The sequence below is a fragment of the Halorubrum lipolyticum DSM 21995 genome (assembly GCF_000337375.1).
Lineage (GTDB): Archaea > Halobacteriota > Halobacteria > Halobacteriales > Haloferacaceae > Halorubrum > Halorubrum lipolyticum.
On the sequence record NZ_AOJG01000028.1, the window covers coordinates 1 to 57,671 of the forward strand.

A 57,671-nucleotide genomic window follows, 5' to 3' on the forward strand; every position below is an offset into this window, starting at 1 on the left:
AGATGTGTATAAGAGACAGGAACTCAACATGGGTCAGGCCGAAGGGAAATCCATGTTCTATCTGGAGACGCGCTGTGTGCTAATTACGAAGGGTTGTGGTGTGCAGGGCCTCCAGAACGGCGGTATCAGCTGTATCGCGATCCCGACGTCGGTCCCCGCCGGCGTCAAAGAGGTCGCCGCCGAGAACCTCGTCACGATGATGGCTGACCTCGAGGTGGCGTCCGGCAACGACCAGACGTTCACCCATTCGGACAAGCGCCGGACCGCCCGGATGATGCCCCAGTTCCTCGCCGGAACTGACTTCATTTTCTCTGGGTACAGCGCCGTCCCGAACTACGACAACATGTTCGCGGGGTCGACCTTCGACTCCAGTGATTTCGACGAGTACAACGTAATGCAGCGCGACCTTCAGGTCGAAGGTGGCACGAACCCGGTCGACGAGGAAACGGTCCTCGAACACCGCGAGCGCGCGGTCAGAGCGCTCCAGACAGTGTTCGAGGAGCTTGGCTTCCCGCCGATCACCGAAGAGGAAGTTGAAGCCGCTATCTACGCCGACGGGAGCAAGGACATGCCCGATCGCAGTACTGCAGACGACATCCAGGCGGCCGAGGAGATGATGGATGAAGGCGTCACCGGAGCCGACGTCGTCGCAATCTTAGCGAAAAACGGCTTCGATGACGTCGCCGAGAACATGCTCGGAATGCTGAAAGGTCGCGTCGCTGGCGACTACATCCAGACATCCAGCATTTTCGAGGGTGACGGGGAGTTCGACGTCGTCAGCGCGGTCAACGATCCCAATGAGTACAGGGGTCCCGGAACGGGACACCGACTCACGGGCGAGGAATGGGAGAAGAAGAAGGAACTTCGATTCGCTGTCGATCCGGAGGATATCTGAGATGGCACAAGCACAACAGAAAGAACGGACTCTCGTGCTCACCGAGGCCGGGATCGCAAAGGAGGGAACGGACACGGACGAGGTGGTCATCGCGATCAGCGTCGGGTTCAACGAGATGAAAGACGAGACGCTGGCGGGCGTGCGCCACGCGGAGATCATCCGCGAGATGATGGCCGGAATCGAAGAGGAAGGCGTCACGGGGCGCGTCGTCCGTTTCTACGACAACCTCGACCTCGGCGTCATCGGGCTCCGCGGCGCGAAACTCAGCGGCTCCGGAATCGGAATCGGTATCCAGACTCGCGGGACGACACTGATCCACCAAGAGGACCTCGTCCCGCTCAGCAACCTGGAGCTGTTCCCCCAGGCGCCGTTGATCGATCTCGAGACCTTCCGTGCAATCGGGAAGAACGCGGCGCGATACGCCAAAGGCGAGACGCCGGAACCGGTTCCCGTCGCGAACGATCCGATGGCGCGTCCGACTTATCAGGCGCTCGCGGCGCTCTGGCACATAAAAGAGATGGGGTACAAGGACGAAAGCAAGGAACCGATGGAGATGGAGGTTTCATACGAGTAACCATGGCTGACGACATTCACTACCCACTAGCGGACAATCCGGACCAGGTCGAAACGCCCGACGGAACGAAGCTGTCAGAGATCACGCTGGAGAAGGTGGTCGAAGGAGAGATCGACGGTGAAGAACTCGTCATCGCCCCGGAGACCCTCGAAAAGCAGGCGCAAATCGCCGAAAACGAGGGGCGACGGCAGTTGGCCCAGAACTTCCGACGGGCCGCCGAGCTCACCGAGGTACCCGACGACCGCATTCTCGAGATCTACAACGCGCTCCGCCCCAGCGGGGCCGACAAAGAGAAGCTCCAAGATATTGCCGACGAACTCGAAGACGAGTACGGTGCAGAACTCAACGCTGAACACGTCCGCGAAGCCGCCGAAGTGTACGAAGAGCGCGACCTCTACTGAACCGAACCGCGTCCGTTTTTTCAGTGGTCGCTTCAGCCACCTGAGAGTCGTACGACCGGTGTGGGCGTGGCCTGATGACTACCCGGACCGTTCCGACAGCGTCGACCCCTGATGACACGTGACCCACAGTCGAGGCACCGTCGCTTCCCAGTGGCGGCGCGGGTCGGTCCCGTCCCAGTCACAGAACGCACAAACGAACCCGAAAAAGGATGTCGTACCGGTCCGATTACAGCCGCGGGTGACTGTCGACCGCGCGCATGTGACGGCAGGAATCCCCACCGAGTGGACGCGTCGCGACGAAACAGTCACAGTCGATGGCACCGGTCTTGTCTAGTTCGACGACGTAGTCGCTCTCATTTTCCTCCTCGGACTGAGACACCTGTACCTTGCCGTCCGCGATCAGTTTGAACTCGTGTCCGCCGCGGTAATCCTCCCAGCCCAGGTCCAGATTGCGGTCGATGGTTTCTCGCAAGATCTGAATGTCCCGTCGAACTTCTTCCGTATCGTCGGTCATACGCCTATTTACGAGGTATATTATCTTAGTTGTTACCCGTGCGAACTCAGAACAGGTGGTCTTCGACTGGCGTCGCCGGGCCGCCGACGCGCCAGACGTGTGATTCGAGGCCGAGCGACTCGACTTCCTCGGCGACACGGTCGGCGTGGGCGGCGGTCGTATTCAGGTATGCCGTCGCCCCGGTGTCGGAGGAAAAATACACTGGCAACTCTTCGGATCTGAGGCGAGTCGCGATGTCGCGAAGCCGAATCGTCTCCGGCCGCCAGTAAAACCAGTTTTCCGGACCAGTCATCGTGACCGCAAGGAGGCTGAGCGAGTCGCGCTCGGCGAGTAGGAAAGTCCCCTCGAAGTCGCCCTCGCGGATCGACCGCTGCATGTCCGCGAGCGCGTCATGGATATAGGCCAACCGACCGTCGAACAGATGGGAATCGGGGGCCTCTTCGTGGGCGTGGGACGTGTGTTTGAACTCCGGGACCATACCGACGACAGTCCGGATATCGGCCTCAAAGGGGGCGTCGATCCGCTCTGCGGCGCACTCCTCATCGGTCGTGCTCGTCCGGAGGTGAGAGAACCCGCCTGTGATGCTCCGCGCGGCCGAGGGCGAACCGTGGCGAGCGAGGACGGACAGCTGCCGGCGGTCCAGGTCGAGTCCGGCTGCCTCAGCCGCCGCGACCGCTAGGGCGGCGAACCCCGACGCCGACGCCCCCAGTCCCACGTTCGAGGCGAACGAGTTGCGGGACTCGACGCGAGCTCGCTGGTCGATACCCGCCCGGCGGCGCACGCGGTCGAGGACGGTCTCGACGCCCCGGTACCCCTCCCGATCGATTTCGTCGCCGTCGACGAGACAGGTGTCCTCGTCGTATCCGAACTCGACGGTCGTCTCCGTCTTCGAGGGGGCCGTACACATCGAGATGGAGTCGTGATACGGGATGTTGTGCGATTCGTCTCGCAGCCCGTGGTACTTGATGAGCCCCTGAATCGGGTGTGCGCGCGCGGTCGCTTTCACAGTTCGTTCCTGTCGACGAGTTCGTATTTGATGCTGTGCTGGCGCAGTTGCTCGACGAGCGGCGTGAGTTCGTCGGCTACCGCGAGCACCATCACGTCGAGCCCCTTCATCGCGGCCTCCGGGACTCCCGAGGGGACGCCGAACTCCAGGTCCGTCTCGATGCCAGCGACCCGGGCGGCGGTGGCGGCTTCGGTCCCGAGAGCCGCAACCCGGTCGTACCTCGCAGCCCGGTCGGCGATCAGGTCCGGGTCGATCTCGTCGTACTCGCTGTCCGTGACACTCGGGACCGTTACGATCCAGACCGTCCCCGGCTCGTAGTCGAGGATACCCTCGACGTTTGTGACGCCCACCGTCCGCCCCGGTTCCGCGCTGGTGACCGCAACCGCAGTTACCCTCCCGGCTTCTCCGGGCGTCGCGTGAAGCCGGCTCTCCCGCATCGAGAGCGTGACGGACTCGCCCTCGCGGATCCGGTCGGTCGCGACCGCGCTCTCCCTCTCGGTTTCGCCGAGGATCTCTCGGTCCACGTACTCCACCAGCTCTTGGAGTTCCTTGGTCTGTGCAATAAGCCAGTTGACCCCCTCTTTGGTGACCTCGTACCTGCCGCGACCGTGTTTCTCGACGTGGCCGAGCTCTTTGAGCCCCTGGAGGTACTCGCTGATCGACTGGGGTGTCAGCCCGACCGACTTCGCGATCTCCTTCTGGTTGATCGCCGGCTGGTGCTCGACGATCTGAACCAGGATCTGGAACCGTGTGGCACTCCGCTTGCTCTGGAGGACCCCAAATCCTCCCTGGGTATTTGATTGAGCTGCCATTGCCGTTAGTTACCAGACCTAATACAAGTATTTTTTCCCAAGTTCGACGCCGTTTTATAAGATGAATACATCGAATAAAATCTAGACTGTCCTATGACAATCTAATTTGTATTACGGCGTGTTATCTTCATATTGTCCGATGGTGCCGTAAAGTCACCTGACTCAGAGATCCGTTAGTTCACCGAAGTGAGTTGCGTTCCCCAGAGCCGCGTCGTTTTTTCCATAGTTTAAACGAGGCCGCAAAAAATAGTACTGCAAATATTGCTGATTCTAATAGGCCATCAACTACGAAGAACCACACTGTACCGATCCCGGAAACGATCAACGTGAGCGTTACTCCCCGCATAGAATTATTCTGTTACCCCGATAGTAAACTCTTTCTCTGGTTGAACCTGCTTAGATGTTCCTGAAGCCGGCGATTAGGGCTATTCGGTAGATGAAACCAGTCCGTGAGTATTGGTAACTAGAAGACTAACTTCCACCAGTAACGACGACGGTCATAACTACTGAAAACACACTACCGGATGAGCCTGGAGACGGTCACCGAGCATCGGTTGGCATTCCAACGCAACTATCAAACGGCATTACAACACTAATACTGTAACTAAAAGACAAAATTAAAAATATTATATTCATAATATTCGATAAGGCACGATGATAGTTCAGACGGGTCGACCGTTGCTCGAAAGTCGCGCACGCGGTGGTGAGACCGAACCCTGGCCGGTAATCGGGAAAACCTCCGCGACCGGGAGAGACTCTCCCAAGCCTGCGGCGCAATCCCGGCGACAGTCCCACTCGGGGACTCCCGGAGTTCGTCGGAACGGTACCGTGCTTCTGGTTCCCCTCCTTGAAAAACACGCGAATACGGACGCGAAGGCAGTCAGTACTCCGGACTTCGTTCGGAGACTCCCTCGCGCTGATTGACGAGCCGCGCGATCGTAAACAGCAGGTCGGACAACCTGTTGAGGTACGCGATGGCCTCCTTGTTGACATCGTCGTCCTCGGAGAGAAACACGACGGCCCTGCGCTCCGCACGCCGACACACCGACCGGGCCTGGTGAAGTCGCGAACCGATCTCGCTCCCGCCGGGGAGGATGAACGATTCAAGCGACTCCAGGTCGTCGTTGGCCTCGTCGATCCAGTCTTCCAGCTGCGTGACGTGTCGCTCCTCGATCACCGGGTCGTCCTCGTCAGGGTCGGGGTTGGCGAAGTCCGCCTGTACGATGTGTAAGTGGTTCTGGATGGACCGGAGCATCTCGTCAATGTCGTCGTACCCGCTGGGCTGGGCGAGTCCGATGAGCGAGTTGACCTCGTCGACATTGCCGTATGCCTCGATCCGTGGGCTCCCCTTCGAGACGCGCGTCATGTCCCGGAGGTCGGTCTGTCCCTCGTCGCCGCGTTTAGTGTAGATCTTCATTGTGTATCCCCGTGTGGAAACCCTCCACTGCGTTGGCTACTGTCTTGTTTGTCATAATGTAATCGTTCATGGTTCACTCCCCGTCACCCCTGACGAACTCGCCCATCGGTCGTTTATGTCCGCAGTGTGGACACGACCACTCGGTTCCGGTGAGATCGTCTCTCGTGATGTCGCTGAGTCCCCAGTACTCGTCGCACTGTCCACAGTTCACGTGAGCCAACGTTTCGATATATGCCGTGTGGTCCGGTGGCATGATATACAGTATTGGCTGATCTGTTATTAAACTTCGACTCTCGAATGAGGGGCGTTCAAGCGTCTCGCGGTGGCGAGACCAGGCGAACAGATCCGTGCAGGTCAGCCGATCGGTTTCAGTGGCGTCTTCTTCGCGAGGCGGGCGGAGTTCGAGCCGAGCTTTCGGGCCGTCTCCGGGGACGTCTGGTCGATGTCGAACAGCGGATCGTCGCTGGGGAGTTGCTTGTGATGGATAACGACCCGCGAGTCGTGGACGCTGACACCGATTTTCAGTGATGAGTCGTATGACGCTTCGTGAGCGACGGCGACGCCGTCACCGTCGTATCCGTGCTGGACGACCCATGATACGCCCTCTTCCTCGATCCCGTGTTCGATGTACTGGACGAGTTCCGGAATATCGTCACTGAGACACCGGATAAAGATGCGCGGGATCTCGTCGTCGGCTTCGATCTCGCCTCGGCAACCACTCATACGGGAAACGATCTGTGGACAGATACAAAACTCTACTGTCCGTCCGTCCGGATCGATGTCCGTTGGATCGATGAGGATAGTTCCGTGGGTATCTCGAAGTCGAGGTGCGTACCGCCGTCGATGTGGGACAGGACCAGTCCGGTAGCGACGGCGTTGCGCGGTCCGGTCATGCCACGGACGTTCGCGCGACCACAGACGATGCCGTACTCGGCCATCGCGTCGGAAATCATTTCGGGAATCTCGAAGTCCAGGGCCGAACGCCCGACCATGACGACGAACGGGAGGTGGCGGATGTTGTCGGTCGGCGTGATGATGTTGAGCGCTCGCTCGGCGTTTCGGACGAAGACGCGGCGTTTCGCTCGCTGTCGGACGCGGGAGATCTCCGTGGTGGACATATCGGCCGGGACTGGCCGCATCTCTCCGTCCCCTTTCAGCAGAACGGTCCGTCCGTAGAGTTCGGGCGCGACCGGTTCGTCCAAGAAGTTGACCGTCCCGTCCTCTTGCCGAATACTGAAGAGGCCCTCGACTTTCGCGGAGGGGTAGATCTTGATGTCCTCGGCGAGATCACGGTCGTCTAACCCGAGTTCCGATTCGATGAGCATGGTCACTAGATCACCAGCCCCCGAGAGGTGGATCGATTTGATGTGTTTGTCCTCGTCCATGTACGCGGCGTCGGTCGATCCACCGCCCATATCGAGGATCGCGACGGGGTGGTCGGTCCCGGGCGTGGTCAGCGAGCCGAGCACGGCCATCTTCGCTTCGACGCCCTGAATGATGACCTCCGTATCCAGTTGCGCTTCGATCCCATCGGCTATCTGTTGCATCGGGAGCTGTTGGGTCTTGACCATCGCGGCCAGCGCGACGGCGTTCTCCATCGAGTGTTCCCCCGCGACGGATCCCTCGACTTCCTGCGGGATCAGCGTGTCGACCGCCATGATGTCCCGTATCTCGATGGATTCGACGGGCTGGCCCGTCACCTCCGCCATGCTACCCCGAGCGCGGTTCAACATCCCGCCGATGTTCGAACCGCTTTCCCCCTGAACGTCCGAGACCGGCCAACTGTTCATCACTGCGTCCATGATGACGTCGGCCCCCTCATCGACGGGAACCCCGATTGAGTTGCCTCGCTCATCGATGATTTGGAGATTTCCCGCTGGGATCGTTCGCTCCTCTACGTCCCCTTCAGGGGTCTTGATCACGACAGCGGACTTGTTGCCGACCAGCGCCCGGGCGACGGGAATGATCTTCTGCGTCTCCTCTGAAGACAGATCGAACACCGTCGCGATACCGTACGGGTTCGAGAGTTCGTCGATCGTCTTGCCGCTGGCCTGCGGCGCAACCTCGATAGCAGCTGGTTGCCCGCGTGGAACGTCTTCGAGCATCGAGACCTCGTCGACGATCGGGATGTCGATGTCGATACGGTTGTTGATCAACACGGCGTCGTCGTTCTGGACGATAGCTCCTGTGATCTCGTAGCCCTCGTCGGTCCACTCGTTGATGATCTCGGCCGCGACCGCGAAATCGACCGATTCCGGAACGAGAAAAATGATCGACTCATCGGTCGAGTACGTCGACATGTCTGCCGTGATCTCGACCGTCGTTCCAGTTCCAACTCCGACCCCGCCCGGCGTCGACGGATCGTGGCCGATCATCGTCGACTCCGTGATGACCGTCTCGGTGATCGTGTCCATCGCCACGTCGCCGATGACGGGTGCGGCCTCGTTGAGGAGGATGCGATCGATCTCCGAAACGTCGATGTTCGCTTTTTTCGCCGCCTGCGTGAGCGCTTTGATCACACCGGGAACGTTCTTTTTCGTCCCCTTCAGTCCCGTCGTCCGGTAGAGTGCATCCGAGACGAATTCTGAGTCTGACTGACGTAGAAGTGCAACCTCGGTACTGGAGTTACCGATATCAACTCCTGCGATGTAGCCCATAGAACTCCATTTGCGGGAGAAATAAAGTATTTTTCCCACAGAGAGGTAGTCTTCAGAGAAACAGGTTCCATGCGAAAGCGAACGATCTCAGCCACTCGTTAGTCGGACTCAAAACCGGCTGGGGACGAGAGCAAAGTACAGTCACCGGGGTCCGGCCGATCGCAGACCCCAACATATATGATAACAGATACCACATATTACTGTAGACGATCTGAATTGCGGTAACACAGAGATGATTGTCCGCGTCAGAGAAGCAAATCATGATCGATGGAACGCTGATCGTACTCGGGAGAGAGACCGGAGAGGGAGACGGAACAATAGAGACACACGCCGACCGACTGCGGGAGTGGGGCGTCGCGGACGCGGTCCTGGCCAAGCGGTACGGCGAAACCTGGACGCCGACCGTCGACGGTGACGGCAGATTCGACGACGGGCCGGTGTTCGTCGTCCCGACGTGTTTGGTAGAGACGACCGAAACGAGAAAAGCGGTTTCCAGCGTGGCGACCGAGATAGGTGACTCGGTCTGTTGCTGTGAGCCGGTCGGTCGAAGTCCCGCGATCACGGACGCTATCGCCGACCGCGCCGTCGAGCATCTCGACCCCGACCCCGACACGTCGCTCGTCTTGGTCGGGCTCGGCAGCAGTTCGATGCCCCAGTCGCGCCTGACACTCGAGTATCACGAACGACGTCTCCGCGATCAAACCGACTACGGCGAGGTCACGTCCGCGTATCTGGTGCAAGATCCCGCCGTCGAGTGCGCCCGCTACAACGCCGTTAACGACCGGATCGTGGCAGTCCCGGTCTTCATCACTCCCACCGCTGTGACCGAAGAGGAGATCCCGGCGAAACTCGAAGTTGACCGCGGCGGCATCGAGTACGCCGACCCGATCGGAACCCACCCGCGAGTCACCGACGCGATTCACTCGGAAGTGGTGAAACAGCACGTGCTTCGGACCCATGTCGGCGACTCCGCATCGGCGGCCGTCGACCGCCTCGACGCTGATTTCGACAGTCCTGTCGCGACCGATGGCATGGAATCGTCCCGCTAACGCGTGGCCGATCCGACTGCCGAGCGACCCATCGATATCTCCCTCTCGAAGAGAGCGTGTTGGCGTCGTCAACGCCCTCGTCGAGCTCGTGTCGCGGCGGCCCGGTTTCAGGCGTGACAATAAGCGCGCCCTCGCCGTCGATGTCGACCACGTCGCCCGCGTCACGAGATGAGTGACTCACCGGATCACCGGATATTGGTCGGGTTGAGTTCGGCGTGACTTGTGGTCGACGGCGACGGCTTCGAGCCAGTTTTGAACTGGCTCTAGCGCAACATTGCAGAAACTATTCGCGAACGATGATGTTCGTCGTTTTACTTTTCAAGAGATACGTTCAACGCCATTCGATACCCACGCGTGACGTGTTGAAATCGGACCCCGTGACGACGGCGATCCACCCGCAGCCACGGAGCACCGTCGACGAGAGAGATCCCATTGGTCACCCGCTGTGGTCTCCGCATTTTCACGAGAAATATCGAGGGAATCGCCGTTTTTCTCGTCGAATAGCGCGAATGTGAAGCGGAGTTCGTGTCGGGGACGACGGAAGCGTACAGCCAGTATCACTCAGAAGTGAGCTAAATCACGGGTTTATCGACTGCAAAATAATTCGAGATGATACATCTATCGGCCGTAGATCGGCTTTTTGTACCCCCCGGTGGAGAGTGATTCGAGGGCGATGAGAACCCGAACTATCAAAAACAAATACAATATATAAATACAACATAAATGCGGAATACAGTCAAACAGAGCCGGGTACCGAGCTTCATCGCCGACTCGGGAGTCGCCGCTCGCTCCAAAAGATCTCACTCGAGACAATCGCGATCGTCGCTGAGTGGGTAGTCCGAGAGCACGAACGACTCGGCCGTCTGACCGCCTCGTCCTTCGACCCTGGCTCGACACCGCCCAGTCAACTTCGATCACAGCTTGCGCTCTCGTGAAACTACGGTAACAGCACGTCTGAAACGGTGATTTCGAAGTCAAAACCGACGGCCTCGGCGGTTCGCGTCGGCACGGTCCCCGTCTCGGAGACGACTTCGATACCGTCCTCGGTGACCAGTACCGTGTCTTCGGTTTTGACACCGACCGCGGTGGGATTCCACGCGTAGGCCATCGGCAGTGAGACGGGATCGCTCCCGCGCGGCGTACCGATCCACTCCCGGCCCAGCGTCCCGAGCGCACCGCCCTGATGGTGGTTCTGCCACTCGTCGGCGTATCCCAACGCCTCGTAGGCTCGTTTGATGCTCGCGAACACGTCCCCTGACGTCCCGCCCGAGCGGCCGACCGCTCGGGTGGCGGCGTACGCCGTCGCGGCGACCCGACACAGATCGTCGTATCGCCGTTCGAACGCGGCCGGGATATCCTCGAACCAAACGGTGCGGGTCACCGCGGCATTGAGGCCATCGCGGACACCGACGACGGTGAGGATCGCGTAGGAACCCACCGCGACGGGTTGCGGAGTGAAATGCCGGTACCGCTCGACTCGGTCCGCTCCGCCGACGAGGACGACGGTCGACTCGATACCACGCGAATGAAGCGTGCCGTGGAGCGAGCCGGCCAGAGAGCGCTCGGTGTCGCTGGGTGAGGCGCTCCGAGCGACCGACTCCACGGCGGCGGCAACGTCTCGACTCAGCTCTCGGTACCGATCGATATCGATCTCGGTCAACGGCTGTGTCAGTTCGACCCTGTCGACGGCATCGAATTCGGGTCGCGAAAAATCGGCCGCCGCCGGACGCGTCGCCCGATCGGCAACGGCGGATTCGATATCCGTGTCGTGCCAGGGACCGGACTCGAGCGTGACGTCGTCGTCGAGTTCTTCATCGAGTAACCGCTGCGCCTCGATATTGGTCGTAAGCACGGTCGTGTCGACGCCGTCGTACCCGACCGCGGCGACCCCGGTCTCGCCGGCGCGTTCGACGAGGTTGGACCCGCCCGTGAGCCACGAGAACAGGTGTGGCGTCGCCAGCCAGATCGATTCGAGATCGTGCGTGCGCAGATAGGCGTCTACTCGGTCGAGTTTGGACTGATGAGGCATGGGTTCCGTTGTCGCCGTGGTTTCTCTCGCGTGGTAATAAAACGACCCGGGACGGCTGGTTCGATCGCGCCGCCGATCGGACTCACCGAGCGGTCAGCGGCTTCGCGCGTACTCGAGGAAGCTGTGGTCCTGCATGACCGCGGTCCGGCCGCCGTCGACGAGGAGGCTCGTTCCGGTGATGAACGAGGCCTCGTCGCTCGTCAGGAACGCGACGGTCGCCGCGACGTCGTCCGGCGTTCCGATCCGTCCCAGCGGATGCATCGCCTCGACCCGCTCGCGGTCGTCGTCGCTCAGCTCCTCCCGGGTGCGCTCGACGTCGACCCACCCGGGATTGATCGTGTTCACCCGTATCCCGAGCGGCCCGAGCTCGAGCGCGAGCGCCCGGGTCATCCCGTTGATACCCGACTTCACCGCGTTGTACGGGAACAGCCCGGGCATCGTCAGAAACGCGTGGTTCGAGGACATGTTGAGGACGGCTCCGCCGTCGGGCATGTGCTCGACGACGTGTTTGACGCAGAGCCAGAACGACCGGAAGTCGGTCTCGACGACGAACTCCCAGTCGTCCATCGTCGCCTCGGTCGCCGTCGTCTCGGTCTGTACGCCGGCGTTGTTCACGAGGATATCGACGCGACCGTAGCGCTCGGCGGTCGCGTCGACGAGCGACGCTATCGCGTCCGGGTCGCGCATGTCGGCCGCGATGAAAACCGCCTCGCCGCCGTCGGCGCGGATCGCGTCGACGACTCGCCGGCCGTCGGCTTCCGACCGACCGTTGACGACGACGCGCGCGCCCTCGGCGGCGAGCCGCTCGGCGACGCCCGCACCGATTCCCTTGGTCGACCCGGTCACGATGGCGACGTCGTCGGCGTGCCGTCCCGGCCGAGGGTCACTCATCGGCCGGCTCCGGCAGCGCGCTCAGATCGCCGCGGCCGGTGTACTCGGCGAACAGTTCGACTTCCGCCCGACGGTACGGCGTCCCGTCCCCGTGAACCACGTCGTGGAACCAGGTGTCGGTGTCCTCGTCCTCGACCGCCTCGGCGATCGAGGTTTGTGCGGTGCTCCACGGCAGGTTGGTCTGGATCTTGCCGTTGACGAAGCCCCAGGTGTAACAGCCGATATTCCGTTCTTTATAAAGGGGCAGATGCGTCCGGACGTGGTTATCGCGCGTCCGGGCGAGCCACTCCGTACAGAGCAACGGCCGGTCGTAGTCCTCGAGGTCCGCGAGCCGCTCCGTCGTGAACTCCAGGTCGCTGTAGTCGTGGAACGAGATGACATCGGCGTGTTCGCTCCCGATCCGGTTCTGTTCGGTCCGGTTCGGGTCCCAGTTGACGCCGGCGGTGACCGGCTGGGTCGGGTCGGCCTCTCGGACCCAATCGAACGACTCTCGAAGCAGCGGCAGCGTCCGTTTGTCCATCTCGCTGTTGCCGGGCTCGTTGTACACGTCCCAGATGAGGACGCGCTCGTCCGCGCGAAACGCGCTGACGACGTCGCGGACGTACTCGGCCAGCTTCGGCCAGGTCGATCGGTCGACGGCCCGCTCGTGGCCCGGGCTTGGCGTCCACTGGCTGTTGTGCGTGTTGGGAATGGGATCTTTCTGCGGCCCGAGATACGGTTCGTCGCCCGAGAACGCGACGTCGTCGAAGAAGACGAACATCGTCGAGAGCCCGTGTTTATCGGCGATCGAGAGGAACTCCTCCATGCGCCGTTTGAATCCCTCGGGGTCGTCCTCCCAGACGACGTACTGCAGGAACACCCGGACGGTGTTCATCCCGACCGCGCTCGCCCACCCGAGTTCCCGATCGATCGTCTCGGGGTCGAACGAGTCGGCGAGCCACATCTCCGTGGGGTTAACCGCCGTGCTCGGCAGGTAATTGCAGCCGACGAGCCACTCCTGCTCGTCGTACCAGTTCCACGCTTCTTCCGTGCTCCAACGTTCGGTTGTCATGTATCGAGTTCTCCGTGTCGTCTGTCGCGTCTTCGTGTCAATTCGTCTGAGACGGTGCTGCGAGGGCCTCCGTCCCGGTCCTCACCACTCGGCGACGCTCCCGTCGTCGTGTCGCCAGACGGGATTGTGCCAGTCGACCTCCAGTTCGGCGCGTTCGCGGACGTAGTCGGCGTCGATCTCGACCCCGAGTCCCGGGTCGTCGGGGAGATCCACGAACCCCTCGTCGTAGTCGAAGACCGAGGGGTCGACGAGGTAGTCGAGCACGTCGTTGCCCTCGTTGTAGTGGATGTCCAGGCTCTGTTCCTGGATGAGCGCGTTCGGGGCGACGGCGTCGACCTGCAGACAGGACGCCAGCGCGATCGGCCCGAGCGGACAGTGAGGCGCCATCGCCACGTCGTACGCCTCGGCCATCGCGGCGATCTTCGTCACTTCGGTGATGCCGCCGGCGTGCGAGAGGTCCGGCTGGATGACGTCGACCGACCCGTTCTCGAAGACCTGCTTGAAGTCCCACCGCGAGTACATCCGCTCGCCCGTCGCGATCGGCGTCGACGTCTGCGCGGCGATCTGGGGCAGCGCGTCGTTGTGTTCCGGTAACACCGGCTCCTCGATGAAGAACGGCTCGTGGACCTCGAGCTCGTCGGCGAGGCGTTTGGCCATCGGCTTGGTGACGCGACCGTGGAAGTCGACGCCGATGTCGACCTCGGGGCCGACCCGGTCGCGGACTTCGCCGAGGCGGTCGACCGCGGCGGCGACACTACTCGGGGTATCGACGCGGCGGAGCTCCGGCGTCGCGTTCATCTTGAGCGCGGTGAACCCGGCGTCGACTTTCGCCGCCGCCGCCTCGCCGACGTCGGCCGGCCGATCGCCGCCGACCCACTGGTAGACGCGGACGCGATCGCGGACCGGCCCGCCGAGCAGCTCGTACACCGGGGCACCGAACCGCTTGCCCTTGATGTCCCAGAGCGCCTGGTCGATACCGGCGATCGCGGACATGAGGACCGGTCCCCCTCGATAGAAGCCGCCGCGATACATCGCCTGCCAGTGGTCCTCGATGCGGTTCGGGTCCTCGCCGAGCAGATACGTCTCGAGGAGCTCTTCGACCGCTCCGCGGACGGTACGGGATCGCCCCTCGACGACCGGCTCGCCCCAGCCCACGGTGCCGTCGCTGGTCTCGATGCGGAGGAACAGCCACCGCGGCGGGACCTCGAACAGTTCGTAGTCGGTGATGGTTGTCATGGTGTGGTCGCTTCGCGTGGTTAGTTGCGGGCCCGTTCGTCGATGAGTCGATCGAGGAGAGCCGTCCCCACTGGCTGTTCGCCGTAGGCCTGTCCGAGCGGGAAGGTCGTCACGCACACCCGCCCGTCGCCGACCGACCGCGTGAGCAGCGGACTGCCCCAGTTCGCGATCCAGCCCTCGACGTACTCCACGTGGATGTCGTCGCGGTCCGTGTCGAGCCCCGTCACCAGCGCGTTCGGATAGATCCCCTCGAAGGCCCAATCCAGCCGTTTGCTTCCGGTCAGATCCGAGATGAGGGGACTGTCGTGGGCGAACAGGGACGAACAGAGGTTCCAGTTCTCTCCCCGGGGGAGCTCTCGGTACTCGAAGAGGTCGTCCGCGGGCGTCGGCTCGCGGAGTCGGGGGAGCAACAAGACGTCGCCGCCCGCTTCCGCGAACGCCTCGACGCCTGCGTCGAGCGTCGACACGACCGCCAGGTCGACCTCGTCGGTCAGTTCGCGGGTCACGTCGTGCCGGGACCCGATGAGGCGGTCCGCGACGTAGTTGTCCTCGACGAACACCGTCCCCTCGCGGTTGGGCACCCGCGCGGGCTCGACGACCGTCACCGGCTCTTCGTTCCTCGCCGTCGCCGGGTCGCCGTCGCCCGACGCGTCGCTCGTGAACGTGACCTCGAGCGTGTAGACCCCGGACGTCTCGACCCGCGGCGTCGAGGCGGTGACCGCTCGCGACCGGGACCGCGCGTGGGCGTCGGCCGCCACCTCGAAGCTCCCCTCGTCGACCGTGTCGCCCGTCGCGTCCGCGGAGAGCGACCACTCGACGGTCCCGCGGTGAACGTCGCGACCGTCGTTGACCACGGTGACCGAGGCGGTGACCTCGTCGCCGCCCCAGACGACGTGACTGTCGGGCTCGGCGGCGACGAACAGCTCGCCGTTGATCGCGGCGAACTCCTCGTGGAACGCCTTCTCCTCGCGCCGGTAGTCGAGGATCCCGTTGAACTCCCATTCGATGTCGCTGAACTCGGTGATGACGTATCCAGAGATGCCGTCGTGAACCCGCATCTGCTCGATGAGGTCCTTGACCGAGTGGTACTCCCGCCACTGCCAGACGTCGGCGAGCTCCGAAATCCCGTCGAACGTGGTCGGGAGCGCCGTCTCCTCGAAGCGCTTGTCGAACCCGGCGGGCGACCGCAAGTTCGATTCGAGGTGGACCTGTCGCTCGTTGACCGAGCCGTCAGAGGCGGTCAGGAACGGGTGGTTGTACCAGTCGGGTTCGCCGCCGTAGAACGCCTCGAGCGCGTCGATGTCCGACAGTCCCCACGTACCGAACTCGGAGACGAGGACGGGCGCCGACTCGGGGTCGGTGTACGTCGCGGCGTAGTTGTCCTCGGGGTGAGACACCATCGAATCGAGGTCCTTCCCCCACCCGGCCGTCCGGTCGGGACTGGCGAAGTAGCGGTGGTAGTCGTTGAGGTCGGTCGCGACGTGTGCCCACCCGGAGTTGTCGCAGACGAGGCGCGTCGGGTCCCAGCGCTTCGCCGTCTCGTAGAACTCCCCGAGGTACGCCTGCTTCTCCTCGTCCTCCCAGACGAACGGCTCGTCGTCGGCGTGACCGATCCCCCACTCCTCGTTGTAGAGGCTCCAGGCGACGACGCTCGGGCGGTTGAAGTCCCGGTCGATGAGGTCTCGGAGCTGTTGGCGGACCTCCGCTTTCGACCGGTCGGTGTACCGGGTCGGGTTCGCGGGCTCCTCCCAGACGAGGATGCCCAGCTCGTCGGCGAGTTCGATAAAGTCGGGATGGGCGGGTTTGATGTGTTTGCGGAGCAGGTTGAACCCGAGTTCCTTGGCCGTCCGGATCTCCCGTTCGAAGAGGTCGTCGTCGAAGGGGCGGTACAGGGTTTCCGGGTAATACCCCTGGTCGAGTGCGCCGCGCACGTAGAGCGGCTCGCCGTTGAGGTAGAGCTCACCGTCCGCAGTGCTAACACTCCGCATTCCGAAGTAGTCGGCGTAGGTGTCGACGGTCCCGTCGTCGGTCGAGAGCGTCACCTCGACGTCGTAGAGCGCGGGCCGGTCGGGCGTCCAATAGACGGCGTCCGGAACCGGGACCGTGACCGCGGTCGCGTCGTCGGGGTCGACGTGACAGTCCCGCTCGGCGACGAGGTCGCCGTCCCGCTCCAGCCGGACGGTCGCTTCGAGCCCCTCCGGCGTGCGGCCGTCCACGGCCGTCGCGAACTCCACGCGAGCGGCGTCGTCGTCGAGATCCGGTGTCACCGTGATATCGGAGACGCGGACCGAGGGCCGGCGTTCGAGGGTCACGTCCTGCCAGATGCCGCTGACGCGGGTGTACCACGGGTCGCCCTGTTTCCCGTGGGGGATCTCGCTGATGTCCGCCGGGTCGTCGACGCGAACGGTCACGACGTTCTCGCCGGCCTCCAGTTCGTCCGTGACGTCGACCTCGAACGGGAGGTAGCCACCGCGGTGATCGCCGCACTCGATCCCGTTGACGTAGACCGTGGCGTGGTAGTCGACCGCGCCGAACCGAAGGAAGGCCCGCTGTCCGTCCGGAACCGAATCGAAGTCGACCGAGGTCCGGTACCACGCGACCCCGGTGTAATCGGTGAGTTCGTCGGTCTCTTGCCACGCCGAGGGTACCGACACCGAGAACCGGTCGCCGTCGTCGGGCCATTCGTCGTCGTCGTACCACTCGTCGTCGATCCCGGTGTCTCCGGCGTCTCGGCGAAGCTGCCAGCGTCCGTTTAACGATCGGATAGAGCGGCCTTCGACGGGTTTCAGTGAGTCGTTGAGGTTCATATGTGTGTTAGCGTACTGCGGTCGGTGGGTGCTGATTCATTGGGGTTCGGCCGTTGATATCTGTTTTTATACGTCGATACGCGGACTCAGGCGGGGGTACTCGAGACCGCGGTCGATCCGTCGGTCACGGCGGGCACGTCGAGGTCATCGGCGAGGTACTCGACGTGGTAGGAGAACGCCGCTGCCGCGAACAGCAGGACGAACCCGATTGTCAGCAACGCCGTTACCGCGAAGACGATCGCGGTGACGAGCGCGAGCGACAGCGCCGCCGCCGGATCGGTGGCCGTCCACACGTACGCCCGCTTGAGCGCGGCAACGGGCGACTCGCCGTCCGCCATGGCGACGAACGTCGGGATTAGGGCGACCGCGAGGTAGCCGGCGACGTAGAGGCCGACGACGGCGACGATCGGCGTGGGGCCGGTGAACGTCGATCCCCCGCGGAGCGAGAGCGCGGCGGGAGCGGCGAACACGACCGGGAGGACGCTCAACAACAGCGCGTGGACGCCGTTCGTGCGAACCGCGCTGACGACGTAGCCGCGGTCGAGGCGACCGGTCTGCCGAAGCGACCGGACGGCGGCGTACGCGCCGAGCGTCGCCGGGCCGATCGTGACCAGCGGAAGCGAGGCGAGGAACCACGCGACGCTCACCGCGATGAGGGCCGCGCCGTGCCGGTAGACGAACCGGAGGGTTCGCTTGTGCGTGGGGCGGTCCCCGAGCCCGGTTTCGCCCGCGGAGTCGTGAGTCGACATTATCCCGTGGTCCCCTGCATCTGGACCGCGTTCACGAGATGCTCCTGCAGAATGAGGAACACGATGAACAGCGGCGCGGCCGCGATGAGCGTCACGGCCATCTCGGCGCCCGGCTGGAACACCTGCGTCGGCTGCGTCGTCACGATACCGACCGGCAGCGTGAACGACGTCTCTCCCTGCAACACGATGAGCGGCCAGAGGAACTGGTTCCACGTGTAGACGAAGGTGTACAGCGACAGCGCGGCGATCGCCGGCTTCATCAGCGGGAGCACGATTCGCAGGTAGATCTGGAACGTGCTAAACCCGTCGAGTTTCGCCGCCTCGATCACCGAATCGGGGAGATCCTTGAAGAACTGCGTGAACAGGAACACCCCGATCGGAATGGCGCTGAACGGCAGGATGACTGCCAGCGGGCTGTTGAGCAGCCCGAAGTCCGAGATGATGGTGTACAGCGGCACCATGTTCGCGTAGATCGGCACCATGAAGCTCGCGATGATCACCGTGAACACGATGCGTTTCCCCGGCCAGTCGAGTTTGGTGAGCGAGAAGGCGATCATCGAGTCGATGATGACGACGATGATCGTCGTCGCCCCGGCGATAACCAGCGTGTTAATCAGCCACTGTAGTATCGGCGCGCCCTGCAGGACGGCCTGGTACCACTGGAAGGTGATCTCCGGTGGAATCCAGTACGGCTGCTGGGAGAACGCGAAGTCTTCGGTCTTCAGTGAGGTCGACACCATGTACAGGTACGGAACGATGAACAGGAACGCCGCTCCGTACAGCGTCACGTACAGGCCGACCGTCTTGGGCTTGGGAATTGTGAATCGCGTTTTGCTATCCGTCGACATTAGTCGTCACCTCCGACGAACTTGTAGTTGACAAGCGAGACGGCCACGAGCACGACGAACAGGAAGTAGCCGATAGCGGCCGCGTAGCCGAACTCCTGTTGTCGGAAGGCGACCCTGTACAGATACATGACGAGCGTCTGTGTCGTGTCGTTGGGTCCGCCGTTGGTCATGATGAATACCTGCCCGAAGACCTGGAACGAGGCGATGAGTTGGACCGTCGTCACGAACACGATCGCCGACCGCATCTGCGGGAGCGTGATGTCCTTGAACGCACGCCAGGTGCTCGCCCCGTCGATGCGTGCGGCCTCGTACAGCCGCTCTGAAACGCCCTGTCTGGCCGCCAGCAGGATCACGAAGTTGAACCCGACGGTCCACCAGATCGTCGCCAGTGCGACCGCTGGCATGGCGAACGTGAAGCTGTTGAGCCACGCCGGCGGGTTGCTCATGACGAGCCCGAGATAGTAGTTGATCGGCCCGTATTGGGGTGCGTACATCTCGGCCCAGATGAGCGAGACCACCGAGACGGTCAGCACGTACGGGCTGAAAAACACCGTTCGGAGGAACCGCTTGCCCTTGATGTCCTGGCTGACTCCGAGTGCGAGGACGAGGCCGAGACCGACGAGCGTCGGGACGGTCAAGATTACGAACAACGCCGTCGCGCGGACGGCCGCCCAGAACGTCGGATCCTGAACCATCCGGACGTAGTTCTCGGCCAAGACGAACTCCGACTGCGAGGGATTGAACGCGTTCCAGTCGAAGAGACTCATGTAGAGCCCCTTCAACAACGGGTAGAGCAGGAACACGCCGAAGACCAGCAGGTACGGAAGTGCGAACAGCACGCCGTCCCGCGTCTCCGAGTCCAGGGCGTCGACCCCGGGGAGTCGACTCAGGATCGAGCCTGTATCTTTGGTTGCCATTGGGTACTCCTCTCGGTCGTCATCCCTGCAGGTTGTCCGTGACGTCGCTGGCGGCCTGCTGGATTCCCTCTTCGGGGTCCAACTGGCCCGAGTAGATCTGTGAGATCGCGTTGTTCACCGGTCGCGTGTAGTTCTCGTTGTTCTCGGTGCTCGGCATGTACGAGAGTTCGTCGTTCTGCGCCATGTCCGAGAACGTCGAGAGCGTCTTCTCCCAGACGTTCGAACTCCGGAGATCGTCCGAGTCGAGCACGCTCTGGGCCGCGGGGAGGTGACCCGCTTCGGTCCCCCACTCGAGGCTGTTCTGCGTGATCCACTCGGCGGCCTCGACAGCGGCCTCCTGGTTGGAGCCGCTGTTCGGGACACCGAGGGTGTGGCTGTTGGCCCACGTCTGGGGGGCCGACTGGTCGGGTGCGACGAACGGCTTTGCCATCCCCCAGTCGAAGTCCTGCTCCGCGAGCACGCCGTAGTACCACGTCCCGTTGATCGTCATGGCGAGATCGCCCGACCGGAACGCCTTCGTCCCGCGGTCGTCGGTCGTGTCGGCCCGGTCCCAGTTCCACTCGTTGGCGATGTCGTGGTAGAACTGCGCGAGCGCCACGCCGTTGTCGTCGCCGAAGGCGGCCTCCGTGTTGTCCTCGTTGAGGAACTCGCCGCCGCTCCCGTGCTGCCACGCGATGAACTGCCGGACGAAAAACCGGAGATACGGGTCGGGGCTGAACGCCTGTTTGTCGGTTTCGGCGGTGATCGTATCGGCGGCCGACTGGAGTTCCTCGAAGTTCGTCGGCGGGCTCTCGGGGTCGAGACCCGCCTCCTCGAAGATGTCCTTGTTGTAGTACAGCCCGTTGGGGTGGGTATCCAGCGGGAGCGCCACCTGATCGCCGTCGAACTCGGTTTCCTGCCAGATGGAGTCGACGTACGCGTCGGCGGCCCCGTCACTGAGCATCCCACCGAGCGGCGTGAGCGCATCGGTGAACCGCTGAATCTGCGGTGCGTGGAACACCGCGAGGTCGGGGGCGTCGCCGCCGGTCATCGAGGTGAATAGCTTGTCGTAGTACTCGTCGAACGGCTGTCGCTGCCGTTCGATCTGAATACTGTCGTGCTCTTCGTTGAACCGGTCGACGAGCGTCTTCATCGCCTCGCCGTCCCCGCCCGCGAACAGGGTCCAGTACTGGATCGTGGTCGTTCCACCGGAGCCCCCAGTCTCGGCCCCACTGTCCCCGGCACAGCCTGCGAGGCCAGCGACCCCGGCCGCTCCTGCTACTTTGATAAACGTACGCCTACTCGACGGTGTTACCCCTTGCCTCTTGCGAGCCATCAACATAACGTCTATAGAGCGCATATATAATTGTTTTTGTTGTGGGTTATAGTGACACAGTGAACAGTCACCTCCAGATGCCGATCCGACGAGCGGCCCGTGCTCCGAGGCTGTTATCGATCGCCCCGAGTGCGTGAGACCCTCACGAAAGATGCAAACTTATATATACGACATAGTGAAACGTTCTCACGGTAGTCCATGAGTAGAGTAAGCTTCACCGATGTAAAGAAAACGTACGGCGACGTGCTCGCCGTCGAGCAAGTGAATTTGGAAATCGAGGACGGCGAGTTCGTCGCGTTGCTCGGGCCGTCCGGCTCCGGGAAATCGACCGTCCTGCGAATGATCGCCGGACTCGAGGACATCTCCAGCGGTGAGATCCGGATCGGCGATCGAGTCATCAACGACATCCATCCCCGGGACCGCGGGATCGCGATGGTGTTCCAGAACTACGCGCTGTATCCGCACATGACGGTTCGGGATAACCTGTCGTACGGGCTCAAGCTGACTTCGGATCTCTCAGCGGAGGCAATCAGGGAGCGGGTCGAAAACGCGGCCGAGATGCTCGGGATCGAAGATCACCTCGAAAAGAAACCGGCGGGCCTCTCCGGCGGCCAACAGCAGCGCGTCGCAACGGGCCGCGCCATCGTCCGGGAGCCGGAGGTGTTCCTCATGGACGAGCCGCTGTCGAATCTCGACGCGAAGCTGAAGATGCACATGCGGACCGAGCTCCAACGGATCCACGACGAACTCGAGACGACGACCGTCTACGTCACCCACGACCAGGAGGAGGCGATGACGATGTCCGACCGGATCGTCATCCTCGCCGAGGGACACATCCAGCAGGTCGGAACGCCGGACGAGATCTACAATCGACCCGCGAACCGCTTTGTCGCGGACTTCATCGGCAGTCCGGCAATGAACTTCTTCGACGTTCGACTCGACGGGGGGACCCTCGTGGGAGAGGGCTTCGAGTACCCGCTCTCGAAGGCGACTGCGGAGACGGCCCGAGGCGCGACGACGACGTCGGATCTGACGCTCGGCATCCGGCCAGAGGACCTCGAAATCGTCGAGTCGCCGACCGATCGGACCGTTCAAGCGACGGTTGACGTGGTCGAACCGGTCGGCAGTGACAATTACATCTACGCGGAGATCGCCGGACAGGAGATAACGATCCGGGTCTCGGCAGCCGTGAAACCGACTGTTGGCGATACGGTGTACGTCCGGTTCGACGAGGAGAACGTTCACTTGTTTGATACGGAAACAGAGCTGAATCTATTCGCGTTAGCGGAACAGTCGACGAACCAATCGGTCGAGTCAGTCTCGTAGATCCGTTCTCACTATCGAACCGGTTACTCGACGTAGATCGAATTCAGTTCGATGACGTTCGCCGCGCCCTGCACCAGTTCCGGAATCGCCGATTCGAGCTGCTCGCCCTGCATTCTGCTTTTCGGCGCCGCGATACTGACTGCACCGTGGAGGGAGCTGTTCTCGCTGGTGACCGACGCTGCGACACATCGCATCCCCGGCTTCGCTTCCTCCATGTCCAACGCGTATCCGCGTTCTCGAATCTCTCGAAGTGATTCGAGCAGCGTGTCCACGTCGGTGATCGTGTTCTCCGTGAACGCGGACAGTCCGTGTTCGTCGACGATACTGCGGACGCGATCGTCGGGGAGCTCGGCGAGGATCGCCTTTCCGAGACCGCTACAGTGTAACGGCTCGCGAAGTCCGATCTCGTGTGTCGTCTGGATCGCTTCCTCCCCGTGCGCCTTGTAGAGCAGGACGTTCTGTCCGTGCTCGATCACGCTGAACAACGCGAGTTCGCCGCTTTCGGCCGCTAGCTTGTCAACTTCCTCGGCGACGATATCGAAGATACCCGTGTTGTATTTGACCCGTTCTCCGATGTCGAGGAACTTGAGGCCGTTCTGATACGCTCCGTTCCGCTCGACGACGTAGGCCGACTCCTCGAGTCGGTCGAGAGACGCGGTTATCGTGGATTCGTGTCGGTCCGTCGCTTCGGCGATCTCCTGCGGCGTAGCGCTGTCTGTCTCCTTGAGTACCTCGATTATCTCGAAGACGGGATCGACGCCACAGACGTCTCGTACCGACGGCCGATAGACGCCGTCGACGTTCATCACGCGGTCGGCGGAAACGAGTGTCGCGAGGTGGCGATGCACGGCACTTTTCGAGATGTCGAGCGATTTGGAAAGCTCCGTGACCCCGGCTTGACCGTGCGAGTCGAGGTATTCCATGATCTCGAAGGCGGTCTCGACGGCTTGTACCGTTCGGGGAGCGTCGCCGTTCGCCTCGTCTGATTCCATGTATGTACCTCATTATCGAACAATATATACTTTTCCCAAGAGAGAACAACCAGACAGTTTGTTCACGTTAACAGAATATCGACAGCGACTGTTCTCTCAGATCGGATCCAGAGGTACTGCTAATTGAATCCGCCATCATTACAAAAGTACACGTGTAATTCCAAAGGCTGTTGTTAGCTCGGATCGAAGGTGTCGATGACTTGGAGGGCGTCGGCGACCTGTTCTCGCGAAACGTCGACCGGTTCGTTCCGGATCGGTCCCGAAGGGTCGGTTGCGACGCGTCCGACCGCTTCGAGCTCCGCGTCCGACGGGTCCGTCACGCCGAGGCCCGACAGGTCGGTCGGTAATCCGACCGAGACCGCGAACGCCCTGATGTCCGCGAACTCCTCGTCGGTCGCACCCTCGAGAATGAGCTGCGCTAACAGTCCGATCGTCACTTTCTCTCCGTGCGTCGCCGATTCCGCCCCGGGCAGCGTTGTCAGCCCGTCGTGGATCGCGTGTGCAGCCGCGAGCCCGCCGTTCTCGAAGCCGAGCCCACTCAGCAGGACGATCGCCTCCGTAACGGCTTCGACGTTTTCGGTCACTGAATCCGACTCGACCGCTCGAACCGCCCCCTTGCCGCGATCACGGAGCAATCGGTAACACGTCTGTGCAAGCGCGCGACCGGCGTACGCGGGACGGTCTTCGAACACCGTCGTCCCGCCGCTCTCCCACGTCGCCGTCGCTTCGTAGCACGTTGCCAGCGCGTCGCCGATCCCAGACACGAACCAGCGGGTCGGCGCCTGTGCGATGACGGCCGTGTCGACGAGAACGAACTCCGGATGACGGCGGTGTTTTTCGGCCTCGACGACCGACCCGTCTTCTCCGTACACGATCGAGATACTGCTCGTCGGCGAATCGGTCGCCGCAATCGTCGGAACCGATCCGACGGGCAACTCACGCCGAGCGGCGACCGATTTCGCCGTATCGAGTGATTTGCCTCCGCCAATACCGACCGCCAGATCGGCATCCGTTTCCACGGCAGCACGGGTCAGGCGATCGATCTCCTCAACGGTGCAGTCACCGCTGAAACGAACGCGTTCGAACGTTCCGGCCGCGGATTCGAAACTCCGTTCGACGGTTTCAGCCGTTAGCTCCCAGACCGTGTCGTCGGCGATGACGAGCGCGGTTTGCCCGTGTCGTTCGGCCAGTTTCCCGAGTCGATCCAACACGCCCGCAGATTGGGTGTATCGGCCGGGACCGGCAAATGTTCGCGTCATACGTGTCTGTTGAATTCGGATTGTGATTAGTGTATGGTCTCGGCTCGGCGATGTCAACTCAGTGGCGTGCTGACGAGCGGACTCCGCGCGAGAGGAAGATCGACGCTCTCGGTAGCGGTTCCCCGATTCGATACCACAAATAGTTTGTAATCCGATAATAAGTTATTATCAGTTTATAACTGACATAAGTGCCTCCGTTCCGATCGCCGTGTCGTTCGTAGCCGAAGTTGAGATCATGTTTCGGAGAGCCCCGGTGAAGTGAACTCGTGTTATCGACGAGGAGCTCCGCGTGATTCACGTCATATTCTTCAGAGACATCCGTAGAAATAGATTTAAATATCATATTCTTCAGAGACATCCGTAGAAATAGATTTAAATATCATATTCTTCAGAGACATCCGTAGAAATAGATTTAAATATCATATTCTGTTTCTCATATGCGTATTATCTGTCTATTTGTTCGATACATGACGAAAGAGGCATACAACTATTAGTGCGTGTCGTCGAGCAGACACACGGCTTCACCGACCGCAACGCGTTTGCGATACCGACCGGTGTCCGGCTGTAGTTCGGCTTGTGATCTACTCGTACACCGCGGATCAGACCCGATCAACGCCACATATCAATAATAGAGATGGTATTTAAAATATATAATTTAGTGTCCTCGGGGGGTTTTCCCGGGTGCGAGCAGTCACCGCCACGAGACGGTCCTCGCTCCACCGAGACCGGCGGTTAGTCGGACACGCGAAAGGTCCGAACGGTGTCTCGCTCACCGCTGACGACGTCGATCTCGACGAGATCGAGCGCGGTGAAGATGCGGCTCCAGTCTCGGTAGTACAGGGGAGTGTCGTCGTCGACGTAGTTCACGTCTGGGTCGGACGACGTGTCGCGTATCGGTCCCTCGATCTCCGCCGTGACGAGGATGTCGCCGGTGATTCTGGCCACCTCCTCGAAGACCCACTCGACGTCGGGATGGAGGTGTTGGAGCGTCTCGACCGAGTAAACCGCGTCGAACCGTCCGTCGTCGAACTCCTCGATGACCTCCTCTATCGGGCCGCAGTGAAACGTGCCGTCGGCGGCGAGTTCGGGGTACGTCTCCCGCATCGTGTCGAAGGCCTCGGCGTTGATGTCGACGCCCGAGAGGTCCTCGAAGCCGTGGTCGGCGAGGTGCTTCAGGTGACGGCCCGAACCGCACCCGAGTTCGAGGACAGCCGCGTCGCGAGGGAGGTGCCCGCCGAGGATGTCGCGGATCACCGTACTCGTCTCGTTCGGACCGTAATGGGCGTAGTACGCCGGTGAGTATTCGCCCGCCCGGTCTGTCCACGTGTTTCGGACGGAGTTGAGATCCACGTGTATCGACTCTGGCAAAGACGTATAACGCCGTCGGCCGGCGTCTGATCGCAGAATCGACGGCGCTGCGTGAATCGTTGATAAGTGACGTATCCCGTTTAAATGCGATCAAAATAGAATCGACCGGACTGACGTCGAACACCGGTATCGCGTGCAGCGTGGTTACGAATCTGCATCCAACTTACGAATCTGCATCGAACTGCCGTTCGTTCTGTTTTAGCTCGGTGATATCGACGAGGACGCCGGAGAATCGGAGGGGGTCTCCATCCGCGTCGCTTACCACCTGACCGCGAGCGAGCACCCACCGCAACTCGCCGTCGGCGTTCCAGACACGGTATTCCGTCTCGTAGTCACTACACGCGGCGACCGCGGCCTCGATCCGTTCTTCGACCCGCTCGCGATCCGCTTCGTGGATCTTCGCGACGAACCGGCTGAGTCCGACACCCTGCTGGACCACCTCCGGATCCACACCAAATATGTTCGCCGACCCTTTGCCCGCGACGAGCCGATCCTCCGGAATGTGCCACTCCCACGTTCCGACAGCCCCTGCTTCGATAGCGTTCTCCAACTGGGTGTGGGCAGTCCGGAGCTCTCGCTCGCGCTCTTTTTGTTCGGTGATGTCTTGCATGAAGCCGCGAACAGTTCGCCGCTCGTCGTCGGCGATCGCTTTGCTCCGTGTCCGAACCCACCGCTGGTCGCCCTGGGCGGTGATCAGGCGGAGCTCCTCCTCGTATGATTCCCCGTTCTCGAGCGCCGCTTCGACCGCCTGTTCGATCGTGGACCGATCCTCGGGATGGAAGAACTCGAGCGCTTTCTCCATTGTTGGGTCGAACTCGTCGTCGACTCCGTGAATCCGCCGAGTCCCGGCCGTCCACACGAGCGATCCGTCCGCATCAAACTCCCACGCTCCCAGGTTTCCCAGCTGTTCGGCTTCCGTGAAGAAGTCACGTATTCGTTCGAGCTCCCGTTCGCGTGCAACCTGCTCAGAGACGTCTCGACCGACACCAACGACCGCGATTCCCTCCTGATTAGGGACCGTTAAGCGGGCCTTCCGGAATTCGTACGGAACCCGTTCGCCGTCCGCCGTAATGACGTTCGCCCGAACTGAGCTCGACCCCGTTTCCACCGCTTCTTCGATGGTTTCCCTGATCCGGTCGCCGTCTTCGGCACCGAAGAACTCGGTGACATCGATTCCGTCGAGTTCCTCCGCAGCGTAGCCGCTTACGTCCGGAATGCGGTCGTTCCACCGACGCAGCTCGCCGTCCTCGGTGACCCCGTAGTAGACGTCCTGTAGTGCACCGAGACTTTCGTCGATAAACTCCTGTTGGCTCTCGAGTTCCTGTTTGTCCTTGACGTGCTCTGACACGTCAGTTATGAACCCGTCAATGGCCTTCTCTCCGGTGACAGGGTCTTCGATCAACTGCCCCTGATCGCGAATCCACCGCGTATCGCCGTCTTTGGTGATGATGCGATACGTCGAATCGAACCGGCCCATCGATTCAATCCCCTCGAGATGGTCGGCCCAGAGGTCCCCGCGATCCTCTGGATGGATGATCTCCTCTGCGAGAACGACGTCGTCTTCCAACTCGCTCGTCGTGTAGCCAGTGATCGACTCGGCGTCGCCTTTGACGAATTGGAGCGGATACTCCGGGTCGTACGCGTGACGGTACACGTATCCCGGGAGGTTCCCGATGATCGTCTCGAGGTGGAGCGTCCGTTCCTTCTCGCTCGTAATGTCGCGGACTTGGCCCACGATTCGAACCACGTCTCCATCGTCGCTCAGAATGGGCTGGGTGTCACCGCGGACCCACCGCTGCTCGCCGTCAGGTCGAACGACGCGGTACTCGATCTGAGAGGGGTCTCCGTTCGTGAGCCGCTCCAGTGATGCGCGGGCCCGCTCCCGGTCGTCGAGATGGACGTACTCGATGAATGCCGCCGGGTCCGCTTCTAACTCCTCGATCGAGCCGCCCCAGACCGTTTCATAGGCTGAGTTGACGAAGAGCAGTTCGCTCCAGTCCCCGCTGACCATGAAGAGAATGTCATCTGTCCGTTCGGCGACTTCCGAGAGCTTCCGTTCGGTTTCTTGTACCGCTTGCCGAGAGCGGTGTTGTTCGACGGCATTGCTGATCCGATTGGCTAAGACCGTATACTGACTCGTGCCGGCTTCCTTCTGCAGATAGTCAGTGACGCCCATCGAGATGGCTTCGCTAGCGATCTCTTCCGAGCCTTTGCCGGTATAGAGAATGAAGGGGAGATCGGGATACCGTTCGCGGACGGCCTCGAGAAATTCGATCCCGTTCCGCTCGGCCATGTCGTAATCCGAGACGACGCAGTCGATATCGTGAGCCCCAATGAGATCCAATCCGTCGGGGGGAGTGGTCGCTGTTCGGACGGTCATTCGATCGTCCTCGCGGCCGAGGTACGTTCCGACGAGCTCGCCGAACGCCGGATCATCATCCACGTGGAGGACCTGGATCGACGCGGTGGATTTACTCATAGATATCCAATGTCGAAACGTCCGAGGGTTAAGTAGGTAAGCAAGGGGTCGCCCGTGTGCGAGCGTCGCCGGCCGCACCGCTGAGCAGTTGAGTATCTCAGGAGCTCGAGAATCTCCGCTTTTAAATTGGGGATGATATCAACGGTGAACTCCCCGGGAAGGCATCGACGGATCCGCGACTCACCGACTCGACCGATCGGCGTCGTACGTTTATGTACTGGAGCGCGATCGAGGGGTATGGACGCACTCGTCGTCGGCGGGGGAGTCGTCGGGCTCTCGGCCGCGTACTCGTTGGCCGACCGGGGCGCGAACGTGACCCTCGTCGAGAAGGGATCGCTCGGAAACGGGAGCACCGCCCGCTCGGCCGGCGGGATCCGGTCGCAGTTCTCCTCGCGCGTGAACGTCGAGCTCTCGCTCGCCAGCAAGGACGTGTGGAACGCCTTCGAGGACCGGTTCGGCGTGGACATCGGGCTTCGGAAGACCGGCTACCTGTTTCTCGCCCGGACGGAGGAGGCGGCCGAGCGGTTCCGCGAGAACGTCGACATGCAACGGGAGCTCGGCGCGGCGAGCGAACTGCTCACGCCCGCGGAGGCGGCCGAACGCTGTCCGGGTCTCGACCCGGAGCCGTTCGTCGCGGCGACGTACAACCCCGACGACGGGATCGCCGACCCGAACCTCGCCGTCCAAGGGTACGCCGAGGCCGCCCGCGAGCTGGGCGTCGACGTCCGGACGAAGACGGCCGTCACCGGCCTCCACCGCGAGGGCGACCGCGTCGTCGGCGCTGACGTGCGAGGGGTCGGCGGGGAGGGACCCGAGCGTCACGAGGTCGACTGCGTCGTCAACGCGGCCGGCGCCTGGGCCGCAAACATCGGCGAGATGGCCGGCGTCGACCTCCCGATCGCGCCCCGGCGGAGACAGATCGCCGTGGTCGACCCGACGCCGCCGGTCCCGGAGTCGGTCCCGCTGACGATCGACCTCGAGTGCGGGTCGTACTTCCGGCCCGAGCGGGACGGGGCGGCGCTCGTCGGCGGCCACTTCGGTGGGGACGACCCCGACCGAGACCCCGACGCCTACGACGAGGGAATGGACCTCGAGTGGGCGGCGCGAGCGGTCGAGAACGCTGCCGACTACGCCGAATACTTCGGGCTAGACACCCGGATCAAACGCGGTTGGGCCGGGCTGTACGCGGTCACGCCCGACCGCCACCCGATCGTCGAGGAGACGGTCCCCGGCCTCGTGACCGTCGCCGGGTTCTCCGGACACGGGTTCCAGCACGCGCCCGCCGCCGGAGGGATCGCCGCCGATCTCGTCGTCGACGGGGAGACGGACCGCCTCGACGTCTCGCCGCTCTCGGGCGACCGGTTCGAGCGCGGCGAGACGCTCACCGAGCGAAGCGTCGCCTGAACGGCGGTCTGACGGCCGTGTGAGGAACCCTGCCGGAACCGTCGCACACGTCCCGACGACGTGCGTTCACTCAGTATCGTACGTCGGATCGCAACGCCGAGTGAACCGTCTGTATCGCTCAGTCGACGCTCATCAAGACGACAGTTTTCAGAGAAGTAACAAGGTAGGTGACGGCTGTCGCTGCAACCAGTGTCACGAGCAGGCCAATCTGCTGAAATTCGTCAGCAAGTGAAAATTCGAGGAGACTACCGATGAGAACGAAACTAATAGCCCATATGAGTATATCTCCTACCGTTTTGATCCAGTTTCGGACCTCATGAAAGGCAAATTCTTTCAGACCTGCTGTGAGTTCCCTCAGCGGCCACATATGAATTCATTAGCAGAATATCGATATGACTGTTCTTTATCAGAACGATTATTTCAACAGAGGAGAACGTCCAAACAGGTGAGCACGAACCCGCAAGTCGTCCCCGTGGGGCGGTAGCCGAACCCCCACGGAGGAATCCTCGCGCTTGAGTGCGAGGAGGATGTCAACTGCTGGATCACGCTCCCGCTCGTCTGACGGGTGACATCCGGCGATCCTACCGACTGTACCGTGAGGAACTTCCGTCGGTGACCCCAACTACCCGCTATGGTCGTTCCGTTGGAGATGGGCTGGCGCCACCTGTTGTTCGAGAACTGGCCGGTCGAGCCGGAGCTGATGGACGCCCGTCTCCCCGCGTCGCTGAGTGCGGACACTCACGACGGGACCGCGTGGCTCTCGGTGATCCCGTTCACGAACGTCGCCGTCCGGCCGAAAGGGCTTCCGCGACGGCTCGGCGTGCGGCTCCCGGAGATCAACGTCCGGACGTACGTCACTCGTGACGGCGTGCCCAGCGTCTACTTCTTCAGCCTCGATGCACAGGGACTCGCCAGCGTCACCGGAGCCCGCCTGTTCCATCACCTGCCGTACTACTACGCCCGGATCGCGCTGGAGATGAGCGACGGTCGCGCCCGGTTCGAGAGCCGGCGCCGCCATCCCGGTTCCCGCCCCGGCCGCTACGAGGCTACCTACTGGCCGACCGGCGAACCGTTCGACGCACCGACGGATCCACTCGGGGAGTTCCTCGTCGAGCGTTATCGCTTCTACACCGAAGCGCCCGACGGCTCGATCCGCTACACCGACGTCGATCACGACACGTGGACGTTGTACCCGGCCGCCGCGTCCGTCGAAACCGATACCCTGTTGCGGGCCGATGGCTTCGCCCGACCGGACACAGAACCGGTGTACTACTACAGCCCAGGGCTGGACGTGGTCGCGTCTCGGAGCAAACGGCTACGGGAGGGTGCAGAATGACCGCTGAGACAGATGCCGATGCGGGTGTCGCGTCGGGCGAGGCAGTTGTGTTGTTCGACGGCGTCTGTAATCTCTGTAACGGGCTCGTGTCCGTTCTGATCCCTCGAGACCCCGACGGGCGACTCCAGTTCGCCGCGCTACAGTCCGACGCGGGACAGGACCTACTGACTCGGCACGGCCTTCCGACGGAGGGATTCGACTCGTTCGTTCTCGTTGAGGGGGAGCAATTGTATACGAAATCAGACGCCGCAATCCGCGTTGCGGAACTGCTCGGCTGGCCGTATCGCGCGGCACGCGTCGGGCGGCTTATTCCAAGCGGTCTCCGCGATCCCCTGTATGACGTCGTCGCCGACAACCGCTACGACTGGTTCGGCCGGAAAGACCAGTGTATGATCCCCGACGAGGACGTCAGCGATCGGTTTCTCTAACTCACAGCGACCGCGAGGTGAAACACGCCGATGAGCGTGAAGCCGGCTGCGACCAGCCGATCGCCAGGTCGAGACCCCATGTGACGCTGTGTCGCCGCGCGGAGAAACCACCAGCCAGCGATCCACGCGAGCAGGTACGGCGCGAACCACGCCGCAAGCCAGCGCGACGCCAGTAGATCGACGATTCCGATCGAAACGAGGGTGTAGCTGACGGCGTGATTCATAATCTGCGCGATCCCGCGGATATCCGACCGCTTCGTCTGGTATGTGACGATGAACAGAGTAAGCGGACGCAACGAGTCTCCATCGAGCGGTATCGCGCCGTCGAAGTCCAGTAGCCACGGCATGGCAAAGTGAACGGTTCCCAGAACGACGGTGAACGTGCCGCAGATGAGGAATCCGGCTTCGAGAACTGGGTGGAGGACCATCAGTAGACGGTATTCGACCGGAGGGGTATTGGAAGTGGGGATACTCTCAGCCGACACCGTAGGACGGGGGAGGGTGGACGTGACTGGTACAGGCTATCACAGCTCTATTGAAACCCTATTTATTAGATACGTTCTCGTCTGAAACAGCTGATCACTGAAAGCTGCGTATCTCGCACAGGTGTGCTGTCAAAGCCAGCTGATCGGATCGGCCAATACAGGAGGCTGATGCTCCGATTGGTACGGTTCCTACTCTCAGACCTGTATAATACTTGATCTGATTTTTTCCACGGTCTCGTCGTCCAGTTCAAGTTCGGGGTGTGAACTTTTCGCGTGTTCTTCCGCTTGAGCCATGACCTCTTCTTCAGTCTCAGCTTCAATGGTGGCGCTACATCCGTCTACGAGGCACTCGAGTCTCTGCATAGTCCAACTGTAGGATGTGTGTTACCGCATTATTGGTATTAACCCACTAATGGCAGATACGCATGTGCTACCCGGCCGACTTCACGACCCCAAGGAGAACGGGCGTGTTCGCCATAGGTCGGCACGTTCAACGAACGGATGGTTCATCCGATTCGGCGGGAAGTAAGCGAAGTCGTCGTGCTGACTTCAGCCGCTGTATCTCGCACGACGGTCTTGGGATAAGACGGGCAGATCGTTGTTCTCCGTCAGTGCGTGAGTCCCCTGTATTGACCGCAACCGGATCAGAATATTTCACTGCCGAGGATCTCAACAAACCAGAGAGTACGGAACAGCAATGGAATTCACAGAGCAGTTCGATGCTGCAGCACCGACACATAGACTCGTCTCGCGGAGTCTACCCGGTGTGAAGGACTGGGACGAGCTCGGCGGAGTGACGGTCGAGAACCGGGCGATCAGTGTTCTAATGGACCACGGAACCGTTGTCCACCTAGGGCTTGATCCGAAACACGGTCAATTTGACACAGTACGACGGGAGTTAGTGCAGGTTCCCGATTCGAAATGTGTCTTTGTCGGCTCGGATCATGAATTTCGAGCGTCGCTTCCCGAGGACCGGGCGTTGGTCGAGTCACTACTCGAGATCCCGGACGGTGATCCTGCTGCGTGGACGGACCGCCTGTTCTACTTCGTCGAGTTTGCAGTTCTGACCGACCAGTCGTGGCTGTATCGCTCGGTGCCGCATGAGGCACACATCCGAGAGATCAACGCGGAGGGACACAAGGGCGTGATTGAGAAATTGAACGAGACGTTTGCTCAGGTGCGAGGGTCGGCTATCGTTCCGCGTGGTGGGCTTGCCTCGTGGACAACTGACGGTACCGCGTATGAGTTGCAATGGAACTCTCTGTATCGCTCCGATAGAGACAAGAGTGCGTCATACGATTTAGAACGGATGAGGCAAGTGACCGCACTGTTTTCTGAGAACCTCTTGCGTCTCGATTGGCAGCCGGCGTCCGAGGAGTCATTACTCGATCGAACGGTTGGGCGGGTTCTGGGTCCGGAGAGTGCACCTCCGCCAGCACGAGTCGAGATTCCCGCTGGTGAAGACGGAGAACGGATATTGGACGCGTTCCGTCGGCTACGTGAGAAGCTTGGATATGAATATGACGTTGAGACTTCTTCGGATTCGCACCTCTGATCAGCGTAGAGTCACTACCTCGATCAGACGGACACGTCCGGGCGAGGCGATTCAGTTGACCTCGATGATCTCGACGTCGAACGTCAGCGTTTCGCCGGCGAGGCGCGGGTTGAAATCCACTCGAACGACCTCCTCGTCGACGTGGACCACTTCGCCTTGGCTGCCGTTCTGCGCCTCGAGGAAGGACCCCTCTTCGGGCGTCTGCCCGCCGAGCATCTCTCGGAGTTCGTCGGTTTCGAACTCCTGAATGTGGTCGTCGCTGGGCTCGCCGTAGGCCTTCTCCGGCGGGATCGTCAGCGTTTCGGTCTCCCCGACCTCGAGGCCGATCAGCCCCTCCTCCATCCCCTCGATGACCTGTTCGTCACCGATTTCGACCGTCAGAGGCGCGTACTCTCGGTCGGGCTGAGCCTCCGCGAGGCCCGCCTCCTCGGCGACGGATTTCCGGGAGGTGTCGAACACGGTTTCGTCGTCGAGTCGGCCGGTGTACTCGAGCGTCACGGAGTCGCCGGTAGCTATCGTCATACGAGCACGAGACGTGCCACACGGAAAGTCTGTTGCATCGAGCGCCGACAGGCGGCCTCCGTCCGAGCGGCGTCCGCTCTCCTGCGGGGCGCGACATCTCCTGCGAAGCGCGACGTCTCCTGATCGGTACGAGATCGACGGAGCGCTCTGTCGGAAGGCGCATACTCGGTTTGAAACAACCTGAGCGAACGCTCAGTCGGAGCGGAACCCCCATACACCGAAGTTACTTTGCTGATTCAACATAGTGATACGCCTAATGGTCACCTATGAAGCGTTTGACCAAGACGTAGAGGTGAACGGTCAAACGGTACTGACGATCGTTGAAGAGGCGATGGGGCGTTTCTCTGAACCGTATCAGGAACGAGCGCGACGGGCGCTTGCTGCGGAAGGCATCGCTGATCCGGCTCCCGACGAGTGGTATTCTCAACAGACGTGGCTAAACGCCTTCGAGACGATCGCCGAGGAGTTACAGCCGCACGTCCTCGATCGGCTCGGGGAACAGCTCCCGACGGTCGCGGCGTGGCCGAACGACTTCGATACCGTGTCCGCGGGCCTTCGGTCGATCGACGACGCCTATCGGCAGAACCACCGTGGCGGCGACATCGGCTCCTACGAGTTCGAGCGGACGGGAGATCGAAGCGGCGAACTCACCTGTCACACGCCGTATCCGTGTCCGTTCGACCGAGGGCTCATCCGCGGCGTCGCCAGGCAGTACGCGTCCGTCGACGCGTTCGTCTTTCTCGAGGAAACCGGAGAGACCTGTCGTCGTAACGGGGACGACACCTGTCAGTACACCGTACACTGGTGACTAGCGGTCGTAGGATTCGAGAGCGTCTCGGAGTTCCGCGGCGGTGAAGTCTGACGCGAGCGTGACTATCTCTTGGAAATGTTCATACGTCTCTTGAAGCTCTTCGATCCGTTCGGACTCGGTCCCGCTATCGGCCGGTAGTTGCGCCTGCGCGCGTCGAATCGTCCGCAGCGTCGTCTGTATCTCCCGTAGGACGTACTGTTGGAACACGTCTTGGAGGCTGAACCAAATTTCCCGCTCGGCGGTATAGTGAACGCGTCGTCCGCCGCCCGCCGACGATCGGCGATGGATGAGTCCGATCCGCGTCAGTGTCCGGGTGACGTTGCTGATCGTCGATTTCGCGTAGCCGGTCTCGTCGACGAGCTCCGGGATCGAGAGCGGTTCTTCGGAGAAGTATAACACACCGTAGATTCTGCCTGCGCTTCGACTGAGACCGTAGACTTCCGCCGACTGCTCCATCGACTCGATGACTCGTTCGCGGGCGATGGCACGATCTTCGTCACTCATGGATGTCCGTTGTCGACACAACGTGATGGGCAGTCTGTTGAGTCATACCTTCGCATTGGATTCCGTAAGTATTAAATTGTTTGATTCGTTTGTTCGGATAGAGCCGAATAAACTGAACAACTTGTCCCCGAAATCCCAAACCATGGCCAGCGCCTTTCCACACCAGCCTCCAGTCGCCCACGCTCCCCGTAAAGAAACGAACATTATCGTCGACCGAGAGGAGCCGACTGACGTGCTTCAGGTCCTGTCCTCCGAGTCGGCACAGAAGATACTGGGTACGCTCAAGTCGGAGCCGAAAACGGCATCCGATATCGCCAAGTCTGTTGACCAATCGGTACAGAACGTCTCGTATCACCTCGAGCGGCTTTGCGAAGCGGACCTGATCACGCCGGTCGAGACGTGGTACTCCGAGAAGGGCCGCGAGATGACGGTGTATGCCCTGACCACCGAACAGCTCGTCGTCAGATTCCACGATAGCACTGACTGACCGGCCCTGTCGATCCGAAATACGGACCATAACGCGTCTGTCACGTGTACTGTTTATTTGCCGAGAGGTCACTCTCGATGTCCGCTCGGCGTCTCGTCCGAAGCGTGCGCCAGTGTAGAGTTATACAGGTGGAATGACATCTTGACATCCTCCCCGCGCTGAAGCGCGAGGCTTTCTCCTCGATTCTCCGTAAATATAAAGCTGAACCAGCATCGGTCGCTGGACATGTGAGTGGAAAGCGCGACTCACAACACGATTGGAGTCAGCTGGGATACGCCGGATCATCCGCGTATAAGCGAAAAATCTCCACTACAAGTCAGAATCTACGATCAGAAGCATCTCTACTCCATATTTCAGACGCTCATTTGGTCGGTCACGGGTTGGCCCTCTATGGTCGTGATTTCACACCAGCCACCGAATGGGAGTCTACAAGGTGGTCACCAACTCCCCCACCCAGCGATCGGTTCGGTATCGTTGCTATCCACCAATCAGTCAATCCGATTAACAACAGCGACTGGCCCGAGTGTTCTGTCGATGATGTTCTCACCATGGTTGGACCTCATACTCATGTGGTTGCTTCTGGGCATCTCCATCGCACAGGTATCGATTGGAATGAGCAACTCCCATTCGTCCTCGGCGGGACAACAGAGCCCCAGCGAGCTCGCCAAGCTTCGATTAAGCCCGTAGTCGGACTCTTCACCCGAGACGGGAATTCACTCGGGTATCGGCGGATTCAACTAACGACCTAATGGTTAAGCGATTCAAATTCCGTCCAGATTTCCTCGCGAATCTCTTTTTGTATCGACGCAACCGCAGCAGGTGACCACTCGACTGTCCATGCGTCATCGAGCGAGGTGAACACGAGTGAAACCCGGACACTACGGCCAGTCTCCTGTTGGTTCAGCGCAATCGCATAGGCCTTCATCTGATTTTCGTAATACGCCGCGTCAGCTTCCAGTTCACCAGGGGTGACGTCGCCGGTCTTGTAGTCGATAATATGGTACGCGTCGGGGGTGATGATCAGGTGGTCGATCAATCCCGAGATCTCGCCGCGCTCGAACTCCGCTGTCACGTACAACTCGTCGTACTGGTGCTCAACGTCGACGTCGGTGATTTGCTCGTCAACGTAGTCAATCCCGCGCTGGGCATGGGTGCTCACGCGGTTCTGGAGTTCGGGTGAGAGTGAGACCGTGGCACCCTCGTCAACAAGCGTCTGTTCCATAAGATGTGGCCAGTGGGTTTCAGGCGGCCGCAGTTCGCAGAGCCGATGCACCATCTCGCCGAATACGCTCGCGTCGACGCCGTCCGGTTCGGCACTCGCTTCCTCTGTTGAGCGGCCATCTGTTTCACCCTCTTCGGTTGTTGATTCCTCTTCACCGTCTCGACTCTCCGGACTCCTCTCGCTATCGTCGGTCTCTTCGACGTAGATGGTCCCCGTGTCTTCGTCGAACTGGAGTTCGCCATACTCCCCGAAGAGTGATGCGAGGTCAGTCGCCGAAAGCCGAAAGCTGACGTCTGGCTTGGGCGGACGCGGTGACAGTTCGACGTCAGGGTCGATATCGGGGTCAGGTTGCACCTGTTCGGCTGGCGGTGTCGGGAGCGACACGGTGTACGCGCCGTCACCGTACGTACGCCGGACGTGGGTGTCGGAATCGAGGGCAGTACACACGTCTTCAGTGAGGAGTTCTGGTTGTACCCAGTCGCGCCAACTTGACGCAGACTCCGGGTCCGGCTCTTTGAGATCCGTCATCGTCGGCTCGTCGGCCTCTCCAGCCGACTCGTGGAGGCCGCTCAAGAGGAGATGGTCTCGCGCTCGGGTACAGGCCACGTAGAGCACGCGTTTCTCTTCGGCACGTTCTTCGGCGCGCCGGCGCTCACGAATCGCGTCACGCGCGATCGTATCCACCATCTCGAACGGGTCGTCTGGACTTGGTGCTTTCAGGCCGACTGCGTGCCGATCGCTAACCTGTTCGAACTCGACTTGCCCGCTGCCCAGGGCTGCTTTGTCGTTGAACTCGCGGCCAATCCCCGGAACGACGACGAACGGGAACTCCATTCCCTTCGCGTCGTGGATCGTGAGGATTTGGACGCCCTCGCCGGTCGTGTCAGCCTCACTCTCCCGGCCGCCCAGCTCGATACGGCGTTCGATCCGATTCACGAGCGTCGTCAGACTGCGAACGCCATCGTCGCTCCAGCCGCGAAGCTGTTCGCGGAACTTCTCTACGTTCGCCATCGCCTGCTGTGGGCGTTCGTCGGCACTTACACTCACCAGATAGCCCGTCTCCTCCAGAATTCGCGTGAGATACGCAGCCCACGACCCGTCGAATCCGGCGGGGTCCTCGTCGCCAAGCCCTGCCATGTGACGCCACTCTCGGAGAGACTCATAGGTCGCTTGGAGCTCCTGATGCTCACTCGCCGCGAGTGCGGTCCATATCGAGTCGTCATGGAGTTTCAACCGGGCGAGGGTGTCGTCGGTGAGGCCGAACAGCGGCGACCGAAGCGCTGCGTAGAGTGCGCGTTCGTCACTCGGGTCGGCGAGCGCACGGAAGAGGTTCAACAGCGCGGTGATCTCCGTTGATTCGTAAAAGCCGATCCCGGACGCGACCGAATACGGGACCTCCGCCTCCTCTAACGCTCGCTCGTACTTTTTGAGGTGGGTGCGGCTACGGATGAGGATGGCAATGTCGCTCGGTTCGATATCCCGCGGCGCCGCCGATTCGTCACTCTCCGTCTCTTCGCGACCACTCGGTCCGGTTTCGGTCGTTGGCTCACTTTCGCTGCTGTCGTCGTCCGGTTCGTCCGTCTCGGGATAGACCTGAACCGGTTCGGCGAGTATCTGGGAGAGCCGGGCGGCGAGCGCCATCGCCTCCAGTTCTGTGTCGTGCTCCGGCTCGGCTGTCGCAAACTCCGGGTAGTGACCGCAGTGGTGCTGTCTGAGGTCGGCATGGGTTGGCACCGTGAGATACTCCACAGTCCCGAGATCTGCCGGATCGTCGCGAGCGGCTGTCAGCGATTGGGGGGCCGCCTCGTAGGGCTCTCCGTCTTCGTCAAAGATGGCTTCGAAGAGTTCGTTGATCGACTCTAACACCGCCGGTAGCGTTCGGAAGTTCGTCGAGAGTTGGTCGGAATCTTCGTGCCCTGTCCCCGTGCTTCGGGCATCTTGAGACACCTGCTCGAGCGTCGTGGCTGTTTCACGGAACTGCGTAACGTCGGCGTTCCGGAAGCGATAGATGCTCTGTTTGACGTCGCCGACGACAAACACGTTCTGGGCATCGAACGTTTCGCCGTCGCTGGCCGTCAGGAGCTTGATGAGGTCCCACTGACGTGGATCCGTATCCTGAAACTCGTCGACCATCACGTACTCGAACTGCTCTCGTAACTCCTCGCGAATACCGGCGTTTTCAGGTGCTCGGAGGAAGTCGACGGTATAGGAGATCTGGTCCGTGAAGTCGACGGCGTTTTGCCGATCTTTCCGGTCCTCGTACTCAGAAGCCGCGATCTGAGTCAGCTCTGCGAGCGCTTGGACGAACGGGAAGCTGTTCAATTCGATCTCCAGATCCACGTTGACGGCGTACTCCTCGGGCCGGAGCGTCTCGACCAGTGTCTCGAATGCGCTGTCGAACTCCGTTTTTCGAGGATGGTCTCCCCACCGTGTGTTAGCCCCCGTATAGCCCGCGTAGCGTTCCCCACCCCCTGTGGTGAGGGCCATGCTGAGCTCTGCGATTGTCGACTGCTTGGTGCGGGATGGAACTCCATCGTCGTATCCTGATTCGAGTCGATCCACGACGTCTTCGGCACGCTGCCAGGTCCGTCCCCCAATCTTGATATCAGGAGGGTTCTCAACGAACTCGCGCAGGGTCGTGGCGGCGGCGACGAAGTCGGGATGGGCAAGCCGCTCGGCGGCGTCACTCGGATCGATCGGATGTAAGGCTGACTCAACGAACGAGATGTACTCCTCTTCCGTGGCATCTGCCCAGCGGTTAGCCCACTCGAGACTCTCGGGTCGCTCGCTTAGTACGTCGGTCAGGACATCTCGGAGCTGGCTCCGTGAGAACTGTCGGGCCAGCGTTTGCGTTGCCTCGTGCTCTTCGTATTCTTCGAGGACGGCCCCAACCGTGTTGTGGATTAGTGCGGTCGTCTCGTTTTCATCCAGCGTATCAAAGCCAGGGTCGACGGCGTCGATTGTCAACGCGTGTTCGCGGAGGAGCCGCGAACAGAACCCGTGGAGCGTGTGGATGTATCCTTGCTCGAGTTCGTCCGCAACCGTCCGCCAGGCATCGAACTCCTCGACGTCGAGTGACTCAATGCGGTCCGTGATTTCCGTTCGGACGCTCTCCTCGAGATCGTTTGCCGCCCGCTCCGTGAACGTCGTCGTCAGGATATGCTCCGGTCCCAGCTGATCCTCACTGGGACCGTCATCGGGTTGGTCGGCGAGCGACTGTTCGATCATCGCCACGTATCGGGCGGTCAACGTGGTGGTCTTACCCGTTCCTGCCCCAGCCGTAAGCGTCACATTCCGATCAAGCGCATCGACGGCCCGTTGCTGCTCGTCGGTTAACTCCTCGTACGAGACCATGTTACTCCGCCTCCACGACGTCTTCGAGATCGTGACTCCGAGCTTGTAGCGGCACGTACGCTGACGCGCCTGTGCCGTCGATTACATCGATAACCTCCTTCCGCTGGTGCGGGCGGACGTCACAGACGTGGGCGTAGTCACAGTAGCGACAGCCGGCGTCCGCCGGGTCGAGGACCGTCGGCTGGAATTGCCCCGCTTCGATACCGGAGACGAGCTCCCCGAGGCGCCGTGGCGTCGTCTCCTCGATGAACTGGCGGAACGCCTCATGGGTCTCGAAGTATGGGTGGGAGTACCGGAGCAGCGGCGTGTCGACATCGTCGTCGCTTCCATAATAGACTGCCATCTCCTGTGAGGTGAGAAGTCCGCTACGAGAACTGACGGCACCCGGAGGCGCGACCTGGTAGTACGCGCCACCGACCACTTCGATATCGTCGAGTGCTGCTTCAGCCATCAACGCGTACAGTTGGAGTTGGAACTTCTGCCCGCTCAGCGCATCCGTTTCGCTGGGAATTGCGCTTCCGGTTTTGTAATCCCGGACGACCACCTGTGTCGGGTCTGTGCCCGGGACCGTCTCAACGCGGTCGATGAGCCCGTGTATTGGGACAGTGCCGTGTGGTGTCTCGATTGCTGCGGGGTCGTCGCTGAGTGGCGTGCCCGCGTCGTAGGGACTGCCGATCCGACCTTCGAACCACGTCGGTCGAGCGGTCGTTTTTCCGGGTTCTTCTGCCTCGTGATCGAGGAACCGATAGAACAGCCCTCGCGCAATTGGCCGACCGTTCCGTGTCTCACGGGGCCCGTAGTATGGATTCGTGTCTGGCGTTCCGAGTCCGGCGAGAACGGTCGTCAGCCATTCTCTTTGAAACGCTGTCTGAGCGTTATCGTCAAACGCATTGTCAAGCCGCTCGAGTCCGGTGTCGAGAAGTTGCTGTTGCCGTGTTTCGAAATCACCGCGTGGGTGAACTGGCTCGCCGTCGCTCGTCTGTAACGACCGGTAGTAGTGTTCGAGTACGTCGTGGATGTACGAGCCGCGGTCGCTCGCGTCGGGTTCCCGGGTTACGCGATCCGACGCTTCGATGCCGAGCACACGACGCATGTAGTATTTGAACCCACAGGCGGCATACGTCTCCAAGCGACTCGGACTGTACGGCTCGCGGTCGAGCGTGTCGTGAATTTCAGAGACGGTCTCTGCTGTGAGCTGGCCGTCGTAGGACGTTAGTTCGGGACCTGCTCGTGCCGCGGCGCACGCAATCCCCGCTTGAATACGGGCCTGTTGTGCGGTGCTAACTGACCCGGCTTCGACTGCTTCAGTGAGTAGGTCGTGAACTCGCGCTTCGGATGTCTCAGGGAGAGCGTCGCCGATCGCCCGGTGGATGTCTTCTGGGCATCCCGGTTCGCTGTCGGTTGGCGCAAGAGTCACCGCTGCGAGATCGACAAGCCGCCGCAGTTCAGTCAGGATGTCCGCTTCGGCGTGGGGGTCACCGCTCGCGCTCTGCTGGGGGACGGAGAGCTGAACTGTTGGTGTCCGCCCGAGGAGGACACTCAGGTGATATCGCGCCTCTGTCGAGACATCGGTCTGTTCGAAGTCGGGATGTGCCTCGTAGATGGGCCGTGTAAAGGCCGTTTGCTCTGTCGCTGACGGGAAATGAGTCGCCGTGACGCCGAGAACGTACACGTGTTCGAACTCTCGGAGCGCACTCTCGGCGAGATTACAGACAACAACGCTCTCATCGGGCGGCCGGCTGCTCTGTTGGATCGAGACGCCATGGAGGGCGCGTTCGAGCCGGTCAACGCTGTCACCGACCTCGAGATCTGCCAGCGGGGCTGTAAGCGTGAGTGTCTCGAGCACCCGGCCGAGACGCTCACGAGCGCGCAACTCACGCGCTCGAAGCGGCGATGCGAGGTCCTGTTCACCTTCCAGGGCGGCCGATACACCGAGACGCTCAAGCAGGGCGTCAAGTTGGGCGGGGAGATCCTCAAGTGGGGTCTCCGATAGGGTGCCAATTTCCTGCGTTAGGCCGGTGATCGTTGCCGCAAGCTCGTCATCAACGTGTTCGAGCGTCGATTCAAGCTGATTCGTCTCAACCCTCGCTGTCACCCGGGCGAGTTCGTGGTAATCGAGCCCCTCCCCGGCTTCCGTCATAGTGACCAGTGGGTTCGTGAGGAGGTCGAGGAGCGTGTCGATGCGACGCGGTTCCTGTGTTAGTTGACAGACCGTCTGGACAACACCCCCGAGGGCCGTTTCGGTGAGTGGACTCTCGGTTTGGAGCGTGAACGGGAGCTCATACATCTCGAACGCTTCCCGCACCTGGTCAGCGTACTGGACCGGACTCGTGAGAACGACACCGATATCCTCGGCCGCCGTTCCCGTCGAGATTTGACTCCGGATATCGCGAGCCACGGCACGGATCTCATCGGGGACCGTTTCGGATTCGGTGAGCGTCAGATTCAGCGCCGCCGCGTTGATGTCACTGGTTGACGGCGATTGATCGGGGTGCCGGTAGAGACTGCGAGTGATGCGCCGTCGCATTTCGATCGTCGACGAGTCGGGCTCAGTGTGGTGTCGTCGAACGAAGTCCCGGTCGGCATACGTCTCGAGTGCCCGCGCGGCTCCCGCATCAACACCCGGAGCGGAGTCGTCGTCGATCTGCTTGGGGAGGAGCGCGATCGTTGGCCACGCGTCGACGAGTCGTTCGAGGAAGTCGGCTTCGAGCGCGTCAAATCGCGTGAACCCACCGAGCACGACGGCCTCAACAGAGGGAAACGCGTCTGTGAGCGATGTTTCCGCCGTCGTGGCGTGAGACATCCGCTCGGTCCGGTACGTCTCTGGGAGTTCATCAGCAAGGATCGCGTGGCGGGCAGATTCGATCGCTTCGGCCAGCTCGGCGACGGCGTCCGCGCGGTCGCTCACGCCCTCTTGTTCGAGGCGCTGCCGCATTGCGTCCGGTGAGAGCAGTCCGGCGAACTCCAGTTCGGTGAACAGCGTCTCAGCCTCCTGTACGAGCCCTGATCGGGGGAACTCACCGCCAGTGTTGAGCGGATTCGTCGGCGACGAGATCCCTTCGACACCGAGTTCGACGAGTCGGAGGAGGAGTGGCCGGTCGACGTGGGTCACCCGACCCTTGTACTGGTCCAGTTCATAGTACCGTGAAACGAGATTGTCCAGCGTGTCGACACGGAGTCCTGCTGAGGGGCCGAACGCCGTCCAGCGGTCTTCCGTTGCGTCTTGTGGATGGTCCTGTTGGCCAATGTAGAGAATGCTGTCGGGCTGTGTCCCCACGCGATCAGAAAGAATGTCGAACGCTCGAGACTCGAGTTCAGGTAAATCAGGCCCAGTAAGTAACAGCCGGAGAGACATACTCTATCCGTTATCCGAGCAGGATATTAGTACCTCAAACGGTAGGATGATTGGAGCCTCTGGGGCCGTTGTAGAAAGGAAATCTCCCGCTGAATAACCAGAGATCAACCGCTTGTACTGGTCTATCTAACTATTCTGAGAGGAAGACGATAAAAATGATGGTGAACCGCGAGCGCCGCGGCTCGTGATCGGGGCGGACGCGGCGGCAGAACGGGGTGGCTAGCCGAACTCGATGTCGGGGAAGACCTCGTTATACATGTCGATGATGAATATCTTCTTGCGCCAGATGATCTCCTCGTTGTCTCGGTGGTCCATCTCGTCCGCGACGATGAGGTTCAGCAGCACCCAGCAGTTGTAGAGCAGCAGGCACAGCGTGAAGAAGAACCGCCGGACGCCGAGGCACCGACTCCGTGGGTTCGCCAAGAAGTTCTGCTTGATGTCGCGGAACGCCGTCTCGATGCTCCACCGCTTCCGGTAGAGCTGGCCGACGCCGAACGCAGTCGTTTCAGCGCGTCGCGGCCCGGTGCCGCTCGGATGGAGCCCACGAGCCTCTACGTCCAAGCTCGTGATGAACGCCGCGTACTCCACTTCAGTCCCGTCGTCTTCATCCTCGTCGTCCTCTTCGTTGGGTGCGTTCATCCCCGGCAACGTGGTCTGTGATGACCCGTCGTTCGTCTCGCCCTGCTTCCGCTTCTCGCCCTTCTTCGTGACCGAGCGCGTGATCTTCTCCAAGGCGAGCAGCGTCGTCTTGTGCATCGTGTGGTCGGCACCCTCTATCTCGTAGTCTGTCCAATCGGCGCGGCCTTCGGCTCCCTCGGCGAGAAACTCCTTGACTGCGCCGCGGGTCTTCCGCTTCTTGATGACGTAGTCAAGGCCGCAGTGCGTGATGTACGAGCATATCTTTTGCGTTCCGTATTCGCTGTCTGCGTACACGTTGTTCACGTTCACGAGGCTGCGAGCGCGGTCGATGAGGTAGCGCACGCACTGGTACTGCTCGTCGTCCTTCACCTTCGAGACTGACGCCAGGACGATGGCGCGACCGCGGTAGATGGCGGTGAGCGTGATGTCCTCGTACGCGTAGCCAGTCTCGTACTTCGGGTAGCGGTGGAGGACGCCGTCGGGCTCCTCGACGTTGGTGTCGTTGCGGTTGTGGTACTCGCGGGCTGTCCCGTCGATACAGATGTCAACAGGCCGGTCCAGCATCCCGCGCTCTCTCAGCATCTCCACCTGCTTGTCGATCCCGTGCTCCGTGCGCTTGTGCCACGACTCACCTTCGCCGAAGTCGCGGTCCTCGGGGTTGACCGACCAGTCGTAGGAGGTCTCGCCCGGAACCAGTGCGTTGTTGCGTGCGTAGTTGAGTTCGGCGAGCTTTCGAGAGTAGTTTCGGAGCGGCTTCGCCAGTGCCTCTGAGCACATGTAATCGTCGTCGGTGACGCGGTGCTCGGACACGTACACGTCTCTGCCGCCGGTCACCGATTCGTTGCGCCGGCTCGTGAATGTCGCCTGCTCGGTCAGCTTGTCGGCGTCGATTCTCTTGTTCGGCCCGCGCCCGTAGTCGATAACGTCGTTGAAGAGCTCGCGGTACTCCTTGAACACGCGGTCGCGCGTCTGTTGCTCGATCCGGTGCTCGTCCGGAATTTCTGTGTCTTCCTCGGGTTCCGTCGGCAGGAACTCGTGTATCTGTTCGTCGATGTCCTCGACGAGGTTGAAGTCGTGGCCCTTCAGCTTCGCAGCGATGCGAGCAGCTGCGAATCGGACATGCTCACGGAAGGTCGATCGGTATCGCTCCCACCATTGCGTGGAGAACGTCGTGCGGTTGGGTACTTTGCCGTCCTCGAACCCGAATCCGGAAGCAATCTCGGGGTTCTGTTCAAGATACCACTGAAGGGAGTCGAATCCGCTGATGTCGTCCGAGATCATCTTGAGAATGTATGCCCGTATCATCGCCATCCCGTTGAACGAGGAGTTGATAAGATCGTCTTGCGGGACAACGTCAACGACCTCGTACTGAAGCTGGTCGGCGATTGAATCCCGATTCGCGTAGGACTCCGCACGCGCTTGCTCGATGGCTTCTATTAGCTCCGCGGACTTCCCAGAGTAGTCATCTGGTTCGGAGAGCGCAGCGGAAAGCTGGTTTTGACGGGTATTTGAGACGTGCTCAGAGATATCCGCAGTCGTGTACGGCCCACCCGAATCCTCCAAGACAGGAAGGGCGTCGTCGGGTAGGTGATCGGTCATACATCAGATCAGCGCTTCTTAACTTATAAAATAACGGCTCTGTTGAAATCCTCGGTAGGTGATATATTCTGACCCGGTTGCGGTCAATACAGGGGACTCATACACCAGATTAGACGAAGTATTTTGTTATCAGAGCTATTGTTTGATGGGTGAGATGATGAAGAACGCGAACCCCAGTCCGATACCACTCCCAATCGTGCGATGAAATTCAACTGGGCCAGAAAAGAATAATACTTGAACGAAGAGTGAGGCTAAAGCTTCAACAAAGAATCCAAAAAGAGCATTCTGGCGAGAAGACAACTGGTAGTTATTCATATTTGAATTTAAATAGTATCAAGTGGTAAACATTTACCTCCGGTTTTAATTTTTAATCCGCCCCTCAATACGCAGCCTTCAGCGACTGGATGTTCTAGGTGAAAATATGTCTGAAAATAGGATTTCAACAGGGCACTTTGTAAAATTCGGAGTGCTTGATCGATGTCTATCAACGCTCTCTCGTTACAGCCCAACCTTTCGGAGCGGATACCACATTATAAACGGGAGTGACACGCCGACAATGATGATCAAGAGAAACATTACCGAGTCAGAGACCCCAAGAGCATCTTGACCGAGTGTCACAACTACCGCATTCACAGCAAGGATAGCGAGTCCGATCAGGCCGTATCCTATGATACGGTTGTCAAAATCACCACCTGACTCCCGATACTCTCTCTTGTAGTCTTCGACTAATCGTCCAATCATTGGATCAATTTTCTCACAAAATATAATAAGTTTTCTGGCCCGCTCTACGAGCTGATCGTTACAACCTCTTCATATCCGACCGGTGGTGGGGACGCATCTTCAAGATGGAGAAGCGGCGGGTCCGAACCGTAGGTGAGCATGTCTGTATCTTCATCCATCCAGATACCACTCACTAGTGGTTGGATCGCAGCCTCACAGACCCCAAAGGCACATTTGTCGATATCACGGTAAGCCGATGTAATGTTTGTCGTGTCTTTGAGCTCATCAATTGCGAACCCCACGAGTCCTCCAAGGACTGAGCCGAGTGCGGCACCCGGAATAGAAGCAGCCAGTCCTCCGAGAATAGCTCCTAAAGCGGACGTAATAACCTCAGTTGTTAGGTCACCGAGAACCTTCTCGTAATCAATTGAAGCGCCAAGTTGGCGGTGGGGGTTTTGGTCAGTGACTGTGGTGTCACACGCTGTTCCATCTGGGCTGTCAATAAAGTACGCGCCAACTCTGTTGATCGAATCTTTTGCCCCTGCCGCAATTTCTTCAAGAATGTCTCGTAGTAGAGACTTCTGCTGTGTAGAGATGCCCGACGGATCCGTTGCTTCTCGGATGGGACCCCAGATATCTGTATATTCGTTTTCATCTGACTTTACATTCACGCCCTGAGTACTCGCTTCCTGTTCGTTCTGATCGTCGAAAATAGAGGCTTCCACCTGACTGACTATGTCCTTAGAGACGGCAAGAACGTCACCACTATCCGACTGATGTGAATGGGAATCGATCGAATCTGCTGATTGAATTGACCGAACGAACGCCGTAGCGTCGGTTTCTCCCGTTTCCGTGTTGCGAGCGACCGCAATGGAGTATACCTTGTCATCCTCAACCGTGCGATCAACACGAACTTCGACGTCAGCTTGGGACTGATCTTGGCTTGCTTTCTGCTTAGACGCAGCAGTAGTTCCTGACAGAGCGGAGAACCCTGCGGTAGCACCAACGATTCGACCGAATCTTCTGCGATTGATCGGATTAACCACAGATTAAATCTATCGCCATTTGTATTCATGCCATTGGTTCGGAAAAATACGAAGTAATCGACTTTTAACGAGAAGTAACTACCCCCTACTACACTCTCGCGTTTTATCCAAATTTCATTTCGGCTCAAAGTAGTTGTAATCAAGAATACAGTGACCCGCCTCAGCATACCTTACGTCTCTAGTAGTTTGTAGGAAAGTCTTAAGTTAAATAACACTTAACTGTAAATGAAGCCATGTCGAGCCCCGCCACCGATGAACTCGCCACTATCCTCCTCAAGCGCTATGAGTGTCTCAACGCACTCGTCAACCATCCCCAAGCCAAACCCGAACTCGTTGACACACTCAATATGCCTCGTTCAACTCTTGATGATGTCGTTCGTGAACTTGAACGGGCTGATCTCGTTGAATACGGAGATGGAGACTGGTATCCAACACAGTCAGGCCGGTTAGCCTGCTGCGCACACCGCGACTACCTCGACCGACTCAACAGCCTCAAAAATATTTCATCAATGATTGATTCCGTGGGCACTGGTGAGAAGGTCAGTTGGGCGTTCATCAACGGTGCGGACACCTACGAAAACCACTCAAGTGTTCAGGACGCCGTGATGACTGAGCTCCTAGACTTTGCCGAAGTAGCCACTGAGATTCGTGTTGTAACACCGAATATTGTTTCTGGGTATGCTGACAATTTCTACCAAAGCGGGATTTCAGGGCAAGATACCACGTTCGAGATAATCATTCCTCCAGAGATCCATACCTGGTTTCAATCAACGCATCCGTCAGCAGCGAAGAATATACTTAACGATCCGAATATAGACATTTTACAGACTTCCATCCCATTCTCATTCGGGCTTTCAATATTTGACCACGACCACGCAGGAATCACAATCTTCACTGAACATGGGATAGCTGGTCTGCTTGTCAACGATACCGACGACGCACTCGCCTGGGCGGAGGAACAGTACAAGCGTGTGAAACGGGATGCAGAGCCCCTCTTTCTGCGCGGAGCGTCTACCAACACCCAATTAGATAGCTCAACAAGTCAGTTCTGATCTGAATATTGTAGGAAATATACTCTTTACTCATATCGCAACGGGCGCAGATCGTCCACACCCCGTACAAGCACGGTGGATTATTGAGCTATCCCAGTGTTCATAGAGTGTCAAGAAGATCAGTTCGTCAAGTACGCCACGGAAGGTTATGTCCTTCCGCACTGTGGGACAGATCAGAACAACGTGCTGGGGAAGTGTATAGCGATGTTTGGAGATCTTTGAGGAGTATCGAGAAACGGATCGGCGGGCCAAATGGCTCGCCTTCTCAGTAAACCGGAGAATCTGCGATTTCGGGAGGGCCTTCATTTCGTGGAATTACAGGTCGAATATGTAACTCTCTGAGGATATTGATCATCTAGAGTCAGTAGTCACGAAAATTTGACCCTGTTGAATCCTCTTTTTTGGACAGATTCTCATCTGAAACAGCCGTTCGATGAGAGATGCTAATTCAGTACTGGGAATCATCATTTCACCGTGTCATTTCCGCCGAATCCAATATTAATATCAATTTCCCCGTCTATCTGCTGTTCATCGCGGCCAACACAGTCCATAGTCGCCGTGAGCGTCTGTACCTCGGTTCTATCGAGAAACAGGGAAACACACCTCCAAGCCTTGGTTCAGGTAGACGTCCTCAAATTGCTGCTCGTTGAGTCCCCGCTGCTCGGCCATCGCGTCGAAGAGGTCTATCAACGCCTCGCGGGCTTCGTCTTCGAGCTCGGCCAGTTTGTCGTCCTCGATTTATTCCCGACGATACACAGATTCGTGTGCACATCGTTCACGAGCCTGAACGCGTGTCTCGTCGGGTACTCCGTCGGGTGAAGTTGCTGAATACCTTCTGCCATCACATTCTTACCCACATGATCAAGAACTGTGGTTCTTCGCCGCATGGACAACGATAAGATGGCCGAGACAGCAATTATCGAACGTGCTGCGCCCCCGAGACCCACCCGAACCAGACGAAGCCCTCGATGGGATGGTCGTCAACCGCTGCTAGGTCGTCGCCGATCTCGTTGTGGAGTTCGAGGACGACTACGACCCGTCGCGCGGGACCGTGCGGAATCTGTTAGAATGCCTCGTTGAAGAGCAGTCGGTCGAACGCGTGAAGCACGCGAACGGTACAGTGACGTATCGGTGAGTAGAGTAGTTCTCTCGATCACCAGCTCGTCCGAGGTCGCAGTAACACCGTATTAATTCCGCTACTGCGAGTCACCAAGAATCATCGTTTGAGGTACTAGATATTAACCTTCGGGAGAAACCGGAGGTCGCGTTAAGTTAGAGGATGAGGCGGACGAGTTTTGAGTGTCTATGGCAGAATTCGACCGTCTCAACAACAGACGACGCGATGGTTTCTGACTGAGCTACACCGGCGCTACCAGCTCAATGATGTGGATTCCTCGTCGATGACGCAGACTATCTCGGATCAGTTCTCGCTGAAGACGGCTATCGATTTCAAGTCATTCAACATGGAAATCGGAATGCCATTGAACGTGTCTTTTGAGAAATAGAACGACGAACATCATCGTTTACAGATGCTTTTAGCCATGTTGCGCTAGAGACAGCTCAAAATTGGCTTGAAGCCGTCGCAGTCTACCACAATTCACGTCAAACTTAACACGACCAACATGAGCAGGGACGCCAGCCCTGCTACCACCGGCCCCGCGAACTCCTTGATGACCACGACGATGATGAAGACGCCGACCGGCCTCCACGATATTCAGTGGAGGAGCCTGGGGGCCTACTCGTGTGACTCCTCCAGCTACTCGTAGGCCTCGGAGATGATCCCAACGAGGTCATACCGACAAACGAAGTCGGTTGCCTCAGTCGCGTGGATCCAATTCCAGTCGAGGAACTGATCGTGGATATCCTCGACAAACCACCGGTACTGTTTCTCTTTCGGGAACAACTCCAAGAGCGTCTCCGGCGGCAGGCCGTTGAGTACGGGCCACGTCAACAGTAGGACAGCCTCAGAGTCACCAACCTGGGTGTTGTTCGTCTTCGGGGCCGTAGTCGAGTAGGTGAAACAGCAGATGATCACCGCTCGAGTTCCTGCCCGTCCTGAAGGTGATTCCGTGGACGACGGCGAGTAGGGTACCAGATCGACCCCCAGCGGGTCGACGTCGCTGAGCTCTTCCAACAGATCGGAGTTCGAGTTGTTGGGGAACGGTGACGGATCTTCCTTACTCGCACGTGCCGAGGGCACTATTTGCAGCTCATGGGTACCCCGGCTGGGCCTCCACCGAACAGCGTTCGTCTTGGGGTACTTCCGGATATCGAGTCCGGCCTGCTTGGCGTTTTGATAGAACTCCTTTTGCGTGGACAGCCAGACAATCCGGTCACTCCCATCGTCGACTGTGACGGCGACGTCTCCGTCGAGCTCGGGCAGGTCGCTTGTCGCGAGATCTCCGAAGTAAATCTCGTCACCCTCACCCAGCTTCGTGAGCGGGACGCCCGTGGAGGTCCCCGGAACTGGCCTGTCTTCGTCTTCCTCACTGGAGGCCTCGACGAGCGGCTCCGGTAGCGGAAGATGCGTGTCGGAGCCGTTGTCACGGAGGGTGGCGACGCCCACGAACCCGGTCAGGCCCTCGTCGTCATCGGGGCCACCGCCTTCGGAGTCAAAGTCGGAGGCGATCTCCTGGTAGGAACGGTCATCCCCCACTTCATCTGACTCCTCCAGGCCACGTTGGATCTCAGCACTTAATTCGTCCTCGGCAGATGTGCTCTCGGACCCCTCATCCTCTTGGGCCACCACAGCCGCCGCTCGTTCGATGTTCTGTTGGAACGACTCCTTCGCTTTGGGGCGCGATCCTTCCTTTTCGGCCGGTTTGCCTGTCGTTGTGAATGCCTTACTACTGTCGGCGTCGCTCCTCTTCGCCTGTCGGTGCCCATCCGAGGAACCGGCACCTCTCGGTGTCTCACCTCCCTCTTGGTCGGTCCCCCGACCGCGATGGTTGTCACTACTGTCTGAGTCTCGCTCCTCGCCGGACATGTTCGCAAATAATAATGTTGTCAGACAATACTTAATTCTTTGGTAGGTCTTGCCGAGTCCCAAGGTGACCGATGAGGAGAGAGGGTGGGGTATGTTTTGGGTCGTATATGGGCTGGTCAGAGTGGAGGGATCGCGTCGCCCAAGCCATCGCTTCGGGCGATGTGACGACAGATACAGCCGATTCAGACGACGGTGGGAGCGGTTCCAGCAGCGCCAGCACCACCGTCGTCTCCGAACTGGCTGGGACGCGAGATTCCCATCACAACGATCCGACTTCCCCTGGGGAATGCTCGCTTCGGGAGATTAAGAAACAGATTATCATCTTCGATCAGAAAATCGACAGGATATCCAACAAACTCGGCGAACACGAGCAAGCGTATCGGCGAGAACTCGCGCAGGGGGCCGAGGCGGATGATGCGACACAGCAGGTGCACGTCGTCAAGGCCGTCGTCCAGCGAAATCGGTATCAGCTCGCCCACCTCCGTCGACTGCAGTTGCTGAAGAATCGAATGCTCTGGGAGACGGCGAAGGCCCAGCGCGAGCTGTCCGAGGACTTCAGCAAACACGGGTTCGAAGCCCCCATCTCGGCGTCGGGGAACATCGAGTTCGACATCGAAGAGTTCCAGCAGAAGATCGACGAGGTCAACGCGGAACTCCGGTACCAACTCGAGGAGATCGAGACTGCGGTACAGTCGAGCGGCCGTGGTGTCGACTCAGTCGTCGATTCCAACACGCCGGAGTACAGGTTGATGAACGAGATCGCCACCGGCGAACGGAATCCCGAGAGTGTCACCATCGACGTGGAGGGGGCGGCCGATGCGGGGACGGCGTCGCAGGATATTCCGGGTGGTACCGGCGGAATGAACGACTTTCAGGAGGAAGTTGGGATGTTTGAATCGCTCGAAAAACTGCACAGTCGCGTCGATCAACAAACCCCAGTCACCGATGACCACTGACGACATGACCACCAGCGGAGGAACCGTCGGAGGACTCGACGACCTGACCCGCGAGATCCTCTATGAAAACACAAAATCGGACCTCGACAGCCACATCGAGACGGCCAACCGGAAAGTCAACGCGTACGAGCCTGCTGCGGCAGCCGAAGCGTTTCGCAAGGCCGCCTCGGCTGCGAGTGAGCTCGCGGAGATGGCGCAGTTGCCGGCGCGTGTTGAGGGGTTCGAATCGGCCGCAGAGGAGTACCGGTCGTATGCGGCCACGTTGGAGGACCGGGGGATGGACGCGATCACCGATTCGGGAGCCGATCCCAACACGCCTGCCGAAACGGCCGATTCCGGACAGGCATCGGAGGCGTCCCCACCGACGGGAGGCGCCCCGGCGTCCGGTGGCCGAGACGGCCGGGAAGCCTCCGAGCGGGGCGGCTCCGCAGGTGAAGACACGGACGGCCTCCGCCAGGACGCGCTATCCGTCTCGCTCGAATCGCCCGACATCGACATGGACGACGTCGGGGGGATGTACGATCTCAAACAGCGGCTCATGGACGACGTCGCCGAGCCCATCCAACGAAAGGACCTCCACCAGTACTACGGCGTCGAAACCGTCGGAGGGGTCGTGCTGCAAGGGCCGCCCGGAACTGGCAAGACCCACGTTACGCGTGCGTTCGCAGGTGAACTCGGGTGGAACTTCATCGAGCTGTCCCCCGCGGAGGTGGTGAGTGCGCTCGTGGGCGAGGGGGCACGGAACATCCGGGAGGTGTTCGAGATCGCGAAGGACAACCAGCCGTGTCTGATCTTCTTCGACGAGATCGACAACATCGCGAAAGACCGCAGCAGTACGACTCAGCGGTCGCAAAACGAGGAGGCAATGCTGACGCAGCTACTGACCGAGATGACGGCGCTCGACGATCACGACGTCGTCGTGTTCGCAGCGACGAACCAGCCGGCAGAGGTCGACGAGGCGGTGTTCAACGCCGAACGGTTCTCGGAAGTCATCGAGGTCCCGCGCCCCGACGCCCAGGCCCGTCCGGACATCCTCCGTGTCCACCTGCGGAAGCGGCGCGTGCCCGTCGAGACGATCGACTTCGACGAGGTCGCCGAGCGCACTGCCGGGTTTTCCGCGGCCGATATGAAGCAGATCGCCCGCGGTGCCGCACAGGCGGCGCTCCGGAAGGCCAAATCGAGCGGTGACCTGGTCCCGATCCGCCACGAGCACGTCCTCGAAGGGATCGAGAAGCGGCGCGAAAGCGTCGCTGACCGTGACGGGAAGGACTACCTCGAACGGCCCAACGGTGGCGGCGGGGGTGGCGTGGGGAACCGCTCCGGGCGAGCCGACGCCGGCACGAGCACGGGCGGGGACGCGGACAGCCTGCTAAACGACGACTTCGACATGGAGGGGATGTAATGGGACTCAACATCAACAAGGAGGCCGTTGAGGTGGCCGGCAAGACGATCGCGATGCTCGTGTTCGGGATCCTCGCCGGGTGGATGGTCGTTCGAGCGTGGGCGGTGGACGACACGCTCCTGCGTGAACTGGTCGGGATCGCGATCGAGGCCGTCGAACCGTTCCCCGCGGGTGCCCCGCTCGAGTTGCTCCTGTGTTTCTTCCTCGGCGCGCTGGGAGCGACATGGCTGTTCTTCACCCTCGACTGGCGCAAGCACGTGTCGGGGATCATCCTCGGCGTGTTCACCGCCGTCATGCTGTGGGCGGTGTGGTACCTGGGATGGGGCCTCGCGAACGTCCCGCTGTCGCCATGGAATGTCCTCGCGGGCGTGGTGGGGTTCATCGTGGGAGCGTACCCTCACAAGCGGGCGCTGTTCGACCAGATCGGGCGTGACGCCTCCGAGGACGGCTTCGAGTTCCCGCTCGCGATCGTGTTGCTTCCGATGGTGCTTGGAGGGATCGTCCTCATCTCGTTCGGACAGTCGCTGCTGGCGGGCACCAGCATCATCGCCGCCGACGCATTCGTCACCGTCGGATTCCTCTACAGCATGCTCGGGTTGGTGACGTACAGTCAGACGGTCCGTGTGATGCCCTGGGGGATCAAGCAGACCGGGAAGTCGGTGGGCTGGTACGGGATCTACCGCGCCAATGCCGTCCTCCACGATATCGGACTACGCCCCTCGGAGAAACTGCAGACGTTCGACCGAAACATGCAGAACCTCCCGGCCGGTGCTCACCTCAAAGAGGCGATCCCGTCGACGACGTTCACCGACGACCTGAAGTTCTCCGTCCCGATCGGGAACCTGTTGCCGCTACGGGCGGAACTCGCATTGCCCGACCTGGAGGGGGAGATCGCCCGCGACGTCGCTAAGAAACTCCAAGACTGGGGGATCCCCAAGGAGGTTCTCTCGCGGCTGCTCGTCATCCCGTACCTGCTCGGTGACACGCGGCTCCCGGTCATCGGAGAGTGGGAACTCACTGAGAGCCAGGAGGCGCTGCTTTTGGCGCGGTGGCTGCGCGACTCCGAGATCGTCCCGTTGTTCATCGACGTGTCGCGCTTCTACGACTCGAACGACGACACGGGGCTCGACGCGATGCGAGCGGTCGCTGAGGTCCTCTCCGATGAGGGCGTCCACCTGATCCCGGTCGCCGCGAAGGCCGACACCGCTCTGGATCGGGCGACCATCCGGGAGGAGTGGCTCTTCGGTAACGAAGTCGACGACGAGATCCTCAGAGCAGATGGTGGGGCGGTGATGGGTGGAGAGATCACCAGCGGAAACGAGCAAGACGGCATCAACTCGCTCGGAGAGATGATCACCAGGGATCTCGCCGCCCACAAGATCGGGAGCCAGGTGCTCAACCTGTGTGACGAAGACCAGGTCTTCCCGACCGGGATGAAGATGCGGGAGAACGACAAGGGCGAGATGGTCCCGGTGTGGGACGAGCACGGAAACGAGCAGACGTTCGGGTTCGAGCTGCTCGCCGAGCACGTCACCGAGGTGGTGGAGGACCGTGTCTACCTGTAGACTCTACGACCTCAACCGGGTCGTCAAGGCACCGCAGGGCGAGAGCGCGCCAGCGGATGAAAAAGACCTGATCGACCGACTCAGGCAGGCCGGTCACGCCGACCTGTACGTCGACGTGGCAACGGGGGTGATCGCCGCACGGGTGACCGCACTGCAGACGGTCGGCGCGGGGGCGCGGATCGACGAGAAGTACGTCGTCTTCACCGACGAGGACGCGGCCGATTCGGAGAGTCTCTTCGCGGCGTTCGGAACCGCCGTGAGCGACCTGTTCGATGACGATGACCTCGTCGTGCCGGGAGACGAGGACTGGGAAACCGTAGAGGGCCTTCGAGAGTGCCTCGACATCGATCCCGGCGCACAGGCCGACGCGACGATCCATCCCGCCATCCCCGCTGGCGTGTTGGATCCCGAGACGCTCGAATGGCCTTCGGCTGACAGCGGTGCAGCTGAGGCGAAGAACTCGTCACAAGAACCTACGACCGCCGACACCGGCAGAGGTTCGGCCGAGCATGACGGGACAACTCCGTCTCGACGAGATGACCCCCAAGTCGGGGACGGGAGAAATTCCCGGGTTGGACAGCCCAGATCCGGGGCGTCTCCCGCTGAGGAGCCGAACGGACGGCGTGGTACCCAGTGGACGACGACCGGCGAACGGCGGGGCCGGACGAGTGATGATTCGGCGAATGAACACCCAGCCACCTCAGCCGGAGGTGAGCCGGGTCAGGAAACGACTCCGGTAAAGGATGTCGACTGGTCGGCGCTTGCAACCGCTGACACCGAGTTCGTATCGCACCTGCGAACTGCGCTGCAGGCGCACGGGTCCGGTGTCGATTTCGATCGGCGTCGCGCCCGAGTCAAACACGTGGCCGGCGACGTTCAGAGCACGATACTGCGCGAGCCAGACTGCCTTCGCGTCGCGGTGGCCGACTACCTGACAGCCATGGACGTGGCACGCCAGTGTGCCGATGTCGGATCCCCCCTGCTGGTCGGTGCGAGTACCGATCCGTCAGTGTTCGAAGACCTCCGGCTGACCATCGACTACGCGGGCTTGGAGACGAACGATGCTGTGACGACCCGGACGGAGCGATACCTCGGGTACGCCGAGCGGATCGCCGAGTGCAGCGCAGTCTCGAATGCCGCTGCTCCCGTTACAGACGCCGTCGAGGCGGTCGTCTCGGCCGACACCAACGTCTATCAGACTGCCCGCGACCTCAAGGAGATCAAGGAAGCGACTATCGACAGTCCGCATCGCAGGGGGCTCTACGACGAGGACGCTGCCAGCTCCGCCGCTGCCCGAGCTGTGGACACGTACTGGGACCAGTGGGACTCGTTGGACCGGTCGGAGCGCGACGCCTTCGAGACTCAAGTTGGGACTGCACTCGCCGAGCGGAAGGACGCCGTCGACGAACGCGCACACCACGACGCCAAATCGATGGTCGATGAGGCTATCCAGACGGCTGGGGACCGCGTCGCGTTCGCACAAACGGGGGTCGATGACGTCCGGGGCGAGTTGATCGACCCGCCGTGGGCGGACACCTCGTGGTACAAGCGTCCACGGGTGATCGGCGCGGCGCTTGGCCTCGGTGGCGCCTTCGTCGTCGGACTGCTCGCCTTCGTTGGACTGTCCGTCGCCTCGGCGTTCGGTCCGCTT

Annotated in this window: 48 protein-coding genes and 3 pseudogenes (1 of these 51 running past the window's edge); 18 read left to right on the forward strand and 33 right to left on the reverse strand. The window is 60.5% G+C overall.

Going from position 1 to position 57,671, the window contains the following annotated elements; translation table 11 throughout:
* The 3 genes from C469_RS09445 to C469_RS09455 all read left to right on the forward strand — a co-directional run.
* Nucleotides 1-895, forward strand: an 895-nt coding sequence (locus C469_RS09445) for a propanediol/glycerol family dehydratase large subunit (RefSeq protein WP_222704963.1), incomplete at its 5' end; no start/stop codon positions are given.
* Between the two features lies 1 nt (nt 896).
* A complete protein-coding gene (locus tag C469_RS09450; RefSeq protein ID WP_049911217.1) occupies nt 897-1,469 on the forward strand; it encodes a propanediol/glycerol family dehydratase medium subunit in 573 nt (190 codons plus the stop codon).
* A 2-nt stretch (nt 1,470-1,471) separates the two neighbouring features.
* Nucleotides 1,472-1,870, forward strand: a complete 399-nt coding sequence (locus C469_RS09455; RefSeq protein WP_008006045.1) for a diol dehydratase small subunit — start codon at nt 1,472-1,474, stop codon at nt 1,868-1,870.
* A gap of 226 nt (nt 1,871-2,096) precedes the next feature.
* Here C469_RS09455 and C469_RS09460 read toward each other — a convergent pair whose 3' ends face one another.
* From C469_RS09460 to C469_RS09485, 7 genes are all read right to left on the reverse strand, one after another.
* On the reverse strand, nt 2,097-2,384 hold the full coding sequence (locus C469_RS09460) for a hypothetical protein (protein WP_008006047.1): 288 nt from the start codon (nt 2,382-2,384) through the stop codon (nt 2,097-2,099).
* A 46-nt stretch (nt 2,385-2,430) separates the two neighbouring features.
* Complete coding sequence (locus tag C469_RS09465; protein ID WP_008006049.1) at nt 2,431-3,390, reverse strand: GHMP family kinase ATP-binding protein; 960 nt, start codon at nt 3,388-3,390, stop codon at nt 2,431-2,433.
* The gene (locus C469_RS09470; RefSeq protein ID WP_008006051.1) at nt 3,387-4,202 is read right to left on the reverse strand and encodes a DUF7839 domain-containing protein; all 816 of its coding nucleotides are present in this window, start codon (nt 4,200-4,202) and stop codon (nt 3,387-3,389) included. Before C469_RS09470 ends, C469_RS09465 begins: the two co-directional genes overlap by 4 nt.
* An 880-nt stretch (nt 4,203-5,082) precedes the next feature.
* Nucleotides 5,083-5,619, reverse strand: a complete 537-nt coding sequence (locus C469_RS09475; protein WP_008006053.1) for a cob(I)yrinic acid a,c-diamide adenosyltransferase — start codon at nt 5,617-5,619, stop codon at nt 5,083-5,085.
* A 73-nt stretch (nt 5,620-5,692) separates the two neighbouring features.
* Nucleotides 5,693-5,872, reverse strand: coding sequence for a DUF7836 family putative zinc-binding protein (locus C469_RS16760; RefSeq protein WP_147587273.1), 180 nt, complete (start codon nt 5,870-5,872; stop codon nt 5,693-5,695).
* A 101-nt stretch (nt 5,873-5,973) separates the two neighbouring features.
* Nucleotides 5,974-6,342 (reverse strand): glycerol dehydratase reactivase beta/small subunit family protein, encoded by a 369-nt coding sequence (locus C469_RS09480; RefSeq protein WP_008006055.1) that lies wholly within the window; start codon nt 6,340-6,342, stop codon nt 5,974-5,976.
* Between the two features lie 32 nt (nt 6,343-6,374).
* Entirely contained in the window at nt 6,375-8,276 is a 1,902-nt protein-coding gene (locus C469_RS09485; protein ID WP_049911218.1) for a diol dehydratase reactivase subunit alpha, read from the reverse strand.
* A gap of 236 nt (nt 8,277-8,512) precedes the next feature.
* Here C469_RS09485 and C469_RS09490 point away from each other — a divergent pair, with 236 nt between their 5' ends.
* Nucleotides 8,513-9,325, forward strand: a complete 813-nt coding sequence (locus tag C469_RS09490; protein ID WP_206536632.1) for a CbiX/SirB N-terminal domain-containing protein — start codon at nt 8,513-8,515, stop codon at nt 9,323-9,325.
* A 177-nt stretch (nt 9,326-9,502) separates the two neighbouring features.
* Here C469_RS09490 and C469_RS17215 read toward each other — a convergent pair.
* The 10 genes and pseudogenes from C469_RS17215 to C469_RS09535 all read right to left on the reverse strand — a co-directional run bounded on the left by C469_RS17215 (nt 9,503) and on the right by C469_RS09535 (nt 21,168).
* Nucleotides 9,503-10,119, reverse strand: a pseudogene (locus C469_RS17215) (IS6 family transposase).
* A 143-nt stretch (nt 10,120-10,262) separates the two neighbouring features.
* Nucleotides 10,263-11,354 carry a M24 family metallopeptidase gene (locus C469_RS09495; RefSeq protein ID WP_008006062.1) on the reverse strand — a complete coding sequence of 364 codons (1,092 nt, stop codon included), beginning with the start codon at nt 11,352-11,354 and terminating at the stop codon, nt 10,263-10,265.
* A gap of 93 nt (nt 11,355-11,447) precedes the next feature.
* Nucleotides 11,448-12,245, reverse strand: a complete 798-nt coding sequence (locus tag C469_RS09500) for an SDR family NAD(P)-dependent oxidoreductase (protein ID WP_008006063.1) — start codon at nt 12,243-12,245, stop codon at nt 11,448-11,450.
* Nucleotides 12,238-13,296, reverse strand: a complete 1,059-nt coding sequence (locus tag C469_RS09505; RefSeq protein ID WP_008006067.1) for a cellulase family glycosylhydrolase — start codon at nt 13,294-13,296, stop codon at nt 12,238-12,240. Before C469_RS09505 ends, C469_RS09500 begins: the two co-directional genes overlap by 8 nt.
* A gap of 81 nt (nt 13,297-13,377) precedes the next feature.
* A complete protein-coding gene (gene dgoD / locus C469_RS09510; protein WP_008006068.1) occupies nt 13,378-14,532 on the reverse strand; it encodes a galactonate dehydratase in 1,155 nt (384 codons plus the stop codon).
* A 20-nt stretch (nt 14,533-14,552) separates the two neighbouring features.
* On the reverse strand, nt 14,553-17,339 hold the full coding sequence (locus C469_RS09515) for a glycoside hydrolase family 2 protein (protein WP_008006070.1): 2,787 nt from the start codon (nt 17,337-17,339) through the stop codon (nt 14,553-14,555).
* Nucleotides 17,340-17,425: 86 nt separating this feature from the next.
* Nucleotides 17,426-18,088 (reverse strand): hypothetical protein, encoded by a 663-nt coding sequence (locus tag C469_RS09520; RefSeq protein WP_008006071.1) that lies wholly within the window; start codon nt 18,086-18,088, stop codon nt 17,426-17,428.
* Nucleotides 18,088-18,936 carry a carbohydrate ABC transporter permease gene (locus tag C469_RS09525; RefSeq protein ID WP_008006073.1) on the reverse strand — a complete coding sequence of 283 codons (849 nt, stop codon included), beginning with the start codon at nt 18,934-18,936 and terminating at the stop codon, nt 18,088-18,090. The genes C469_RS09520 and C469_RS09525 overlap by 1 nt, the downstream gene beginning before the upstream one ends.
* Nucleotides 18,936-19,853, reverse strand: a complete 918-nt coding sequence (locus C469_RS09530) for a carbohydrate ABC transporter permease (RefSeq protein WP_008006077.1) — start codon at nt 19,851-19,853, stop codon at nt 18,936-18,938. The genes C469_RS09525 and C469_RS09530 overlap by 1 nt, the downstream gene beginning before the upstream one ends.
* 19 nt (nt 19,854-19,872) lie before the next feature.
* A complete protein-coding gene (locus tag C469_RS09535; RefSeq protein WP_160163067.1) occupies nt 19,873-21,168 on the reverse strand; it encodes an ABC transporter substrate-binding protein in 1,296 nt (431 codons plus the stop codon).
* A 198-nt stretch (nt 21,169-21,366) separates the two neighbouring features.
* On the opposite strand from C469_RS09535, the gene C469_RS09540 reads away from it, so the two are divergent.
* Nucleotides 21,367-22,494, forward strand: coding sequence for an ABC transporter ATP-binding protein (locus C469_RS09540; RefSeq protein WP_049911221.1), 1,128 nt, complete (start codon nt 21,367-21,369; stop codon nt 22,492-22,494).
* Nucleotides 22,495-22,517: 23 nt separating this feature from the next.
* On the opposite strand, the gene C469_RS09545 is transcribed toward C469_RS09540, so the two are convergent.
* The 4 genes from C469_RS09545 to C469_RS09560 form a co-directional block, all read right to left on the reverse strand.
* Entirely contained in the window at nt 22,518-23,486 is a 969-nt protein-coding gene (locus C469_RS09545) for an IclR family transcriptional regulator domain-containing protein (RefSeq protein ID WP_008006082.1), read from the reverse strand.
* A gap of 173 nt (nt 23,487-23,659) precedes the next feature.
* Entirely contained in the window at nt 23,660-24,745 is a 1,086-nt protein-coding gene (locus C469_RS09550; protein WP_049911223.1) for a glycerol dehydrogenase, read from the reverse strand.
* 732 nt (nt 24,746-25,477) lie between these two features.
* On the reverse strand, nt 25,478-26,095 hold the full coding sequence (locus C469_RS09555; protein ID WP_008006086.1) for a class I SAM-dependent methyltransferase: 618 nt from the start codon (nt 26,093-26,095) through the stop codon (nt 25,478-25,480).
* Between the two features lie 181 nt (nt 26,096-26,276).
* Nucleotides 26,277-28,592: a PAS domain-containing protein gene (locus C469_RS09560; RefSeq protein WP_008006088.1), complete on the reverse strand. Its 2,316-nt coding sequence runs from the start codon at nt 28,590-28,592 to the stop codon at nt 26,277-26,279.
* Nucleotides 28,593-28,829: 237 nt separating this feature from the next.
* On the opposite strand from C469_RS09560, the gene C469_RS09565 reads away from it, so the two are divergent.
* Entirely contained in the window at nt 28,830-29,996 is a 1,167-nt protein-coding gene (locus C469_RS09565; protein WP_008006089.1) for an NAD(P)/FAD-dependent oxidoreductase, read from the forward strand.
* A 118-nt stretch (nt 29,997-30,114) separates the two neighbouring features.
* On the opposite strand, the gene C469_RS09570 is transcribed toward C469_RS09565, so the two are convergent.
* A complete protein-coding gene (locus tag C469_RS09570; protein ID WP_008006090.1) occupies nt 30,115-30,363 on the reverse strand; it encodes a hypothetical protein in 249 nt (82 codons plus the stop codon).
* 264 nt (nt 30,364-30,627) lie between these two features.
* On the opposite strand from C469_RS09570, the gene C469_RS09575 reads away from it, so the two are divergent.
* Nucleotides 30,628-31,332, forward strand: a complete 705-nt coding sequence (locus tag C469_RS09575) for a YqjF family protein (RefSeq protein ID WP_008006091.1) — start codon at nt 30,628-30,630, stop codon at nt 31,330-31,332.
* The gene (locus C469_RS09580; protein ID WP_008006092.1) at nt 31,329-31,760 is read left to right on the forward strand and encodes a thiol-disulfide oxidoreductase DCC family protein; all 432 of its coding nucleotides are present in this window, start codon (nt 31,329-31,331) and stop codon (nt 31,758-31,760) included. Before C469_RS09575 ends, C469_RS09580 begins: the two co-directional genes overlap by 4 nt.
* Here C469_RS09580 and C469_RS09585 read toward each other — a convergent pair.
* Nucleotides 31,757-32,188, reverse strand: a complete 432-nt coding sequence (locus tag C469_RS09585; protein WP_008006093.1) for a hypothetical protein — start codon at nt 32,186-32,188, stop codon at nt 31,757-31,759. The two genes, C469_RS09580 and C469_RS09585, sit on opposite strands and share 4 nt — an antisense overlap.
* A 252-nt stretch (nt 32,189-32,440) precedes the next feature.
* On the reverse strand, nt 32,441-32,608 hold the full coding sequence (locus tag C469_RS16325; protein ID WP_008006094.1) for a DUF1059 domain-containing protein: 168 nt from the start codon (nt 32,606-32,608) through the stop codon (nt 32,441-32,443).
* A 334-nt stretch (nt 32,609-32,942) separates the two neighbouring features.
* On the opposite strand from C469_RS16325, the gene C469_RS16330 reads away from it, so the two are divergent.
* Complete coding sequence (locus C469_RS16330) at nt 32,943-33,800, forward strand: hypothetical protein (protein ID WP_082230127.1); 858 nt, start codon at nt 32,943-32,945, stop codon at nt 33,798-33,800.
* A gap of 51 nt (nt 33,801-33,851) precedes the next feature.
* Here the strand turns inward: C469_RS16330 and C469_RS09590 are convergent, their stop codons facing one another.
* Nucleotides 33,852-34,322: an FKBP-type peptidyl-prolyl cis-trans isomerase gene (locus tag C469_RS09590; protein ID WP_008006095.1), complete on the reverse strand. Its 471-nt coding sequence runs from the start codon at nt 34,320-34,322 to the stop codon at nt 33,852-33,854.
* Nucleotides 34,323-34,578: 256 nt separating this feature from the next.
* On the opposite strand from C469_RS09590, the gene C469_RS09595 reads away from it, so the two are divergent.
* The gene (locus C469_RS09595) at nt 34,579-35,130 is read left to right on the forward strand and encodes a hypothetical protein (RefSeq protein ID WP_049911227.1); all 552 of its coding nucleotides are present in this window, start codon (nt 34,579-34,581) and stop codon (nt 35,128-35,130) included.
* Here the strand turns inward: C469_RS09595 and C469_RS09600 are convergent, their stop codons facing one another.
* Nucleotides 35,131-35,637 (reverse strand): GbsR/MarR family transcriptional regulator, encoded by a 507-nt coding sequence (locus C469_RS09600; RefSeq protein WP_008006097.1) that lies wholly within the window; start codon nt 35,635-35,637, stop codon nt 35,131-35,133.
* Between the two features lie 232 nt (nt 35,638-35,869).
* On the opposite strand from C469_RS09600, the gene C469_RS09605 reads away from it, so the two are divergent.
* Nucleotides 35,870-36,124 carry an ArsR/SmtB family transcription factor gene (locus tag C469_RS09605; RefSeq protein WP_008006098.1) on the forward strand — a complete coding sequence of 85 codons (255 nt, stop codon included), beginning with the start codon at nt 35,870-35,872 and terminating at the stop codon, nt 36,122-36,124.
* Between the two features lie 745 nt (nt 36,125-36,869).
* Here the strand turns inward: C469_RS09605 and C469_RS09610 are convergent.
* The 5 genes from C469_RS09610 to C469_RS16335 all read right to left on the reverse strand — a co-directional run bounded on the left by C469_RS09610 (nt 36,870) and on the right by C469_RS16335 (nt 48,059).
* Nucleotides 36,870-40,700, reverse strand: a complete 3,831-nt coding sequence (locus C469_RS09610; protein WP_008006099.1) for a UvrD-helicase domain-containing protein — start codon at nt 40,698-40,700, stop codon at nt 36,870-36,872.
* Nucleotide 40,701: 1 nt separating this feature from the next.
* Nucleotides 40,702-44,055, reverse strand: a complete 3,354-nt coding sequence (locus tag C469_RS09615) for a PD-(D/E)XK nuclease family protein (RefSeq protein WP_049911228.1) — start codon at nt 44,053-44,055, stop codon at nt 40,702-40,704.
* 219 nt (nt 44,056-44,274) lie between these two features.
* On the reverse strand, nt 44,275-46,293 hold the full coding sequence (locus C469_RS09620) for a transposase (protein ID WP_082230128.1): 2,019 nt from the start codon (nt 46,291-46,293) through the stop codon (nt 44,275-44,277).
* A 135-nt stretch (nt 46,294-46,428) separates the two neighbouring features.
* On the reverse strand, nt 46,429-46,608 hold the full coding sequence (locus C469_RS16765) for a hypothetical protein (protein ID WP_147587274.1): 180 nt from the start codon (nt 46,606-46,608) through the stop codon (nt 46,429-46,431).
* A gap of 470 nt (nt 46,609-47,078) precedes the next feature.
* Nucleotides 47,079-48,059, reverse strand: a complete 981-nt coding sequence (locus C469_RS16335) for a hypothetical protein (RefSeq protein WP_241429995.1) — start codon at nt 48,057-48,059, stop codon at nt 47,079-47,081.
* Nucleotides 48,060-48,292: 233 nt separating this feature from the next.
* Between C469_RS16335 and C469_RS16340 the strand changes: the two genes are divergently transcribed.
* On the forward strand, nt 48,293-49,111 hold the full coding sequence (locus tag C469_RS16340) for a helix-turn-helix transcriptional regulator (RefSeq protein WP_008006106.1): 819 nt from the start codon (nt 48,293-48,295) through the stop codon (nt 49,109-49,111).
* A gap of 117 nt (nt 49,112-49,228) precedes the next feature.
* On the opposite strand, the pseudogene C469_RS16345 reads toward C469_RS16340, so the two are convergent.
* Nucleotides 49,229-49,417: pseudogene (locus C469_RS16345) on the reverse strand (IS5/IS1182 family transposase); the annotation flags it as partial.
* A 252-nt stretch (nt 49,418-49,669) separates the two neighbouring features.
* Between C469_RS16345 and C469_RS09630 the strand changes: the two are divergent.
* Both C469_RS09630 and C469_RS17845 read left to right on the forward strand, forming a co-directional pair.
* Nucleotides 49,670-49,930 (forward strand): hypothetical protein, encoded by a 261-nt coding sequence (locus tag C469_RS09630; protein WP_049911231.1) that lies wholly within the window; start codon nt 49,670-49,672, stop codon nt 49,928-49,930.
* Nucleotides 49,931-50,433: 503 nt separating this feature from the next.
* A pseudogene (locus C469_RS17845) lies at nt 50,434-50,723 on the forward strand (IS6 family transposase); the annotation flags it as partial.
* A gap of 144 nt (nt 50,724-50,867) precedes the next feature.
* Here the strand turns inward: C469_RS17845 and C469_RS09635 are convergent.
* Nucleotides 50,868-52,097: a hypothetical protein gene (locus C469_RS09635; protein ID WP_147587275.1), complete on the reverse strand. Its 1,230-nt coding sequence runs from the start codon at nt 52,095-52,097 to the stop codon at nt 50,868-50,870.
* 107 nt (nt 52,098-52,204) lie between these two features.
* On the opposite strand from C469_RS09635, the gene C469_RS09640 reads away from it, so the two are divergent.
* The 4 genes in view from C469_RS09640 to C469_RS09655 are tightly spaced (each overlapping or abutting the next) and all read left to right on the forward strand, a layout consistent with a single transcriptional unit that may run on beyond the window.
* Nucleotides 52,205-53,053, forward strand: coding sequence for a hypothetical protein (locus tag C469_RS09640; RefSeq protein ID WP_008006111.1), 849 nt, complete (start codon nt 52,205-52,207; stop codon nt 53,051-53,053).
* Nucleotides 53,043-54,455 (forward strand): ATP-binding protein, encoded by a 1,413-nt coding sequence (locus C469_RS09645; protein ID WP_008006112.1) that lies wholly within the window; start codon nt 53,043-53,045, stop codon nt 54,453-54,455. The genes C469_RS09640 and C469_RS09645 overlap by 11 nt, the downstream gene beginning before the upstream one ends.
* Complete coding sequence (locus tag C469_RS09650) at nt 54,455-56,020, forward strand: hypothetical protein (RefSeq protein WP_008006114.1); 1,566 nt, start codon at nt 54,455-54,457, stop codon at nt 56,018-56,020. Before C469_RS09645 ends, C469_RS09650 begins: the two co-directional genes overlap by 1 nt.
* Nucleotides 56,007-57,671: the 5' portion of a hypothetical protein gene (locus tag C469_RS09655; RefSeq protein ID WP_008006115.1), read on the forward strand. 72 nt of this gene lie beyond the right edge of the window; only the first 1,665 of its 1,737 coding nucleotides appear in the window; it begins with the start codon at nt 56,007-56,009; its stop codon lies beyond the right edge, outside the window. The genes C469_RS09650 and C469_RS09655 overlap by 14 nt, the downstream gene beginning before the upstream one ends.

Excerpts from the sequence above, each read along its gene's own strand:
- C469_RS09450 (WP_049911217.1), top strand. The coding sequence starts at position 897 with ATGGCACAAGCACAACAGAAAGAACGGACTCTCGTGCTCACCGAGGCC.
- C469_RS09455 (WP_008006045.1), top strand. The coding sequence starts at position 1,472 with ATGGCTGACGACATTCACTACCCACTAGCGGACAATCCGGACCAGGTC.
- C469_RS09460 (WP_008006047.1), bottom strand. The coding sequence starts at position 2,384 with ATGACCGACGATACGGAAGAAGTTCGACGGGACATTCAGATCTTGCGA.
- C469_RS09470 (WP_008006051.1), bottom strand. The coding sequence starts at position 4,202 with ATGGCAGCTCAATCAAATACCCAGGGAGGATTTGGGGTCCTCCAGAGC.
- C469_RS09475 (WP_008006053.1), bottom strand. The coding sequence starts at position 5,619 with ATGAAGATCTACACTAAACGCGGCGACGAGGGACAGACCGACCTCCGG.
- C469_RS16760 (WP_147587273.1), bottom strand. The coding sequence starts at position 5,872 with ATGCCACCGGACCACACGGCATATATCGAAACGTTGGCTCACGTGAAC.
- C469_RS09480 (WP_008006055.1), bottom strand. The coding sequence starts at position 6,342 with ATGAGTGGTTGCCGAGGCGAGATCGAAGCCGACGACGAGATCCCGCGC.
- C469_RS09485 (WP_049911218.1), bottom strand. The coding sequence starts at position 8,276 with ATGGGCTACATCGCAGGAGTTGATATCGGTAACTCCAGTACCGAGGTT.
- C469_RS09495 (WP_008006062.1), bottom strand. The coding sequence starts at position 11,354 with ATGCCTCATCAGTCCAAACTCGACCGAGTAGACGCCTATCTGCGCACG.
- C469_RS09500 (WP_008006063.1), bottom strand. The coding sequence starts at position 12,245 with ATGAGTGACCCTCGGCCGGGACGGCACGCCGACGACGTCGCCATCGTG.
- C469_RS09505 (WP_008006067.1), bottom strand. The coding sequence starts at position 13,296 with ATGACAACCGAACGTTGGAGCACGGAAGAAGCGTGGAACTGGTACGAC.
- dgoD (WP_008006068.1), bottom strand. The coding sequence starts at position 14,532 with ATGACAACCATCACCGACTACGAACTGTTCGAGGTCCCGCCGCGGTGG.
- C469_RS09515 (WP_008006070.1), bottom strand. The coding sequence starts at position 17,339 with ATGAACCTCAACGACTCACTGAAACCCGTCGAAGGCCGCTCTATCCGA.
- C469_RS09520 (WP_008006071.1), bottom strand. The coding sequence starts at position 18,088 with ATGTCGACTCACGACTCCGCGGGCGAAACCGGGCTCGGGGACCGCCCC.
- C469_RS09525 (WP_008006073.1), bottom strand. The coding sequence starts at position 18,936 with ATGTCGACGGATAGCAAAACGCGATTCACAATTCCCAAGCCCAAGACG.
- C469_RS09530 (WP_008006077.1), bottom strand. The coding sequence starts at position 19,853 with ATGGCAACCAAAGATACAGGCTCGATCCTGAGTCGACTCCCCGGGGTC.
- C469_RS09535 (WP_160163067.1), bottom strand. The coding sequence starts at position 21,168 with ATGGCTCGCAAGAGGCAAGGGGTAACACCGTCGAGTAGGCGTACGTTT.
- C469_RS09540 (WP_049911221.1), top strand. The coding sequence starts at position 21,367 with ATGAGTAGAGTAAGCTTCACCGATGTAAAGAAAACGTACGGCGACGTG.
- C469_RS09545 (WP_008006082.1), bottom strand. The coding sequence starts at position 23,486 with ATGGAATCAGACGAGGCGAACGGCGACGCTCCCCGAACGGTACAAGCC.
- C469_RS09550 (WP_049911223.1), bottom strand. The coding sequence starts at position 24,745 with ATGACGCGAACATTTGCCGGTCCCGGCCGATACACCCAATCTGCGGGC.
- C469_RS09560 (WP_008006088.1), bottom strand. The coding sequence starts at position 28,592 with ATGAGTAAATCCACCGCGTCGATCCAGGTCCTCCACGTGGATGATGAT.
- C469_RS09565 (WP_008006089.1), top strand. The coding sequence starts at position 28,830 with ATGGACGCACTCGTCGTCGGCGGGGGAGTCGTCGGGCTCTCGGCCGCG.
- C469_RS09570 (WP_008006090.1), bottom strand. The coding sequence starts at position 30,363 with ATGTGGCCGCTGAGGGAACTCACAGCAGGTCTGAAAGAATTTGCCTTT.
- C469_RS09575 (WP_008006091.1), top strand. The coding sequence starts at position 30,628 with ATGGTCGTTCCGTTGGAGATGGGCTGGCGCCACCTGTTGTTCGAGAAC.
- C469_RS09580 (WP_008006092.1), top strand. The coding sequence starts at position 31,329 with ATGACCGCTGAGACAGATGCCGATGCGGGTGTCGCGTCGGGCGAGGCA.
- C469_RS09585 (WP_008006093.1), bottom strand. The coding sequence starts at position 32,188 with ATGGTCCTCCACCCAGTTCTCGAAGCCGGATTCCTCATCTGCGGCACG.
- C469_RS16325 (WP_008006094.1), bottom strand. The coding sequence starts at position 32,608 with ATGCAGAGACTCGAGTGCCTCGTAGACGGATGTAGCGCCACCATTGAA.
- C469_RS16330 (WP_082230127.1), top strand. The coding sequence starts at position 32,943 with ATGGAATTCACAGAGCAGTTCGATGCTGCAGCACCGACACATAGACTC.
- C469_RS09590 (WP_008006095.1), bottom strand. The coding sequence starts at position 34,322 with ATGACGATAGCTACCGGCGACTCCGTGACGCTCGAGTACACCGGCCGA.
- C469_RS09595 (WP_049911227.1), top strand. The coding sequence starts at position 34,579 with ATGGTCACCTATGAAGCGTTTGACCAAGACGTAGAGGTGAACGGTCAA.
- C469_RS09600 (WP_008006097.1), bottom strand. The coding sequence starts at position 35,637 with ATGAGTGACGAAGATCGTGCCATCGCCCGCGAACGAGTCATCGAGTCG.
- C469_RS09610 (WP_008006099.1), bottom strand. The coding sequence starts at position 40,700 with ATGGTCTCGTACGAGGAGTTAACCGACGAGCAGCAACGGGCCGTCGAT.
- C469_RS09615 (WP_049911228.1), bottom strand. The coding sequence starts at position 44,055 with ATGTCTCTCCGGCTGTTACTTACTGGGCCTGATTTACCTGAACTCGAG.
- C469_RS09620 (WP_082230128.1), bottom strand. The coding sequence starts at position 46,293 with ATGACCGATCACCTACCCGACGACGCCCTTCCTGTCTTGGAGGATTCG.
- C469_RS16765 (WP_147587274.1), bottom strand. The coding sequence starts at position 46,608 with ATGAATAACTACCAGTTGTCTTCTCGCCAGAATGCTCTTTTTGGATTC.
- C469_RS16340 (WP_008006106.1), top strand. The coding sequence starts at position 48,293 with ATGTCGAGCCCCGCCACCGATGAACTCGCCACTATCCTCCTCAAGCGC.
- C469_RS09635 (WP_147587275.1), bottom strand. The coding sequence starts at position 52,097 with ATGTCCGGCGAGGAGCGAGACTCAGACAGTAGTGACAACCATCGCGGT.
- C469_RS09640 (WP_008006111.1), top strand. The coding sequence starts at position 52,205 with ATGGGCTGGTCAGAGTGGAGGGATCGCGTCGCCCAAGCCATCGCTTCG.
- C469_RS09645 (WP_008006112.1), top strand. The coding sequence starts at position 53,043 with ATGACCACTGACGACATGACCACCAGCGGAGGAACCGTCGGAGGACTC.
- C469_RS09650 (WP_008006114.1), top strand. The coding sequence starts at position 54,455 with ATGGGACTCAACATCAACAAGGAGGCCGTTGAGGTGGCCGGCAAGACG.